At 31.1% G+C, this 56467-nt stretch carries 65 protein-coding genes and 1 other annotated feature (2 of these 66 cut by a window edge); of the genes, 52 read left to right on the top strand and 13 right to left on the bottom strand.

The genetic code is table 11. From position 1 onward, the window contains the following. Positions 1–52 carry the final stretch of an SDR family oxidoreductase gene (locus E0K96_RS03280; protein WP_168081140.1) on the top strand. Its footprint begins 617 nt before the window's first position, so 52 of the gene's 669 nt are visible here — the last part of the coding sequence; its start codon lies beyond the left edge, outside the window; its stop codon occupies positions 50–52. Positions 53–77: 25 nt separating this feature from the next. Here the strand turns inward: E0K96_RS03280 and E0K96_RS03275 are convergent, their stop codons facing one another. Then, entirely contained in the window at positions 78–698 is a 621-nt protein-coding gene (locus E0K96_RS03275) for a hypothetical protein (RefSeq protein ID WP_168081138.1), read from the bottom strand. A gap of 140 nt (positions 699–838) precedes the next feature. Here E0K96_RS03275 and E0K96_RS03270 point away from each other — a divergent pair, with 140 nt between their 5' ends. The 3 genes from E0K96_RS03270 to E0K96_RS03260 all read left to right on the top strand — a co-directional run bounded on the left by E0K96_RS03270 (position 839) and on the right by E0K96_RS03260 (position 3581). Next, positions 839–1393 (top strand): ECF transporter S component, encoded by a 555-nt coding sequence (locus tag E0K96_RS03270; protein WP_168081136.1) that lies wholly within the window; start codon positions 839–841, stop codon positions 1391–1393. Next, complete coding sequence (locus tag E0K96_RS03265; protein ID WP_168081134.1) at positions 1362–1784, top strand: DUF1893 domain-containing protein; 423 nt, start codon at positions 1362–1364, stop codon at positions 1782–1784. Before E0K96_RS03270 ends, E0K96_RS03265 begins: the two co-directional genes overlap by 32 nt. Before the next feature lie 159 nt (positions 1785–1943). Further along, positions 1944–3581, top strand: coding sequence for a glycoside hydrolase family 2 protein (locus tag E0K96_RS03260; RefSeq protein WP_168081132.1), 1638 nt, complete (start codon positions 1944–1946; stop codon positions 3579–3581). Between the two features lie 6 nt (positions 3582–3587). Here E0K96_RS03260 and E0K96_RS03255 read toward each other — a convergent pair whose 3' ends face one another. Both E0K96_RS03255 and E0K96_RS03250 read right to left on the bottom strand, forming a co-directional pair. Beyond that, a complete protein-coding gene (locus tag E0K96_RS03255) occupies positions 3588–4055 on the bottom strand; it encodes an Rrf2 family transcriptional regulator (protein ID WP_087304399.1) in 468 nt (155 codons plus the stop codon). A gap of 66 nt (positions 4056–4121) precedes the next feature. Continuing rightward, positions 4122–4574 (bottom strand): GNAT family N-acetyltransferase, encoded by a 453-nt coding sequence (locus E0K96_RS03250; RefSeq protein ID WP_087297644.1) that lies wholly within the window; start codon positions 4572–4574, stop codon positions 4122–4124. A gap of 74 nt (positions 4575–4648) precedes the next feature. On the opposite strand from E0K96_RS03250, the gene E0K96_RS03245 reads away from it, so the two are divergent. From E0K96_RS03245 to E0K96_RS03235, 3 genes are all read left to right on the top strand, one after another. Beyond that, positions 4649–5212, top strand: coding sequence for a GNAT family N-acetyltransferase (locus tag E0K96_RS03245; RefSeq protein ID WP_168081130.1), 564 nt, complete (start codon positions 4649–4651; stop codon positions 5210–5212). A 111-nt stretch (positions 5213–5323) separates the two neighbouring features. Further along, complete coding sequence (locus E0K96_RS03240) at positions 5324–5551, top strand: helix-turn-helix transcriptional regulator (protein WP_087243620.1); 228 nt, start codon at positions 5324–5326, stop codon at positions 5549–5551. Continuing rightward, entirely contained in the window at positions 5538–5945 is a 408-nt protein-coding gene (locus E0K96_RS03235; protein ID WP_168081128.1) for a hypothetical protein, read from the top strand. Before E0K96_RS03240 ends, E0K96_RS03235 begins: the two co-directional genes overlap by 14 nt. Positions 5946–5958: 13 nt before the next feature. On the opposite strand, the gene E0K96_RS03230 is transcribed toward E0K96_RS03235, so the two are convergent. Together E0K96_RS03230 and E0K96_RS03225 are read right to left on the bottom strand one after the other, a co-directional pair. Continuing rightward, on the bottom strand, positions 5959–6693 hold the full coding sequence (locus tag E0K96_RS03230) for a nucleoside/nucleotide kinase family protein (protein ID WP_168081126.1): 735 nt from the start codon (positions 6691–6693) through the stop codon (positions 5959–5961). An 8-nt stretch (positions 6694–6701) separates the two neighbouring features. Continuing rightward, the gene (locus E0K96_RS03225) at positions 6702–7283 is read right to left on the bottom strand and encodes a hypothetical protein (protein ID WP_168081124.1); all 582 of its coding nucleotides are present in this window, start codon (positions 7281–7283) and stop codon (positions 6702–6704) included. A gap of 89 nt (positions 7284–7372) precedes the next feature. On the opposite strand from E0K96_RS03225, the gene E0K96_RS03220 reads away from it, so the two are divergent. The 7 genes from E0K96_RS03220 to ltrA all read left to right on the top strand — a co-directional run bounded on the left by E0K96_RS03220 (position 7373) and on the right by ltrA (position 13711). Next, positions 7373–7924, top strand: coding sequence for an SOS response-associated peptidase (locus tag E0K96_RS03220; RefSeq protein ID WP_087304403.1), 552 nt, complete (start codon positions 7373–7375; stop codon positions 7922–7924). A gap of 60 nt (positions 7925–7984) precedes the next feature. Continuing rightward, positions 7985–8449 (top strand): thioredoxin-dependent thiol peroxidase, encoded by a 465-nt coding sequence (gene bcp, locus E0K96_RS03215; protein ID WP_087297639.1) that lies wholly within the window; start codon positions 7985–7987, stop codon positions 8447–8449. Between the two features lie 76 nt (positions 8450–8525). Beyond that, the gene (locus tag E0K96_RS03210) at positions 8526–9314 is read left to right on the top strand and encodes a Cof-type HAD-IIB family hydrolase (RefSeq protein ID WP_168081122.1); all 789 of its coding nucleotides are present in this window, start codon (positions 8526–8528) and stop codon (positions 9312–9314) included. Between the two features lie 157 nt (positions 9315–9471). Then, entirely contained in the window at positions 9472–9735 is a 264-nt protein-coding gene (locus E0K96_RS03205) for a DUF2624 domain-containing protein (RefSeq protein ID WP_168081120.1), read from the top strand. A 112-nt stretch (positions 9736–9847) separates the two neighbouring features. Beyond that, positions 9848–10660: a Cof-type HAD-IIB family hydrolase gene (locus tag E0K96_RS03200; protein WP_168081118.1), complete on the top strand. Its 813-nt coding sequence runs from the start codon at positions 9848–9850 to the stop codon at positions 10658–10660. Then, positions 10654–11811 (top strand): trans-sulfuration enzyme family protein, encoded by a 1158-nt coding sequence (locus E0K96_RS03195; RefSeq protein ID WP_168081116.1) that lies wholly within the window; start codon positions 10654–10656, stop codon positions 11809–11811. Before E0K96_RS03200 ends, E0K96_RS03195 begins: the two co-directional genes overlap by 7 nt. Before the next feature lie 601 nt (positions 11812–12412). After that, complete coding sequence (gene ltrA / locus E0K96_RS03190) at positions 12413–13711, top strand: group II intron reverse transcriptase/maturase (RefSeq protein ID WP_168081114.1); 1299 nt, start codon at positions 12413–12415, stop codon at positions 13709–13711. A gap of 86 nt (positions 13712–13797) precedes the next feature. Here the strand turns inward: ltrA and E0K96_RS03185 are convergent, their stop codons facing one another. Beyond that, entirely contained in the window at positions 13798–14601 is an 804-nt protein-coding gene (locus tag E0K96_RS03185; RefSeq protein ID WP_168081112.1) for an MBL fold metallo-hydrolase, read from the bottom strand. A gap of 126 nt (positions 14602–14727) precedes the next feature. Here E0K96_RS03185 and E0K96_RS03180 point away from each other — a divergent pair, with 126 nt between their 5' ends. The 5 genes from E0K96_RS03180 (at position 14728) to E0K96_RS03160 (ending at position 18870) form a co-directional block, all read left to right on the top strand. Next, complete coding sequence (locus E0K96_RS03180; RefSeq protein WP_087243644.1) at positions 14728–15531, top strand: Cof-type HAD-IIB family hydrolase; 804 nt, start codon at positions 14728–14730, stop codon at positions 15529–15531. Further along, positions 15531–16343 (top strand): alpha/beta hydrolase, encoded by an 813-nt coding sequence (locus tag E0K96_RS03175; protein WP_168081110.1) that lies wholly within the window; start codon positions 15531–15533, stop codon positions 16341–16343. Before E0K96_RS03180 ends, E0K96_RS03175 begins: the two co-directional genes overlap by 1 nt. Positions 16344–16428: 85 nt before the next feature. Beyond that, a complete protein-coding gene (locus tag E0K96_RS03170; protein ID WP_168081108.1) occupies positions 16429–17550 on the top strand; it encodes an aldo/keto reductase in 1122 nt (373 codons plus the stop codon). 136 nt (positions 17551–17686) lie between these two features. Continuing rightward, positions 17687–18382 (top strand): gamma-glutamyl-gamma-aminobutyrate hydrolase family protein, encoded by a 696-nt coding sequence (locus E0K96_RS03165; protein ID WP_168081106.1) that lies wholly within the window; start codon positions 17687–17689, stop codon positions 18380–18382. A 92-nt stretch (positions 18383–18474) separates the two neighbouring features. Next, positions 18475–18870, top strand: a complete 396-nt coding sequence (locus E0K96_RS03160; protein WP_087297622.1) for a cupin domain-containing protein — start codon at positions 18475–18477, stop codon at positions 18868–18870. A 62-nt stretch (positions 18871–18932) separates the two neighbouring features. Here the strand turns inward: E0K96_RS03160 and E0K96_RS03155 are convergent, their stop codons facing one another. Then, positions 18933–19772: a LysR family transcriptional regulator gene (locus E0K96_RS03155; RefSeq protein ID WP_168081104.1), complete on the bottom strand. Its 840-nt coding sequence runs from the start codon at positions 19770–19772 to the stop codon at positions 18933–18935. Between the two features lie 102 nt (positions 19773–19874). Between E0K96_RS03155 and E0K96_RS03150 the strand changes: the two genes are divergently transcribed. From E0K96_RS03150 to E0K96_RS03125, 6 genes are all read left to right on the top strand, one after another. After that, positions 19875–20648, top strand: coding sequence for an EFR1 family ferrodoxin (locus tag E0K96_RS03150; RefSeq protein ID WP_168081102.1), 774 nt, complete (start codon positions 19875–19877; stop codon positions 20646–20648). Next, entirely contained in the window at positions 20645–21226 is a 582-nt protein-coding gene (locus tag E0K96_RS03145; protein WP_168081100.1) for a histidine phosphatase family protein, read from the top strand. Before E0K96_RS03150 ends, E0K96_RS03145 begins: the two co-directional genes overlap by 4 nt. Before the next feature lie 10 nt (positions 21227–21236). Then, the gene (locus E0K96_RS03140) at positions 21237–22607 is read left to right on the top strand and encodes an MATE family efflux transporter (RefSeq protein ID WP_168081098.1); all 1371 of its coding nucleotides are present in this window, start codon (positions 21237–21239) and stop codon (positions 22605–22607) included. Between the two features lie 453 nt (positions 22608–23060). Continuing rightward, positions 23061–23387 carry an indolepyruvate ferredoxin oxidoreductase subunit alpha gene (locus tag E0K96_RS12090; protein ID WP_206080566.1) on the top strand — a complete coding sequence of 109 codons (327 nt, stop codon included), beginning with the start codon at positions 23061–23063 and terminating at the stop codon, positions 23385–23387. Then, on the top strand, positions 23377–24237 hold the full coding sequence (locus tag E0K96_RS03130) for an SIR2 family NAD-dependent protein deacylase (RefSeq protein WP_240924416.1): 861 nt from the start codon (positions 23377–23379) through the stop codon (positions 24235–24237). Before E0K96_RS12090 ends, E0K96_RS03130 begins: the two co-directional genes overlap by 11 nt. Beyond that, positions 24234–24995, top strand: coding sequence for a protein-ADP-ribose hydrolase (locus E0K96_RS03125; RefSeq protein ID WP_240924415.1), 762 nt, complete (start codon positions 24234–24236; stop codon positions 24993–24995). The genes E0K96_RS03130 and E0K96_RS03125 overlap by 4 nt, the downstream gene beginning before the upstream one ends. An 86-nt stretch (positions 24996–25081) precedes the next feature. On the opposite strand, the gene E0K96_RS03120 is transcribed toward E0K96_RS03125, so the two are convergent. After that, positions 25082–25555, bottom strand: coding sequence for a glutathione peroxidase (locus E0K96_RS03120; RefSeq protein ID WP_168081094.1), 474 nt, complete (start codon positions 25553–25555; stop codon positions 25082–25084). Between the two features lie 135 nt (positions 25556–25690). On the opposite strand from E0K96_RS03120, the gene E0K96_RS03115 reads away from it, so the two are divergent. The 3 genes from E0K96_RS03115 to E0K96_RS03105 all read left to right on the top strand — a co-directional run bounded on the left by E0K96_RS03115 (position 25691) and on the right by E0K96_RS03105 (position 28202). Further along, a complete protein-coding gene (locus tag E0K96_RS03115; protein WP_206080562.1) occupies positions 25691–26149 on the top strand; it encodes a MarR family winged helix-turn-helix transcriptional regulator in 459 nt (152 codons plus the stop codon). Next, a complete protein-coding gene (locus E0K96_RS03110; protein ID WP_168081092.1) occupies positions 26142–27485 on the top strand; it encodes an MATE family efflux transporter in 1344 nt (447 codons plus the stop codon). Before E0K96_RS03115 ends, E0K96_RS03110 begins: the two co-directional genes overlap by 8 nt. Before the next feature lie 66 nt (positions 27486–27551). Beyond that, on the top strand, positions 27552–28202 hold the full coding sequence (locus tag E0K96_RS03105; RefSeq protein WP_168081090.1) for an HAD family hydrolase: 651 nt from the start codon (positions 27552–27554) through the stop codon (positions 28200–28202). Positions 28203–28215: 13 nt separating this feature from the next. Here E0K96_RS03105 and E0K96_RS03100 read toward each other — a convergent pair whose 3' ends face one another. Continuing rightward, positions 28216–28968: an HAD-IIB family hydrolase gene (locus tag E0K96_RS03100; protein ID WP_168081088.1), complete on the bottom strand. Its 753-nt coding sequence runs from the start codon at positions 28966–28968 to the stop codon at positions 28216–28218. 121 nt (positions 28969–29089) lie between these two features. Here E0K96_RS03100 and E0K96_RS03095 point away from each other — a divergent pair, with 121 nt between their 5' ends. From E0K96_RS03095 to E0K96_RS03080, 4 genes are all read left to right on the top strand, one after another. Then, positions 29090–30406, top strand: a complete 1317-nt coding sequence (locus tag E0K96_RS03095) for a glycoside hydrolase family 32 protein (protein WP_168081086.1) — start codon at positions 29090–29092, stop codon at positions 30404–30406. Between the two features lie 153 nt (positions 30407–30559). After that, positions 30560–31252, top strand: coding sequence for an ABC transporter ATP-binding protein (locus E0K96_RS03090; protein ID WP_087243664.1), 693 nt, complete (start codon positions 30560–30562; stop codon positions 31250–31252). 1 nt (position 31253) lies between these two features. Next, positions 31254–32816, top strand: a complete 1563-nt coding sequence (locus tag E0K96_RS03085; RefSeq protein ID WP_087297609.1) for a putative ABC exporter domain-containing protein — start codon at positions 31254–31256, stop codon at positions 32814–32816. Then, the gene (locus tag E0K96_RS03080) at positions 32809–33396 is read left to right on the top strand and encodes a putative immunity protein (RefSeq protein ID WP_206080555.1); all 588 of its coding nucleotides are present in this window, start codon (positions 32809–32811) and stop codon (positions 33394–33396) included. The genes E0K96_RS03085 and E0K96_RS03080 overlap by 8 nt, the downstream gene beginning before the upstream one ends. Before the next feature lie 47 nt (positions 33397–33443). On the opposite strand, the gene E0K96_RS03075 is transcribed toward E0K96_RS03080, so the two are convergent. Together E0K96_RS03075 and E0K96_RS03070 are read right to left on the bottom strand one after the other, a co-directional pair. Further along, positions 33444–34457, bottom strand: a complete 1014-nt coding sequence (locus tag E0K96_RS03075) for an ArsR/SmtB family transcription factor (protein WP_168081084.1) — start codon at positions 34455–34457, stop codon at positions 33444–33446. After that, the gene (locus E0K96_RS03070; RefSeq protein ID WP_168081082.1) at positions 34438–35679 is read right to left on the bottom strand and encodes an MFS transporter; all 1242 of its coding nucleotides are present in this window, start codon (positions 35677–35679) and stop codon (positions 34438–34440) included. Before E0K96_RS03070 ends, E0K96_RS03075 begins: the two co-directional genes overlap by 20 nt. Positions 35680–35845: 166 nt before the next feature. Here E0K96_RS03070 and E0K96_RS03065 point away from each other — a divergent pair, with 166 nt between their 5' ends. The 12 genes from E0K96_RS03065 to E0K96_RS03010 all read left to right on the top strand — a co-directional run bounded on the left by E0K96_RS03065 (position 35846) and on the right by E0K96_RS03010 (position 48830). Beyond that, a complete protein-coding gene (locus E0K96_RS03065; protein WP_168081080.1) occupies positions 35846–36358 on the top strand; it encodes a hypothetical protein in 513 nt (170 codons plus the stop codon). Positions 36359–36545: 187 nt separating this feature from the next. Beyond that, positions 36546–36750 (top strand) — a binding site (T-box leader). A 114-nt stretch (positions 36751–36864) separates the two neighbouring features. Continuing rightward, positions 36865–38085 carry an argininosuccinate synthase gene (locus tag E0K96_RS03060; protein WP_168081078.1) on the top strand — a complete coding sequence of 407 codons (1221 nt, stop codon included), beginning with the start codon at positions 36865–36867 and terminating at the stop codon, positions 38083–38085. Between the two features lie 11 nt (positions 38086–38096). Next, entirely contained in the window at positions 38097–39482 is a 1386-nt protein-coding gene (gene argH / locus E0K96_RS03055) for an argininosuccinate lyase (protein ID WP_087297745.1), read from the top strand. Then, positions 39475–40509 (top strand): N-acetyl-gamma-glutamyl-phosphate reductase, encoded by a 1035-nt coding sequence (gene argC / locus E0K96_RS03050; protein ID WP_168081076.1) that lies wholly within the window; start codon positions 39475–39477, stop codon positions 40507–40509. The genes argH and argC overlap by 8 nt, the downstream gene beginning before the upstream one ends. A gap of 11 nt (positions 40510–40520) precedes the next feature. Next, positions 40521–41738: a bifunctional glutamate N-acetyltransferase/amino-acid acetyltransferase ArgJ gene (argJ, locus tag E0K96_RS03045; RefSeq protein WP_168081074.1), complete on the top strand. Its 1218-nt coding sequence runs from the start codon at positions 40521–40523 to the stop codon at positions 41736–41738. 12 nt (positions 41739–41750) lie between these two features. Next, positions 41751–42611, top strand: coding sequence for an acetylglutamate kinase (argB, locus tag E0K96_RS03040; RefSeq protein WP_168081072.1), 861 nt, complete (start codon positions 41751–41753; stop codon positions 42609–42611). A 9-nt stretch (positions 42612–42620) separates the two neighbouring features. Next, entirely contained in the window at positions 42621–43613 is a 993-nt protein-coding gene (gene argF, locus E0K96_RS03035; protein ID WP_168081070.1) for an ornithine carbamoyltransferase, read from the top strand. Between the two features lie 102 nt (positions 43614–43715). Further along, entirely contained in the window at positions 43716–44264 is a 549-nt protein-coding gene (locus E0K96_RS03030) for a hypothetical protein (protein ID WP_168081068.1), read from the top strand. A 145-nt stretch (positions 44265–44409) separates the two neighbouring features. Further along, a complete protein-coding gene (locus E0K96_RS03025) occupies positions 44410–45087 on the top strand; it encodes a response regulator transcription factor (RefSeq protein WP_224762493.1) in 678 nt (225 codons plus the stop codon). Beyond that, complete coding sequence (locus tag E0K96_RS03020) at positions 45084–46070, top strand: sensor histidine kinase (protein ID WP_168081066.1); 987 nt, start codon at positions 45084–45086, stop codon at positions 46068–46070. The genes E0K96_RS03025 and E0K96_RS03020 overlap by 4 nt, the downstream gene beginning before the upstream one ends. A 100-nt stretch (positions 46071–46170) precedes the next feature. Continuing rightward, positions 46171–46932, top strand: coding sequence for an ABC transporter ATP-binding protein (locus tag E0K96_RS03015; protein ID WP_168081064.1), 762 nt, complete (start codon positions 46171–46173; stop codon positions 46930–46932). After that, positions 46929–48830 carry an FtsX-like permease family protein gene (locus E0K96_RS03010; RefSeq protein WP_168081062.1) on the top strand — a complete coding sequence of 634 codons (1902 nt, stop codon included), beginning with the start codon at positions 46929–46931 and terminating at the stop codon, positions 48828–48830. The genes E0K96_RS03015 and E0K96_RS03010 overlap by 4 nt, the downstream gene beginning before the upstream one ends. Positions 48831–48850: 20 nt before the next feature. Here E0K96_RS03010 and E0K96_RS12160 read toward each other — a convergent pair whose 3' ends face one another. Together E0K96_RS12160 and E0K96_RS12155 are read right to left on the bottom strand one after the other, a co-directional pair. Continuing rightward, on the bottom strand, positions 48851–49132 hold the full coding sequence (locus tag E0K96_RS12160; protein ID WP_240924414.1) for a GNAT family N-acetyltransferase: 282 nt from the start codon (positions 49130–49132) through the stop codon (positions 48851–48853). Then, a complete protein-coding gene (locus E0K96_RS12155; RefSeq protein ID WP_240924413.1) occupies positions 49116–49337 on the bottom strand; it encodes a GNAT family N-acetyltransferase in 222 nt (73 codons plus the stop codon). The genes E0K96_RS12160 and E0K96_RS12155 overlap by 17 nt, the downstream gene beginning before the upstream one ends. Positions 49338–49484: 147 nt before the next feature. Here E0K96_RS12155 and E0K96_RS03000 point away from each other — a divergent pair, with 147 nt between their 5' ends. The 8 genes from E0K96_RS03000 to E0K96_RS02965 form a co-directional block, all read left to right on the top strand. Next, on the top strand, positions 49485–50603 hold the full coding sequence (locus E0K96_RS03000; RefSeq protein ID WP_168081060.1) for an aldo/keto reductase: 1119 nt from the start codon (positions 49485–49487) through the stop codon (positions 50601–50603). Positions 50604–50640: 37 nt separating this feature from the next. After that, positions 50641–51966 (top strand): N-acetylmuramoyl-L-alanine amidase, encoded by a 1326-nt coding sequence (locus tag E0K96_RS02995; RefSeq protein ID WP_240924412.1) that lies wholly within the window; start codon positions 50641–50643, stop codon positions 51964–51966. Between the two features lie 9 nt (positions 51967–51975). Further along, entirely contained in the window at positions 51976–52416 is a 441-nt protein-coding gene (locus tag E0K96_RS02990) for a PH domain-containing protein (RefSeq protein WP_168081058.1), read from the top strand. Positions 52417–52545: 129 nt separating this feature from the next. Continuing rightward, positions 52546–53958 (top strand): amidophosphoribosyltransferase, encoded by a 1413-nt coding sequence (locus E0K96_RS02985; RefSeq protein WP_087243700.1) that lies wholly within the window; start codon positions 52546–52548, stop codon positions 53956–53958. Between the two features lie 231 nt (positions 53959–54189). Beyond that, a complete protein-coding gene (locus E0K96_RS02980; protein WP_168081056.1) occupies positions 54190–54477 on the top strand; it encodes a hypothetical protein in 288 nt (95 codons plus the stop codon). Between the two features lie 61 nt (positions 54478–54538). Further along, a complete protein-coding gene (locus tag E0K96_RS02975; RefSeq protein WP_087243701.1) occupies positions 54539–55375 on the top strand; it encodes a tRNA 2-thiocytidine biosynthesis TtcA family protein in 837 nt (278 codons plus the stop codon). A 1-nt stretch (position 55376) separates the two neighbouring features. Beyond that, entirely contained in the window at positions 55377–56069 is a 693-nt protein-coding gene (locus E0K96_RS02970; protein ID WP_168081055.1) for a tRNA threonylcarbamoyladenosine dehydratase, read from the top strand. A gap of 57 nt (positions 56070–56126) precedes the next feature. Next, on the top strand, positions 56127–56467 hold the 5' portion of the coding sequence (locus E0K96_RS02965) for a hypothetical protein (protein WP_087243703.1). Its footprint extends 70 nt past the window's final position; the window shows 341 of its 411 coding nt (coding positions 1–341); its start codon is at positions 56127–56129; its stop codon lies beyond the right edge, outside the window.

The raw sequence follows: 56467 nt of genomic DNA, 5'->3' as shown, positions 1-56467 counted from the left end.
AGGACAAGTTATTTCTTTAAAAGGTATTTTAGAATATATGATGAAACAATAAAACACTAGGCCACGACCTAGTGTTTTTAACTATATAAAATACTTTGATAGTATTCTTTTGTTTTCTTTTCAAAAGCTTGGTTCATATCCACCTGTTTTTCAATGATTTGAGATTCCATTTGTTGAATTTGATGATCTTGAGGAATGCTTTGATCAGCAATCACATTCACAGCAGATATAGTAGCCTGTGGAAATTGCATTTGTAAATCGTTTATCATTTTTTGAATTTGATTTTGAATCTGATCTTTAAAGTCATTGAGTAAAGTATCAATAATAATCAAAATCATATGTGATAAAGAATAATCCTGATCAACCACCACATAAGCACCTAATGCCTGTTGCTGATTGATTGTATTTAAGGTGAACTGTTGCGATAAATCCATTTTTTCAACAAAGTACAGAGGACTACAAAAAACATATTCTTCTTTTTTGATTATAAAAGGATTGTCTTGATTAGGTTGAACAAAAAGAACATCTTTATATAATGAGAAAATAACATTATCATTTTCAATAGGTGTCATTTTTTTCAATTCTTCAATACCTTGATTAAAAGTCAATAACATATCTTCATCATAGTTCATTTGTTCGACATAGAGTTGGATATCTTCCTGATGTATACAATCAAGATATTCGTATAGTCTTTTCATAACCTCACCTCAATCATGGAGTATAGCATAAAAGTTATGTATATGAAAGAAAAAAACAGATATAAATTTTAAAAAATAATGATTGACTCTAAACTTCACTTTAGGGTTATGATAGAATAGAATAACAAGGAGGTTTTATCGTGAAAACAAAGAAATTAACATTTGGTGCTATGTGTTTAGCCATATCTTTATTACTACCACAGGTTTTTCATATTATTGGTATGCAACAGGCAGGATCAATTTTTTTACCAATGCATTTGCCAGTTTTTATAGGGGGAATGCTTTTAGGTCCTATTTATGGTTTGTTTTTAGGGATTTTTGCTCCATTGACAAGCTTTGTTGTGACTGGAATGCCTTCTGCGGATCGTGTTCTTTTTATGATGAGTGAACTTGCCACTTATGGAATGATGAGTGGACTTTTATTCCATCAGTTCCATTTCTCTAAACAAAAGTTTGGAGCATTATCAGCACTTATTATTTCGATGATTGCTGGTAGAGTTGTTTATGGTATTGTGATTTCTATAGCAACATACATTTTTGGCATTCCTCTTGGAGGTATTCCTGCTGTCATTGCAGCAACAACAACGGGTATTCCAGGTATTATTATTCAATTGATTTTTGTACCAACTATTGTCATGGCGATTGTTAAGGGAGGATATTTTGATGAAGTTGCAGCAACTGCAAAAAAAGCTTAGCGAAGAAGGATTATCATTAATTGCTGATAGACAGGGAGAAATCTATACATCAAAGCTTCATGGCATAGGACCTATTATAAATCCTATGAAGGAAGATATATATTATTTTGAAGATGCAATCGTAGTTGATAAAGTCATTGGAAAAGCAACTGCAATGTTACTGATTTTATCAAAAGTGAAATACATTTATGCCTATGTCTTAAGTGAAAAAGCCAAAGAAATATTAGAATATTATCATATCAGTTATGATTGTGAAAAAGTTGTTCCTTATATTATCAATAGAACACATGATGGTATGTGTCCTATGGAAAAGACTGTTTATGATATGAATGATTTAGATGAAGCTTTTATAGCTTTAAAACATAAACAAAGTGAATTAATGAAACAATAATGTAAAAGCATCGCATTTGGATGCTTTTTTCATATAGACGACATCACTCATAGTAAGGTTTCATGTCATGATAATCATTCTTTGTGAATAATATCGTATAAAATGATTTCAGACAAAACATATCTATTATATAATAGAAATATAAAGGAGTTGTTTCATATGAAAAATAAATATGACTATCCTCGTCCACAATTATATCGAGAAAGCTTTCAATCATTAGATGGAGAATGGTTATTAAACCAGCAGACTATTCAAGTTCCTTATCCACCACAAGCTCCTTTGTCTTGTTATCAAGGGGAAATAGGTGAACATCTTCATTATCAAAAGACATTTATATTAGATGATCTTATGCTTGGAAAAGAAAAAAGTATTCATTTGCATTTTGGTGCTGTGGATCAAATCGCAAAAGTCTTTATAAACTATCAATGTGTAGGAGAACATCAAGGTGGATATTTGCCATTCTGGTTTGACATTACATCGTTTATTCAAGATGGAGAAAACCTTTTAGAAGTTCAAGTCACTGATCAGCTATCTGATCTTTATCCTTATGGCAAACAAAAAGAAAAATCAGGTGGTATGTGGTATACACCAGTATCAGGTATTTGGCAATCTGTCTGGCTTGAAGCTGTACAATCACATTACATACAAGATTTAAAAATAACCCCATCTTTAGATCAGATACATCTTCATATTGAAACAACAGCTGATCACTATCAAGTCAGTATTGTCGCAGATGAATTATTTTTAAAAGAAACATTTCATGATAAAGATATTGATATAGACATACCATCTTCATATCGTCATTTATGGACTACAGAAAATCCATATCTATATAGAATATTTATAGATACGGATAATGATCATGTAGAAAGTTATTTTGCTTTAAGAACAGTAGAGGTTAAAAATCAGGATATTCTATTAAATGGAAAGCCTATATTTATACATGGTGTTTTAGATCAGGGGTACTTCCATGATGGATTATATTTGCCTCATCAAATGGATGAGTATGAAAAAGATATTTTAAGAATGAAAGAATTAGGATTTAATTGTTTAAGAAAACATATTAAAGTTGAACCTGAAGCATTTTACTTTGCTTGTGATCAACTTGGAATGTTAGTCATACAAGATCATGTTAATAATGGGCAATATCATTATATCAGAGATACAGTTTTACCAAACTTAGGTTTCAAATATCGCTTGGATCATGTAAGAGGGAAACAGCTTCAAAAATATATATTTCAAAAACATATGTTGGACACATTGAAGCATTTATATAATCATCCTTGTATTATTGGATATACTATTTTTAATGAAGGATGGGGTCAAATTCAAGCTGATGACATGTATCAATTATGTCAAGACTATGATTCATCTCGTTTTTATGATGCCACTTCTGGATGGTTTCATCAAAAATTAAGTGATGTTCAAAGTGAACATGTTTATTTTAGAAACAAGGTATTAAAAAATAAACAAAATCGACCTATATTATTAAGTGAATGTGGTGGTTATACAAGAATTGTTGATCAGCATGTCTATTCTTCTCGTCATTATGGTTATGGAACAACCCATAGTGAAGAAGAATTAACGGATCAGATGATAAAAATGTATGAAGAAATGGTGTTACCATCTATTGATCATGGCTTATGTGGATGTATTTATACACAATTATCAGATATAGAAGATGAAATCAATGGTTTATATACATATGATCGTCAAGTATGTAAAGTCAATAAACAGCGTTTATTGAAGCTACAAAAACAAATTCAAAAAACATTTGAGGAAAAGAAAAGAATATAATGATGTTTATTCATTATATTCTGATACATTTTCCTTTTTTTCATTTTGAATATAATATTGAGTATCTTTGATAATATCTGCGAGTGTGATGCTTTTCAATTCATTTTCTAAAGCTTTTTGAACTTGTATTAATTTGTTATCCAATATATGATGAATATTTCTACCTACTGGACATTGTGGATTAGGGTTTTCATGAAAATGAAATAATTCACCATTTTCAATACAGTCAACAGCATGATAAATATCTAAAAATGTAATATCTTTTGGATCTTTAGCTATCGAGGCACCTCCACTACCACGTTGCACATGAACAAGACCAGCATTTCGTAACTGAGATAATATTTTTCTAATAATCACTGGATTTACATTGACACTTTCAGCTAAAAAATCACTTGTTATTTTGGTATCTTTTTCAAAAGTATCGATACAAGAAAAAATATGTACAGCAATAGTAAAACGACTTGAAATTTGCATATCTACTCCCTCTTTCTTTTCTGCTTTGATTATATAGGGCATTTGATGTAATGTCAATGTTTACAATTACAATATTTGTTCCATCATGATTTTTAAAGGCGTCATACCACATTTTTCATAGAATTTCATTGCTGATTCATTTAAACACCAGACATTTAACGTCACATGATAATAATGTTGCGTTTTCGCATAGTTTAAAACATATTCATAAAGCTGTTTTCCAATATGCTGACCACGACATTTTTCATCTACACATAAATCATCAATATAAAGTGTTTTTTTATTTTCATAATGATGTTGTTCTATACAAAAGACGTATCCAAGGATTTGATGAAGATGATCTTCATAAACAAAGATTGGTCTTGTATCATCTTGTATGACTTGGATAAGTTGTTCATCTGTATATTTTTTACTTCCATGTTGGAATAAATCAGGTCGTCCATCAGCGTGTACATTATTAACTTGAAATAATAAATGATTAAGACTTGCTAAGTCTTGTATTGTTGCTTCTCTAATCATAAAAATCCTCCAATCTTTATTTCTATTTGTCAATATGATATTATGATTATTAATAAAAATCAAGGAGGTATCATATGTTACATCAAGGAACAAAGCAATTAGAGAGTCAGCGTTTTATTTTACGTCCGTTTCAAAAAGATGATGCCAAAGCAATGTTTGAACGTTGGGCAAGTGATGAAGAAGTGACACATTTTTTAACTTGGAAACCACATAAGAATATTCAAGTCACACAACAGATTTTAGACGATTGGATTAAACAATATCAGAATTTGAATTATTATAATTGGGCTATTATTATCAAGGATTATGATCATTTACCTATTGGCAATATATCAGTTGTAGAAGTGAATGAGAAAACTCATTTAGCTGTTATTGGATATTGTCTTTCACGCCAATATTGGCATCAGGGAGTCATGAGTGAGGTTCTGGATAGAGTCATTGATTTTCTTTTCAATGAAGTGGGCTTTGAATGTATTCAATCTCATCATGATCCTTTAAATCCACATTCTGGACAAGTTATGTTGAAATGTGGCATGACATATGAAGGAACTTTGAGACATAGTGACTGGAATAATCAAGGGATTGTAGATGCATGTTATTATTCCATTTTAAAAGATGAGTATAAAAAGAAAGGTTAGACTTTCTTTTTATATATATTTTAAATATGAAGTAAACTTCATATTTCTATTGTATAATTATAAATAAGAATATATAATATATATGAAGTAAACTTCATATTGGAGGTGCTTATGAAAACAAGAGTTAAAGAATTTAGACTTCAAAAGGGAATGACACAACAGCAGTTAGCAAAGATGGTTCATGTTTCCAATAGAACCATTATTTCCATTGAAAAAGGACAATATAACCCATCACTTATGCTGGCATATCGTCTTTCTCAAGTCTTTCATGTTTCCATTGAAGAATTATGTTGTTTAGAAGATAATTTAAAGGAGGAAGAATCTCATGATCAAAAATAAAAGAAATTTTTTCATAGCTATTATCATGACGCTATTATCTTTTGTTGCCTTCATTATTTATATGAAGACTAATGAATATCGTTATTTCATAACCATGCTAGTAGGTATATTTTATGCAATGATACAATATTATCAGGCATTTTCTACAAGCATCTTTGAAGAATTGAAGATATATAATGATGAAAGAGATGATTTCATTATCATGAAAACAAGTCAGCTTCTTTTAAGAATAATGAATTATATTTTATTTATAATGGTTTTTATTTTTTTAATGAGTTATGCGTTATTTGGTATTGGCACATTGCTGATTATATCTTTAACATTGATTGGAATATTAGTCTTTATATTTTTAGGGACACTGTTTATCAATATTTATTTAGAAAAAAGAAATTAAAAACACAGAAATACTACTTCTGTGTATAAATATGATGATTTTCATATAAATGAATATGTGCCGGTAAAGAATGATTAAGGACTCTTTTGACATTGACACCATCAGAATTTTCATAGAATTGTTTGGCTAAATGATAAGGATTACCACCCATCATTTTACGTTGAATCAAGCGTTTCTTTAGCTCTTGAATAGGAGCTTCAATAAAAAGAGAATCGTCAAATAAAGTATGAATATCTTTCCATTTCTCTTCATTGAGCAATAAGTAATTACCTTCTAAAAGAACTATTTTTTGACAGATATGAATTTGATCTTCAACAGGATTATGCAAAACTCTGTCATATATAGGAAAATCAATATCATTTGTTTGCATATCTTTTATCTTATTAATGAATCTATCCACATCAAAAGTTTCTGGACAACCTTTGACATCTTTCATGCATATTTTTTGTTGATCTTTAATGATATAATGCGTATCCAAATAATCTTGATAACGGTGAAAACCATCCATGCCTAAAGCCTGTAAAGGTGTCACATTGGAGATATTTTGTGATAAATATTCAAGAAATAGTGAAAGTGTTGTTTTTCCAGTTCCAGGCGGAGCAGCTAAAAGAATCAATAATCTTCGATTCTTTTCTTTTTGCATTTGCGTCCATTTTTTCAATAAAGGAATAAATATATTTTGAATATTCTGTTCATCAAATTGAGCCTTTATAAGATGTCCATTGACATTAAGTTCATAAGTTTTCATAAGTCCTCCTAAGGAATAATAATTTTTCTTCTCTTTTTATGACAAGTTTTTTCATAGAGTAAAGATTGTATATTCATCTTGATGAGTTCATTACGACGAAAAGATAATGAATGGATTGTCTGTTTTTGAATATCAAAACAATAAAGTTTTGTGACACAATTGATAAAAAGATAATGATAGAAATCATGAGGAATATCTTTTTGGATTAAAAATGTTTTTAAGCTTTCTTGAGATAAATTATGACAGTGAGAAAAAATATAAAGTCCATTATGCAAATATCTTTCATACTTTTTACACTTGATAAGTTTACGTTCAATAGCATCATCTATTTTTTCAAAAACAAAAGAAATGTTTTGATCATCATGATCAAAGGGTGTCATATCCAATGTTTTATATAAAGGTTTTTTCATATCAGCAACCGCTTCTTCAGGTGTTAAAGCCTGAGTGACTTCTATGCCATGATGATAAAGAGGAATACGCAAATCAGGACGATCTGATAATAAGATGTCTTTTTCATCAATATCAAAGAAAGTAGCTAATGTTAATGCAGCATATTTTTCAAAATAATTTTTACTATAAGTTTCACTCATTTGGACACCATCCTTTCTTCTATTATCTCATAGAATACAGGAAAACTCTAGAATCTATGCTATAATAAAAAAAGATTGGAGATAAAAATATGTGTGGAAGATATTATTTAATTAAAAGGATATATGAAGTTTTAAAGGATATGGAGATGGATGTCGCTTCATCATTACAAGTGACAGGAGATTGTAGGCCTCATCAGATGTTGCCAGTCATCATTCAAGAAGGAAATCATTGTCAAATAAAAATGATGCAATGGGGCTATACAATCAATTCAAAACTGATTATTAATGCCCGTAGTGAAACGATTTTAGATAAGACATTATTTCGAGAAGATATTCAAAATCGTCGTTGTCTTATTATAGCGAAAGGATTTTATGAGTGGGATATTCATAAACATCAGATATCTTTTGAACCAATGGAAGATATTTTATTGATGGCAGGCTGTTATAATAAACAAGGAGAATTTGTTATTATAACAAAAGAGGCTAATGATGTGATGCAACCTGTTCATTCGCGAATGCCAGTTATGTTATCACCTCATCAAATCAATAGTTGGTTTGATCAACAAAGCTATCAAAAATATCTTCAGTGTGAAATACCTTTTCATATTGTATCAGGCATCTTACAGCAATCTTTATTTTAAGCAAATGGATTGCATTTTCATAGCAGAGGTATTATGATGAAACAAAGGAGTGAAGGATAGATGTTAGAAGTTGGAACAATGGCCCCAGATTTTACTTTATTAAATCAAAATGGTGAAGAAATATCATTAAGTCAATATCGAGGACAGAAGGTTATTTTATATTTTTATCCAAAAGATAATACACCTGGATGTACAAAACAGGCTTGTGGATTTGCACAATTATATCCTGATTTTGTCAAAAAAGGAGCTGTTATTTTAGGTGTCAGCAAAGACAGTGTCAAATCTCATAAAAAGTTTGAAGAAAAATATCAGTTACCATTTACATTGTTATCAGATCCAGATTTAGTAGCTATACAAGCTTATGATGTATGGAAAGAAAAAAATATGTATGGTAAAAAGGTTATGGGAGTTGTTAGAACAACATATTTGATTAATGAAGAAGGGATTATCGAAAAGGCATATACAAAAGTCAAGGCTGCTCAAAATCCAAATGATATGTTAGAAGTTTTAAACGCATCTTTATAGATGTGTTTTTTTTGTTATAGACTAGAAACAAGACTTGAATTTCTTTATAATAAAGCATATAAGGGGAGGAAGACAAATGATTCGATTAATTGCGACGGATATGGATGGCACTTTTTTAGATTCACAAAAAAAGTTTGATAAATCTTTTATAGATTTGTTTTATCAAATGAAAGAGAAAAATATAAAGTTTGTTATAGCGAGTGGGAATCAATATTATCGCTTATATCAAAAATTTTTACCTCTTAGTGATCAGATGTATTTCATTGCTGAAAATGGAAGTTATATTGCGAAAGGAACAACAGAATTGCATTGTGATGTGATTTCATATCAAAAAGTGAAAGAAATGGTACATATTTTATCACAATACCAACGTATTTTTATCATTTTATGTGGGAGAAAAGGTGCTTATATTTTAAAAGATTATTTTGCATATAAAAATGAAGTTAAAAAATATTATTGTGCTTATTCATTTATAGATTCTTATGATGAGATTCATGATGATATTATGAAGATTGCCATCTATGATAAAGAACAGCATATTCAAGATTTATTAGATGAGATTCGTCAACAGTTACCAGATGGCGTTAAGATTGTTACATCAGGAAATGAATGGATGGATATTCAAAATCAGCACATGCATAAAGGGGTAGGTATCAAATTTTTACAGGATACATACCAGATCAAATCAGAAGAATGTGCAGCCTTTGGAGATCAAATGAACGATTATGAAATGTTGCAGGAAGTCAAATATGCTTATGCCATGTCAAATGCAGTCCAGCCAATTAAAGACATTGCATATAAAGTGATTGGTTCTAATGATGAACAGGCTGTTTTAAAGAAGATAGAGGATATTTTAAATGATTGATATATTTATACTTTTACAAAATATATGATAAAAATATACTAAAACGCTAAAAAGTGATGTTATATTTTCATAATTAGAAAATGAAAAACAATTGTTTTGATAGAAAACATAAAGTAAAAGGATTATAATATATATAATAGAAAAGGAGGTTGGTTATATGTTTAGTCTTTTTGATATTAATCATCATTTACAGAAGTTGACACTTAAAAGAATTAAACAGATGTGTACTCGTAATAAAACAAATATTGATGATCAAAACTTAAAAGTTATTTTAAGAATTATAAAAGATAATCCACATGCTGTAATTGATGAAGATTATCATCCATTGTTATTGGTAGAGATTAGTAAAGAAACCAACCTAGAGGTTTCCAAACAATTTAAGCCAATATTAGAAAACTATATAATGAGAGAAATTAAATAATAAAAAAACTGTAATCCATAGAATATTGAAATTCTAAAGATTACAGTTTTTTCTTTCTTGCTTTTTTGTTTTATCATTGTAAAATAAAAAGAAAAAGCGAGGTTATTTGTAAATGAAAATGATAGTTATGGATATGGATGGTACGTTATTAACACAAAATCAACAAATCTTACCCTATACAAAAGAAGTCTTAATGAACTTACAAAAGCAAGGTGTTTCGCTTGTTTTAGCAAGTGGCAGAGATATCAGTAGCTTAGAGTATTATGGCAAGCAGTTAGCTATGGATCAATATCCTCAAAGTGGTTATATTGTTTTAAATGGATTAGAGATTTATAATTCAAAAAAAGAATGTCTACATCGAGAACAAAGACTCACAAAAGATGATTTAATGATTTTGAATAAAATAGCACAAACATCTTTCTTTGATATGATTATTTTCTTTGAAACATGTTTATATATTTTTGATTATGGACATACAGGAATCATGGAAGACCATTTTATTGATAGAGAAAGACATATGGTTCATGATATTCATGAAATACCAGAACATCTTTTTTCTACAATAAAGAAAGTTGCATTTGTGCAAAGTGAAACAATGATGAGTGAAAAAATACCAATTCTTCAAAAACAGATGTCTTCACGTTTTAGTATATGTAGAGTAGAAAAAGATTGGGTAGAAATTAATCCAGTTCATGCTTCAAAAGGACAGGCTCTTTTGAAGTTAGCACAAATTAAAAATATATCATTAGATAATGTTGTTGCTTTTGGTAATGGTGAAAACGATATAGATATGTTAAAAATAGCAGGAACTGGCATAGCTATGGATAACTCTTTTGATACAGTAAAAGAAGTTGCAGATGCTATTTGTGAAGATAATGAACATGATGGAATTGGAAAATATTTAGAGGGAGAAATAAAATGTTAGATCAAGAGAATATTTGTTTATCAGTAGAAAAAAAACAAAGAGAATATAAGAGTGTTGCGCCTGAGATTGTGCAAACATCATCGTTTCAATTTGATGATTTTCAACACTATGTTGATGTTAATATGAATAAGAAAAGTGCTTATACATATACAAGGGGAGAAAACCCAACATTAACAATTCTAGAAGAGAAACTAGCTCAATTAGAAAAAGGAGAATGTGCTAAAGTTTTTGCTTCAGGAATGGGAGCAATCAGTGCCACAATATTGAGCTTGGTCAAACAAAAGGATCATATTATCATTGTGAATACTGTTTATGGATCAACTGTCAAATTCATTCAAAATCTTAAACGTTTTGGTGTTGAAAGTACAAAAATTGATGTATCTTCTACTGAAGATATATTCGCTTTTGTTAAGGACAATACAAGAATGATTTATTTTGAAAGTCCTTCTTCTCAAAAGTTTGAAATGCTTGATTTAGAGAAGATCAGTCAATTTGCGAAACAAAGAAATATTATCACAGTTATTGACAATACATGGGCAACACCATTATTTCAAAATCCTTTGGTGCATGGAATTGATATTGTTATACATTCTTGTTCAAAATATATTGGAGGACATAGTGATTTAGTTGGTGGTGTTGTCATTTCTAATCAAAAATATGTACATGAAATCAATGAATTTGGTCAAATCTTTTTAGGAGCAACAATGTCCCCAATGAATGCCTGGTTAGCATTAAGAGGATTACGAACATTGCCTGTTCGTTTAAAATCTCAAGAACAAAGTGTTAAACAGATGATACAATTTTTACAACAAAGTCCATATGTTAAAAAAATATATCATCCTATGGTTCATACATCTACTGATTTAACAGATAAGTATTTAAAGGGATATGGAAGTTTATTAAGTTTTGTGTTAAAAGATGCAACCCCAGATGTTATTGAAAGATTTGTTGATTCTTTAAAACATTTTACTTTGGCCTATAGTTGGGGTGGCTTTGAAAGTTTAGTTATGCCTGTATGGAAAGGAAGCAACGAGGAAGAATTGAAAAAAAGAGGCTTAGATATTGGACATATCAGAATGTATATTGGATTAGAAGAAGTAGAACTTCTTATAGAAGATTTACAAAATGCTTTCAATCATGCCTACAAATAAATATCTTTGTTATATGATATAGAAAAGGAATTGAAATAAACTGCTTGCGTATTTCAATTCCTTTTTCTATGTGTGCCGGGCATGGCATGAATTCAGTTGGAGATAAATCAACCACGGGTATTTACCGCCAAGTGTAGTGAACCACAAGCCGTTGACAGTGATGTCATGGGTGAAGGAAGTGGTGTAGCGATTCTTTCGAGCGTACGAACAGAAACCTGATATAAGGCTAAATGGTGGATAAGGTTGCATAACAAATCGAAGTCCAAAAGGTAAACGTAAAACCAAGACAGTAAATCAGGACGTTGTGAAAGAAAGAGGGTTCATGAATTACCCCGGGAGGTCTTATGGACGAGGAAGTCTAGTAAACTTTAAAATCAGTGATAGTACCCTCGGTCGAAAAAGGTTTGCCATAAGAAGTCAGATGAAGTCATAGTAGGTAGAGATACTGAAGGACTGAAACGTTTATAGAGTGCAAATCACTATAAGCAATGTCTGGACAGTCCGAATATGAGGATAGCCTAGAACTATGGAGCGTAACCATAGATGGTAAAGGTAATTGGGATGGTTCCGGATAGATTTACAAATAGAGGAGGAGCAGCAAATGAAATTAATGGAAAAGATTTTAAGTCAGGAGAACTTGAAGATAGCTATCAAAAAGGTCAAGAAGAACAAAGGAGCACCGGGAGTAGACAAAATGACAGTACAAGAAATTGAAGAGTGGTTTAATCAATATCAAGAGGAAATTATCCATAAGATAATGAATAAACAGTATCGACCAATGCCGGTCAAAAGAATCTATATACCAAAGCCTAATGGTAAGCGAAGAGCATTAGGAATTCCAACAGTTGTAGACCGAGTTATTCAACAAGCCATAGCACAAGTATTAAGTCAAATCTATGAGCCAATATTCAGTGAACATAGTTTTGGATTCCGACCAAGACGTAGTGCACATACGGCAATGGAAGAAGTGCTATATTATTTAAATGAAGGGTATGAATGGATAGTTGACTTGGATATTGAGAAGTTCTTTGATACGGTAAATCATGACAAGTTAATTTCAATCTTAAGAGAACATGTCAATGACGCAACAACGTTACATCTTATACGAGCATATCTAAGAGCCGGTGTATTAGATGAAGGACTTATTAAAAGTACAACAGTCGGAACCCCACAAGGTGGACCTATCAGTGTTGTATTATCGAATATCTATTTAGATAAATTTGATAAGGAACTGGAATCAAGAGGTCTAAGATTTGTAAGATATGCGGATGATTGCATCATCTTCGTGAAGAGCGAAATGAGTGCAAATAGAATGATGAAGTCAGTGACATCATGGCTAGAAAGGAAACTATTCTTGAAAGTTAATGCCACGAAGACAAAAGTTGTACGTCCAATGAAAGGGGAGTTTCTAGGATTTTCCTTTTATAAGGATAGTCAGGGGTGGAAATGCAGACCTACTGAAAATAGAAAGAAACGTTTATATGAGAAGATAAAAGTAGTCTTATCAAGAAAACAAGCTGTTTCAAGACGTCTATCAATTACATTTACAAAGGTCAATCAAATAGTAAGAGGATGGATAAACTATTTTAAGATAGGAAGCATAAAGCTATTTCTTGAAAAATTCGGACAATGGTTACGCCATAAAATAAGATGTATTATCATCAAACAGTGGAAAAGACCTATGACTATCTATAGAAATCTAAAGGTATTAAATATTAAATATAAATGCAGATTTAACGAAGAAGATATCTATAAATGTGCAAATTCAAGATTAGGATGGTACAGAAGAAGTGGATTGGATGTAGTCAACTTCATATTATCACCAATAGTTCTAGGCAAAGAGAAAGGGGACAGACCAGGTCTAGTCCATCCCCTTAACTACTATCTTAAGAGTTTGTAATTTCGATATAAATGTAGAGCCAAATACGAGACCCGTACGTTTGGTTCAATGGAAGGGGCAGTAAATCTATAATTTACTCCTCTATCCTATTGAATGTTAATAATATCTAAATCATCAGGGATCCATATATTTCCCTGGAAATATTGTTTGGCTTCTTGCATGTAGAGAGAATGACGTTGTTTGATATTTTTATCTTCAGTGTGATACAAAAGAAGATTTTGAATATTTAAAGACTGAGCTAATTGACAGGCATCTTTCACTGTCGAATGATGTTTTTCATAAGGATGAAAAATATCAGCTTCACTATGTAAACAAAAAGCTTCATGAAGTAACCAATCACTATTTTGAATATAAGCTTCATTGATTTGATGACATGGTTCATCTCCACAACAAGATAACTTTTTATTGTGATCTAATTGCATTTGAAAACCAAATTGTTTTGTTTTTGTAGAATGAATATCAAAAAAAGTGACTTGATGATTGATAATCATATGACTATCATGATCTTGAATTTCAATCAAGTGAATGCGTTTGTTAATAAATTGTGTATGCTTTGCTTCTAAAACCAGATGAACCATTTGCATGATAATATCAATAAGTTCTTTATGAGCATATATACGCACTTCACCTTGATATTTTCCTTGACTCATATGTTGACCAATCATACGAATCATCCAGATAATTCCCATCAGATGATCAATATGTTTATGTGTGACAAAGATATCTTTAATATCCTGCCAATTAATATGCGCTTTTTCTAGCTGTGATAAAAGGGTATTTCCGCCACCACCATCTACTAAGAAATATTGATTTTGATTTTCAAATACAAAACAGGTATTATAACACTTTGTTACTAAAGCATTACCTGTACCTAGCATAATTAATTTCATAGAAAACCTCCATTTCTTTTTTGATTTTACAAAAATGAGAATCATGAATCAAGATATTTTTTCGTTGGATTTATATGGATTTTCAAAGAAGAGAAATGATATAATGATGGCAAGGAGAATGATAAAATGAAAATAGTTTTCTTTGATATTGATGGAACTTTAATAAATGCTCAAGAAGGTATGATGCAACCTCGTCATCAAACAAAACAGGTTTTAAAAGATTTTCAGAAACAAGGTAATAAGATCGTCATTGCTTCAGCAAGAGGCGCTATCCCTGAAGGATTAAAAGATATTCCATTTGATGGTTATGTTTTATGTGATGGACATTATATCATTTATAATAATGAGATTCTGGTTGATGAAGTTTTAACAACTCCAGAAATACAAAAACAAATGGAAGTTTATCAAAAATATCAAGGGCGACCTATGTTTTATGGACATCATGGAGAATGGTGTGATTGTTTGGATGATGAATTGGTCGTTAAACATCGTGTAATGTTTCAGGGAACAGATCAAAGACCTGAGAATGTAGTAGAAAGATATGAGGCTCAGGATGTAGATGCTATCAGTTGCTGTGTTTTGTTTGAAACAGTAGAACAAATGTGGAAAGCATATCATGAATTAGAAAATGATATGACAATTGTTGCTTATGATCATGGATTGATTCGTATGGATGTTTATCATAAGGGATTTAAAAAAGGAACAGCCTGTAAGTATTTATATCAAAAATTAGGAATTGATCAAAAAGATACTTATGCTTTTGGTGATGGTGTGAATGATATGGAGATGTTTGAGTTGGTTGGACATGGTATTGCGATGGGAAATGCAGTAGATCGTTTAAAAAACATTGCAGAATTTGTTACTGATTATGTTGATTGTGCGGGTATTGACAAAGCATTTTATAAATATTTTGGAAAGGATTTATCATAATGGCATTAGTACAAGTTGATTTTTTCTCAGAAAAGTTAATGCGCACAGTCACAATTAATGCTATTATTCCTGTTGATAAAAAGTTAAACCAGCCAAATAAAAAAATCAAAACATTATACTTATTACATGGGATTTTTGGAAATTATACAGATTGGGTATGTGGTACACGTATTCAAAGGTGGGCACAGGATCATGATTTAGCTGTTATTATGCCTTCAGGAGAGAATAAATTTTATGTTGATAATGAAAACTCACATGAATATTATTCACAATTTATTGGTGAAGAACTTGTTTCTATCACAAGAGCCATGTTCCCTTTATCACAACGTCGAGAAGATACATTTATTGCAGGGTTGTCTATGGGTGGATATGGAGCTATTATCAATGGACTCAAATATTATCAGACATTTGGTTATATTGCCGCATTGTCTTCAGCATTATTAATTGACACTTTTATCAACGCTGAGGATGGTGACGACGTACCTTATATGTATAAAAGAAGTTATTTAACTTCTGTTTTTGGTGATTTACATAAGTTAAAAGGAAGTGATAAAGATTATAAAGCACTGATTCAAAATATGGCTATAAAAGATGTGCCTGCGATATATATGGCATGTGGCACTGATGATTCACTGATTAAAGAAAATCGTGATTACCGTGATTTTTTACTTCAACAGGGAATCAATAGCACTTATGAAGAAGGACCAGGTGCACATGAATGGGATTTTTGGGATCGTTATATTGAACGTGTTTTAGAATGGTTACCACTTGATGAGAAGAATGAAGGACTCAGCAGTGGTCATATAGAATAAGATGAAGAAAGGTGATCCTTTCTTTTTTCTTGACCTAAAGTTAACTTTAGGGTGTATAATAAATAATCGAGTAGGAGGAAATGATATGACAAAGAAATTAGGTTTTGGATTAATGAGATTACCATCACTTGATGAAAACGATCCTTCAAAGATTGATATTGAACAAGTGAAACAAATGGTAGATACTTTTATAGAAAATGGATTTACTTATTTTGATACAGCGTGGATGTATTGTGGATTTAATAGCGAAAATGCAACGAGAGAGGCATTGGTGAAACGTCATGATCGTCAGACTTATACACTTGCTACAAAATTACATTCAGGTTTTATTCAGACAAAAGAAGATAGAGATAAAATCTTTAATGAACAGTTAAAGAAAACTGGTGTAGAATACTTTGATTATTATCTTTTACACGATATTAATACACATAGTATTGAAACATATGAAAAGCTTGATTGTTTTACATGGATTCAAGAAAAGAAAAAACAAGGATTGGTTAAAACTATTGGATTTTCATTCCATGATGGACCAGAATTACTAGAAAAGGTATTACAGGAACATCCAGAATTTGAATTTGTTCAATTACAAATTAATTATTTGGATTGGGATAGTGTAGGTGTTCAATCTCGTCAATGTTATGAGGTGGCAACAAAATATCATAAACCTGTTATTGTGATGGAACCTGTTAAAGGTGGAACATTAGCGAAAGTTCCTGAAAAAGTTGAAAACATGTATAAAGAATATCATCCAGATATGTCAGTACCTTCATGGGCTATTCGTTTTGCGGCAAGTCTTGATAATGTCATGATGGTATTAAGTGGTATGTCTAATATGGCTCAATTAGAAGATAATATAAGCTATATGAAAGATCTGCAGCCACTTCATGATGATGAATATCAATTGATTCGTCAGGCTGTTGATATTATTAATTCAACGATTGCTATTCCATGTACAGGATGTTCATATTGTACAGAAGGATGTCCAATGCATATAGCTATTCCTAAATATTTCTCATTATACAATGCTGATTTACAGGAAGTAGAAGAAAAAGGATGGACACCTCAAGGTGAATACTACAATAACTTGACAAAGACTTTTGGTAAAGCAAGTGAATGTATTGGATGTGGACAATGTGAAAATGTATGTCCACAACATTTACCAATTATTGAAGACTTACAAAAAGTAGCACAGCATTTTGAAAAATAAAAGTCAGCTTCAGCTGGCTTTTTGCATGTATTCATATTCAAATAAAAAGTGAATAAAATATTGTAAATCATATTTATGTATAAGATATGATTTTTATGATATATTGAATTGATATAAAAGAAGAAAGGAGAAAAGTATGAAAAAGAGAATTGGAATAACATGTAGTGAAGAACTACAAAATGATAAATATATACATTTTATTAAACAAGATTATTTACAGGCTATTATTGAAGCACAAGGAATCCCGGTTTTATTGCCGCCTGTTCCTAATGAAGACATAGAAATGCAATTAGATATGATTGATGGTTTAATGATTATTGGTGGTTGTGATGTCAATCCATTACTCTATCATGAAAATCCATTACCTTTATTAGGGGAAACAGATTATCCTAGAGATTTATATGAGATTGCCTTGATAAAAAAAGCTTCACAGAAAAATATACCTATTTTTGGTGTGTGTCGAGGACTTCAAGTAATCAATGTAGCTTTTGGTGGAACACTTTATCAAGATTTATCTTATGCTCCACAGAAAACACTTTTACATTCTCAAAAAGAAAGAAGAGAATGTGCAAGTCATACAATGAACATTCAAGAAAATAGTTTTTTATATTCTATCTTTCAAGATAGAGGATATGTGAACAGTTTTCATCATCAAGCTATTGATCAATTAGGAAAGGGATTAAAAGCAGTCGCATACAGTGAAGATCAGATGATTGAAGCTATTGAACATATATCTTTACCGATTACAGCAGTCCAATTTCATCCTGAAGATATGTGTAAAACTGATCAAAAAATGCAGGAGATTTTTAATCAGTTTGTCGCCAAATGTTAATGCTTTTTAAGCATTGTTGATAATAAAAAATAGGTATTAGATATTTTTGTTTGGTGGATATATAATAGAAGCAGATAGGAGGTTAGAAGAGTATGAAAGATGTTAAAACATTATTTCCCGTTGGAGAAGAAAATACAGCGTTTGCTCAATATTTTATTGGTCAAAGTTATTTACAGCCCCTTGCTGAAAGTTTACCAGTAAGTAATGTCACATTCGAACCAGGTTGTCGCAATAATTGGCATATTCATCATAAAGGTGGACAAATTCTACTGGTTACTGATGGTAGAGGATGGTATCAGGAATGGGGGAAACCTGCTAGGGAATTAAAACCAGGTGATACTGTGGATATTCCTCCAGAAGTGAAACATTGGCATGGTGCTGCTAAAGATAGCTGGTTTGCACATATTGCAATTTCTGTACCAGCAGAAGGTGCTTCTAATGAATGGTTAGAACCAGTAAGTGACGAAGAATACAATAAGTTAAAATAAATATGATATTGAAAAGGATGAAATGAATTCCGTTATTTGAAAACCATTTCATCCTTTCATTTTTATAGATGATATAATAAAGTTCTTAATTGAGATTCGTTTTCTCTAAGATACCAGTAGTAGAACGTCGCATGTGACTGGGCATCTGAAATAGGAATAATCACTCTATTTTGAGGCATGATTTCAGTTTTCATAACATAGTCAGATGTAAATGAAGGTAATGTAGACAGTTCTACCAAATCATAGAAAACAGAACGATCGTTTTGAATCAGAAATTTTGTATGGGGCATTGTTTTTTTATGCATATCATTCCAAAAACCAATATTTGACATTAATAACATTTTCTCTCCATCCATTTCCTTTAATGAGATGGATTTTTTATGAGCTAAAGGGTGATTTAAAGGTAAAGAAAAAAATAATTGTTCTTCCATAAATGGAATACTTTCAATCTGTTCATCTTCTATGTCATAAGGCATGATAATGATTGTATAGTCTTTTTCCTTGAGACCTTTGATTAAGATATGCATATCTTTAATTTCTGTTAATAATGTTCTTTGAGGATAGAACTGTGAAAATTTACGACTTAAATATGATAATGGTGCTGGCGCACATGAACCAATCGCAAAAGTATGTAGCTTTCTATCAAAATCTACAAGTTGTTTTTTCATATCTTTTGTATCATCTAAAATACGTTTTGCTAGAGAAACAGCTAATAGACCTGTTTCATTAAAAGCAATTTTATTTTTAGTTCTGTTAAATAAATTGACTTCTAACTCTTCTTCTAATTTTTGCATAGAACGTGTTAAAACAGGTTGTGATATATGAAGCTGTTTAGCTGCCTTGGATAATGTCTGACATTCTTGAAATGTAACTAAATGTTGTAGTTGTTCTAATTCTATCATATGAGGACCTCACTATTCTATTTCATTATAGCAGATTTCCATATTGATATTGTACAAAAACAGTAAAAATGCTTACAATATCATTGGAAAGAAGGTAGAAACATGATATTTTATTATACGGCAACAGGAAACTGTTTATATGTAGCAAGACAGATTGAAGAAGATCTTTACAGTATTCCACAGGAATTGAAAAAAGAAGATTTACAATATAAAGCTGATAAGATTGGGATTGTCGCTCCTATTTATGCTGGAGAGCTTCCTCAAACTGTTAGACGTTTTTTAGCAAAAGCCAAATTTGATACACCTTATTTTTATATGTTATTGACTTATGGAAATAGAGATACAGTAGCTGGAGTGTGGAGTGAAAACTTTTGTAAAGAGCATGGAGTACATGTTGATTTTATTCAAACAATTAAAATGGTTGATAATTATTTACCTTCATTCGATATGGAAGAACAGATGGCTATCAATAAGCATGTAGATGAACAAATTCAAGAAGCGAAAGCTAGACTTGAAGCTCAAGAAAAGGATATACCTCAACCAACGAAAGAAAGCCAGGAAGCTTACCAAATGGTGACAAAAAGATTTACGGATCATCCTGAATTGAATAATGGAGAAACAATTCAAATAACAGATCAGTGTGCTGGATGTACAATATGTGAGCAAGTCTGCCCTACTGGTAATATTCAAATGGTTAATGGAAAAGCTCAAAGAAAGTCAAAAACATGTGATTTTTGTTTGGCATGTGTACAAAACTGCCCATTTCATGCGATTGCGTTGAAGTTTGATAAGAATCCAAATGCAAGATATCGTCATCCAAAAATCACATTAAAAGATATAGTGAAATCAAATCATCAGGGAGGAACAGAAAAATGAAAAAAACACTTTATTTAATGCGACATGGACAAACTTTATTTAATGTTCAACACAAGATACAAGGATGGTGTGATGCCCCTTTAACAGAACTAGGAATGAAACAAGCAAAGATTGCAGGTGAATATTTTAAAAATAATCATATTACATTTGATCATGCTTATTCTTCTACATCAGAAAGAGCTTGTGATACTTTAGAAATCGTTACTGATTATCAGATGCCTTATACAAGAGTGAAAGGTTTAAAAGAATGGAATTTTGGTGTTTTTGAAGGAAAAGATGAGTGTTTGAATCCACCTTTACCATATGGAGATTTTTTCAAAGGATTTGGTGGAGATGGTGAAATGGAATTAAGAGAAAGAATGTCAAACACATTAACTGAAATCATGAATAAAGAAGATCATGAAGTCGTTTTAGCCGTTTCTCATGGTGGGGCTTGTGCTCAATTCTATCGTGCATGGGAAGAATATGCAAAAGTAAAGAAAACAGAAAGATTTTATAACTGCTGTATTTTAAAATATGAATACGAAGATGGAATTTTTACATTAGTAGAAATTATCAATCGTAATGTGACTGAATAGAGGTAGACATATGGAAGGTGCAAAAAGAAAACGCTTTTTTCAGGCTGATGTTGATCTGATTCATGGACCTATATTTCAATCATTGATTACTTTTGCTCTTCCATTACTTGTTTCTAATGTGTTCCAACAATTATATAATACTGTCGATACAATGGTTGTTGGAAATTATTTGGGTGATGTATCATTAGCTGCTATTGGATCATGTACATCTATTTATGACTTATTAGTAGGGTTTGCATTAGGAATAGGTAATGGATTGGCAATTGTTACAGCTAGAAGTTTTGGATCACAAAATCGAGAACTATTAAAAAAATCAGTAGCAAGTTCTATTGTTATTGGATTGATTATTTCTATCGCTTTAACAACAATAGGAATGATATGCTTACATCCTTTATTAGAATTATTAAATACACCAGTAGATATTATTCAGGAAGCATATAGCTATATTTCAGTTATCGTGTTATTCATTGTTGTTATGTTTGCTTATAATCTCTGTGCTGGTTTAATGAGAGCCATTGGAAATAGTGTGATGCCACTTGTTTTCCTTATCATTTCGTCTTTATTAAATATTGTATTAGATATTTTCTTTATTACACAACTCAATATGGGAATTCAGGGTGCAGCTGTCGCAACGGTTATTTCTCAAGGTGTATCGGTTATATTATGTATTATTTATATTTTCAAAAAGACACAAATCTTATTACCATCAAAAAAACATTTTGCAGTCGATAAAGATTTATATAAAGAATTATTAGGACAAGGTTTTTCAATGGGATTTATGAGCAGTATTGTTTCTGCAGGATCAGTCATTCTTCAGTATGGAATCAACAATTTAGGATATCTGATTATTGCGGGACATACAGCAGCCAGAAAACTCTACATGTTCTTTAATATGCCTTTTACAGCTATGGCGCTTGCAATCTCAACATTTGTCTCACAAAATAGAGGAGCAAATCAGCGTGAAAGAATTCAAAAAGCGATGAAATATGCTTATATTTATGATGTTGTTATGGCGGCTATTGTGACTATCATTATTCTATTATTTGGGTCATCACTTGTACAATTAATTTCAGGTTCTAGTGAAAGTGTTGTTTTAGATAATGGAACACTTTATTTAATAATTGTGGGACCATTCTATGCAGTATTAGGAATTTTGATGCAAACACGTTATGCATTGCAGGGACTAGGACAGAAATTATTACCGTTGATATCAAGTATTATTGAATTTGTAGGAAAAATTATATTTGTATTTATTTTTATTCCTCAATTCCAATATATGGCAGTTATATTCTGTGAACCAGTTATATGGTGTGTGATGTGCATACAGCTTGTTTATTCTTTATATACAAATCCATATATGCGAGGAATCAAAGAAGATTAGAGGAAATGCTATTATGCGTTTCTTTTTTTGTTATAGTTGTAACTATTGACATTACAACTAAAGAGTGATATATTTTGTGTGAGGGTTGTAATGATTTAAGTTACATTAAAAGTGTTATACATTTTAAAATCATAAAGGAGTTTCAATATGACGACACATGAAATACTGAAAATTTTACAGGAAGATATTCATACAACTGTTATAGCAACTATAGATGATTAGGGAATACCGTATACCTGTGCTATTGATATGATGTTGTTAGAGGATGATTATTGATATTTCTTAACCGCAAAAGGGAAGTCTTTTTATCAAAGATTAATGAAACATCCCCATATTGCTTTAACAGGAATCAAAGGTAAAGATACGTTATCTGCAGTTGCTATTTCTTTAAATGGAAAAGTTAAAAATATAGGTCATGATAAATGAGAAGATATTTTTATAAATAATCCTTATATGAATCAGATTTATACTCCTGAATTAAGGGATGTTTTAGAGGTCTTTCAAGTATATGAATGCAAAGGAGAATACTTCGATTTAAGTCGAAAACCTATATATAGGCAAAGCTTTACGGTGGGAATGACGATAGAAAATGAAGGCTATATAATTACAGACAAGTGCATCAATTGTCAAAAGTGTTATGATATCTGTCCCCAAAAATGTATTCATTTATCAAGTCAATCTTTTATGATTGAACAACATCATTGTTTACATTGTGGAAAATGTCAGGAAGTCTGTCCCGTACATGCGATTATCAAAAGAGGTGGAGAAAATGAAAAGTAAAGATATGCTTATCAAACAAATTGTTAAAATCATGACATCATGTGATGCTATTGTTATAGGGGCGGGATCAGGTTTATCATCTTCAGCTGGACTCACATACTCTGGAGAAAGATTTGAAACTTATTTTAAGGATTTTATTGATACATGTCATTTGCGTGATATGTATTCGGCAGGATTTTATCCTTATGAGACATTAGAAGAATATTGGGCTTACTGGTCTAGACATATTTATTATAATCGCTATATAGATTCTCCTAAAAAGACTTATCAGATTCTTTTAGAACTCGTTAAAGACAAAGACTATTTTGTTATAACGACAAATGTAGATCATCAGTTTCAAAAAAATGGTTTTGATAAGACAAGATTATTTTATACACAAGGAGATTATGGTTTATGGCAATGTTCTAAGCCTTGTCATCAGCAGACTTATGATAATGAAGATATAGTAAAAGCTATGTTAAAGCAACAAAAAAATATGAAGATTCCATCTCAACTCATTCCATATTGTCCTCGTTGTGGAGCACCAATGACAATGAATTTAAGATGTGATCAGACATTTGTACAAGATGAAGGATGGTATCAGGCACAACAACGTTATCAAAACTTTCTTCAAAAACATCAACATAGAAAGGTATTATATTTGGAATTAGGTATAGGAGCCAACACCCCAGTGATTATTAAATATCCATTTTGGAATTATGTATCCCAAAATAAGAATGCAGTATATATCAGTATAAATTTAGATGATCTCTATTGCCCTGAAAACATTCACAAACAATCTATCTTAATTCAAGGAGATATCCATAATATTTTAAATTCTGTAGCGAATGAAATGAGGAATGAGGAATGAGCATGACACAAAATGAAAGATTAATCTATTTAATTCAATATTTATTAGATGAAAACAATATGCATATAGACTTACCTCAAGGTCATGATGAGTTATTTGCGCTTTATCGTGCTTTAGTGAATATCAGGGAAGCTAAATCAGTTTCACAGACATTCTTAAATATTCAAGATGCTATGTTACAAGAAGAAAATGCGAAAAAGGGCGTTGTTTCTTTTGACGAGGCTTCTGATCGTATTCTTTTATGGAGAGGGGATATTACAAGATTAAAAGTAGATGCCATTGTTAATGCTGCTAATAATCAGATGGAAGGATGCTTCGTACCTGGACATCAATGCATTGATAATGCCATTCATACATTTGCTGGAGTACAACTCAGGAATGAATGTCATCATCTTATGCAAAGACAAGGCTATTTAGAACCAACAGGTCAAGCAAAAATAACGAAGTCTTATAATTTGCCTTCTCGCTATATTTTGCATACTGTAGGTCCAATAGTAACAGGAGAAGTTACACATAAAGATGAGGTTTTACTGGCATCATGTTATGAAAGCTGTCTAAGATTAGCAGAAAAGTATCAGCTTCAATCAATAGCATTTTGTTGTATTTCAACAGGTGTTTTTCATTTTCCTAATGAACATGCAGCGAAAATTGCATTCAAGACAGTTCATGATTATCTTCAACATTCTACAATTGAAAAAGTTATTTTTAATGTTTTTAAAGAGTGTGATGAAAAAATTTATTTAAAATTATTTGATTGAAAAGATAAATATGATATTTAAAAAGGTTTACTTGTGTTTAAGTAAACCTTTTTAACGTTGAATAATATCTTTGTCAATTGTTTTTACTAAAGAAGTTCAATGATTTTATCTTCAATTTCATATGGTGTGACTAATGGTTCAAATCTTTCAACAACATGACCGTTTCGATCAAGTAAGAATTTTGTAAAATTCCATTCAATCCTTTTTGATAACTCAGGTTTTTGTTGTTCTTTCAGATATGTATATACGGGAGATTCTAGTGGACCATTCACATCAATTTTAGCAAATTGAGGGAAACTGACACCATAAGTATCAGCACAAAAAGACATGATTTCTTCCATTGTACCTGGTGCCTGTTCACCAAACTGATTACATGGAAAATCTAAGATTGTAAAGCCTTTTTCATGATACTTTTCATATAAATCTTCTAAATGATCATACTGTTCAGTAAATTCACATTCTGTGGCAGTATTGACAATTAACAAAACTTGACCTTTATATTTTGATAAGGATTCTTTTTGATTATGACTATTTATAACTTCTATATTATATAAATTCATTTTTATCACCATTTTTACTATAACAAGTTCAATATCAAAAGTCAAAGCATGTGTTTTGTTAAAAAGATATTGACAGATATGGAATAATAGGTTTATTATATAACTGTTCAAAATAAAACAGTTAAGGAGAAAACTATGAAAATCAAAACAGAAAAGGGAATTCAAAAGTTTTTTTCACTGGGAATGCACCCTTATATCATTAAAAAGTATAATTCACTATTTGATGAATTATTAAAAGAGTATCAGATGACACAAGTTGAAATTGATGTCTTGGCTTTTTTAGCAAATAATCCAGAATATAATCATGCACAAGATATTGTCAATGTGCGTGGTATTTCTAAAGGACATGTCTCATTAGCTATTGAAAAGTTGGTGAAACGAGGCTTAGTGACAAGAAATCCTGATCCTGTCAATAGACGTTGGAATATTTTATGTGTAGAAAAAAAGGCAGATGAGTTAGTTAAAAAAATTCAAAATATTCAACATGCTTTTGATGAACAGGCATATCAGAATATTTCACAGGAAGATATTGTCAAATATCATGAAATTTTACAACAGGTTTATCATAATTTAGGAGGTGGACAACATGAATGAAAGACTGGAAAATGAGAAAATATCAAAATTATTACTTTCACTTGCGATACCCTCTATTCTCGCTCAACTGGCAACGCTTATCTATAATATGGTAGATAGAATATATATTGGACAGTTAGCTGATGGTGCTTTAGCCATTGCAGGGATTGGATTATGTACATCTATTATTACAATTATTACAGCTTTTACCAATTTATTTGGAAGAGGCGGAGCTCCTTTGGCATCTATTAGAATGGGTGAAAAGAGAATGGATATTGCTGAAAAGATACTTGGAAACTGTGTCTTTAGTTTGGTTATTTCTTCACTTATTATTATGGCAGTCCTGTTAATTTTTGGTGAAGATATTTTAATGTTATTTGGAGCTAGTGAAAATACATTGCCTTATGCTATGGACTATCTTTCTATTTATTGTTTAGGAACGGTCTTTGTTCAATTGAGTGTTGGTTTAAATTATTTTATCAATGCACAGGGTTTTGCAAAATATGGGATGTTTACATTACTTATTGGTGGTGTTTTGAATATTATTCTTGATCCAATCTTTATTTTTGGTTTACACATGGATGTTGCAGGAGCTGCAATTGCAACAGTGATTTCTCAATTTGTTTCATGTGTTTGGGTTATGAAGTTTTTATTAGGAAAGAAAACAACTATCCAAATCAAAAAAGAATATTTTAAATTTGATTTAGATATCATGAAAAGAGTCTTAGGTTTAGGTTTTTCTCCTTTCTTTATGAGTGCAACTGAAGGCATATTGCAAGTTTCCTTTAATCGTCAACTTTTATTCTTTGGGGGAGATTTAGCAGTCAGTTCTATGACAATCATGTTATCTATGAATCAGATTCTTCAATTACCAATGGAAGGTATTGCACAAGGAACACAGCCTATCATCAGTTATAATTATGGGGCTAAACAATATGACCGTGTTAAAAAAGCTATCTCTTTAGCGATGAAAGTATCATTAATTTATTCTATTGTGGGTGTTTTGTTGATGGAATTTGTACCACAAGTTTTCGTACAGCTATTCTCTAATGATCCAGAGTTAATTGAATTAGCAAGTCGTATGTTAAGAGTTTATATCTTTGGTTTCATTATTATGGGAGCGAACTCAACTTATCAACAATCATATACATCACTTGGATTTGGTAAGATTTCATTTTTCTTTGCTTTTTATCGAAAGATTATCTTATTAATACCACTCATCTATATCTTACCAATATTTATATCAGATGGTGTTTTTGCAGTTATGTTAGCTGAACCTCTTTCAGATTTAATCACAACAATAACAAATACATTCTCATTTAGAAGATTTATGCATAAGCATTTAAAAACAGAGTAGTTTATAACTTTTCTTGTTCTTGAATATGAAGATATGCTAGAATAAGAAAAAAGGAAGTGAATGTAGATGAAAAAAGCAGTCATATTTGATATGGATGGACTCATGATTGATAGTGAAAGAGTAACATATAATGAATATGTAAAAAAATTGGCGCAATTAGGGCACCATGATTTTACAGAAGAATTATATAGAAATTGTTTAGGAAAAAATAAACAGGGAATCTGTCAGGTATTTATTGACCATTATGGTCAAGACTTTCCTATGACAGAAGTCTGGGATGATGTTCATGTATGGATTGATGAAAGTTTAAGACAATATGTTCCAAAGAAAAAAGGATTAGTAGAATTATTAGAATACTTAAAAGCAAATAATTATAAAACAATTGTGGCAACATCAAGTGGGAGAGCACGTGTTGATGAAATCTTAAAAAATGCAGATCTAACAAAATATTTTGATGATACAATTTGTGGAGATGAGGTGACTCATGGTAAACCTCATCCAGAAATCTTCTTAACTGCGTGCCAAAAATTAGGTGTAGCACCTGAGGATGCCCTGGTTCTGGAAGATAGTGAAGCTGGAATTTTAGCGGCTTATGATGGACATATTGATGTGATTTGTGTGCCTGATATGAAATATCCTGAGCCACAATTCGTTGAAAAAGTAACAAAAATTGTTGATTCATTAGACCAAGTTATTGATTATTTAAAAATGCAATAAAAAAGAAAATCTTTTAAAAAGGTTTTCTTTTTTTTAATATTTCAATAGCTTCACTCACACTGTGAACACAGTATTGTGAACAATCTTGTAAAATTTTTGGAGCATCTACAAAAGTGATAGGAATATCAACATTTGTCAGCATAGGTATATCATTATAGGAATCGCCAATACCCGCTAAAGAAGTTATTTGATAATAGTCTTTAACTCTTTTTAATGCCTCCCCTTTAGAACAGCCCTTTGGCACAATATCTATAGAATCTTTGTTTTGAAAGGCTTCTATTTCTTTAAATGTTTGATTTATTTTTTGTGTTTCTTGTAATGCTGTTGTTTCATCATGAAAAACCAAAGAAATTCCATAAGCAGAATCCTCAAAATCTTGAAGGTCAGATATTAAATAACAATCATCTTCTACAAATTCTTTATCTGTTTTATATGTAAGATGATGACTAGCATGAATAATAATCAGGGCATGCTGATTATATTGATAAAATAACTGATGCAGTATTTGATAATCTACAAACTTTTCATAAATTACATGTAAAGCACGATCTAAAATAAGAGCTCCACTTGTTATAATATAGAAATCAGGATGAATCTGGTCAGATAGGTGTACAACACCCTGATAAGGACGACCACTACATAAACCAAAGAGATGCCCTTGATTTTGATAATTTTGTATAGCTTGGCAGTCTTGAATTGAAATTTGTGGATTTCTTTCATAGAAAAATAAAGTGTGATCAATATCACTTGCTAGAGCCTGCAACATCATAACCTCCTTTTGAATCACTTCTACTTTATAGAATAATGTAACAAATCAGTCTTGTCAAAAATAAATCTTTTTCATGTCAATTAAAACATGATATGATACATATAAGGAGGAAAACATCATGAAACCAAAAATACATTTTACAGCACCTTATCATTGGATTAATGATCCTAATGGTTTAATTTATTATAAAGGAAATTATCATATTTTTTATCAGCATTTTCCATATGAAAATTTTTGGGGAACAATGCATTGGGGACATGCAACAACAAAAGATTTTATTCATTTTCAGCATTATCCCATTGCTTTATATCCATCAAAAATTTATGATCGCAATGGTTGCTTTTCAGGTTCAGCCATTGAAAAAGATGGAAAATTATATCTTTATTATACGGCGATTCGCTACGCGAAAGAAAATCCTGAGTATGTACATATCCAATATAGTGATGATGATTTGATTGCATCACAGGCATTAATGATATCTGATGATGGTTTTCATTTTGATAATAAGGATGGAAAACAAAAGATTATTGATGTTATAGAAGATAAAACTTTAGGAGATGTGAGACATACAAGAGATCCTAAAGTGTGGAAAATGAAAAATGGGAAATATGCTTTAATTGTAGGTAGTAAAGTTCCAAGTGAAACAGGCTATTGTGGAGAAGTTTTATTATATGAAAGTGAAGATGCTATTCATTTTACATATAAGAATCGTTTTTTAGATGATCGCATTGGTGATATGTGGGAATGTCCTGATTTATTTGAAATCAATGGACAATACTTTATGATTTTTTCGCCAGAACATATTCGAGATTCACAGCCAGATAGTGTTGCCGTTATAATGCCAGTCAAATTTGATGAAGATACAATGACAATAACTCAACAAGGAGATTTCATGTATTTAGATTATGGGTTGGATTTTTATGCGCCTCAAACTTTTCTGGATGAGAATGGTCAACGCACAATGCTAGCTTGGATGCGTATGCGAGAACCAGTTGAAAATGAATCATGGACAGGATTATATATATTGCCAAGGGTTTTTGAATATAAAAATGATCATGTTTATCAGTCAGTACACCCACATGTTCAACAATACTTCCATCGTCAGGTAGATAGTGTCAGTTTGAAAGAACCGTTTTATATGCATGTCAAGTTATACTCAAATAGTCAAATTTGTTTGGGTGGCATGAAGCTTTTTATACAGGATGATTGCTTATGTTGTGATAGAACGGAAGTTTCTATTCAACATGATAAAGTTTGTAATGTGAATAAAACACCACCATTAAATGGACATTATGATTTAGAAATTTATTATGATTATCATATTTTTGAAATTTATATCAATGGTGGATACTATGTATTGAGTCAAATTGTCTATGACATCAATGATCATATTGATTATCAAAATGTAGATATCATAGAGATGAAAATGAATTAATGAAAAAAAGATTCTAACGATGAGTTAGGATTTTTTTATATGATAATCAATGACATTTGATTTATGATAGCTTATAATAAAATTATCAGCTTGCCCCTTGCAAAAATATCGGGGAGGGGGGGTATATAATAAAAAAGAAAGAGGAGGGATGATATGATAGAAATACGACACCTGACAAAAAAATATGGAGATTTTAAAGCAGTCGATGATGTTGAACTGATTGCTGAAAGTGGAAAGATTACCATCCTATTAGGACCTAATGGAGCAGGAAAATCAACCACAATTAAGAGTATAGCAAATCTTTTAAAGTTTGAGGGGAGTATTGACATTTGTGGTTATGATAATGCCTCAATTGAAGCAAAACGATGTTTTGGATATGTACCAGAAACACCAGTTCTCTATGATTTATTAACTGTTGAAGAACATATTGATTTTATTGGTCATGCCTATCAGATTGAAAACTATAAACAAAAAGCAGAAAAATATTTAGAATTATTTCAATTGACTGAAAAAAGAAAGAAGATGGCCAAAGAATTAAGTAAAGGTATGACACAAAAATTAAGTATGTTATTGGCCTTTATGATTGAACCAAAAGCATTATTGGTGGATGAGCCAATGGTGGGGTTAGATCCAGCAAGTATTGAAGAAACACTTAAATTATTAAGAAATATAGCTGATAATGGATGTGCCGTTTTAATCAGTACACATATTATTGATATTGTCAGTGATATTTTTGATGAAGCATATATTATGAAAGAAGGACATATTATCAAAAGAATCAAAAAAGATGAACTTCAAGAAGAGAGCTTAAAAGATTACTTCTTTGAATTAACTGAAGGAGAATAGTATGAAATCATTATGTTTATTATGGTTTATGAAAACAAAAGCGACAGTGAGAAATCTCTTTAAGAAGCCATCAAGTGCAATCTTTACGATCTTTATTGTTCTTTTATATGGTTTTGTATTTTATAGTTTCTTATTTTTGCCAAAAGATCAAAGTTATATGGCTGTGAATTTTGAATTGCATTCATCTATTTTACTATTTGTTGGATTTTTGGCTTTAATGTTATTTTCTACGATGCTTTCTTCAAGAAAAGCTTTGTTTTCTGGAGAAGATGCTTATTTCTTATTTAGTGGACCCTTTCATAAAAAGCAAATTATGACATTCTTAACATTTCAAACCTTTTTGCAATCCATATTATTATCATTTTTTGCATTGATTTTCTTTATTGGTATGAATATGGGAATGAGTGTAGATTTTGGATTTATAGGACTAGCATTATTAGGTAGTATGTTAACTATTATGATCTTTCTTGTTTTTATTGATTATAGCTATATTTTATCAATAGGTGATCAAAAATATAAAAAGATAAATTATATAATCGCAGGAATATTTGGGATTGTGCTGGTGATTATTTTAGGACTGACATATTTAGAAACAGGAAGGATTCAAACAATTATGATTGATTTTATTGAATCACCACTGTTTTATTTTGTACCTGTTTTTGGTTGGTTAAAGTTGACTTTGATTTCTTATGTGACCTCTCAAATGGGGATGGTTTGTTTAGGATTATTGCTTTTGGTTATAAGTTTAGTCATTATCTATCTATTATTTATTACTTACAAAGGTGATTTTTATGAACAGGCATTACAAGATTCATTAGAGTTATCTAAACAATTAAAAGAATTTAAAGCAGGTAATCAGGATGCTTTAAGAAATGTGAAAGTGAAAAAAACCAGTGTGAAAAGATTTTATGATGGTGCTTATGCAGTGTTATCAAAAAATCTATTATTGATGAAAAAGAAAGGGAATATAATCTCATGGAATGATATTATTTCCATAGGTATTTATCTGGTTATAACTATTTTTTCTGATTTAGGATTTGGTTTCTTTATTTATATGATGATAATCTGGTTATTTATGATGATGCAAACCAGTGATTTAGTAGGTGAATTAAAAAATTATCAGATCTATCTTATACCTGATAAACCCTATAAAAAGCTTATTGCTGTGATGATTCCAACTTTTATGAAAGTATCCATCATTGGAACTTTATCTTTTATTGTTGTGGGAATGTATTATCATGAAACATTTTTAACCATTTTCATGTATCTGATCAATATGTTTGGTTATATTTTTATTTTTATGAGTGCCAGTGTGCTGACAATACGATTATTAAAAAGTCGTACAACACAAGTCTTTGAAAACATGATGCGTATGTTGATTATGATTGTCAGTGCTTTACCAAGTGTTATACTAACAGTTATTTTTATGATGACGAATGCATTAACGCCAACGGTTCTTACTATGCTTTCAATGGCCTCATTAGCAATGAATTTTATATTAGCGCTTATTATTCTATGGGCATGTCAAGGTATGATGAATGGCAGGGAGTTAAAGAGTGAATAAAATAGATTTAACAGATATGAAAATCAAATGGAAAAGAAAAAATCAAATTCTTTTTTCAAGGGAAAGTGCCTGTTTACAGGATTTGTTGGCGGATATCAGAAAGCAATCTCATCAGACCCTCGTTTTGTGGGCAATGAAATTTGTGGAAGAAATCGTCATCACATTAGAAAATAAATATCCAGATGACAATCGACCTAGAGTCGCTATTGAAAAAACACGTCACTGGGCAAGAGGAGATATCAAAATGCCAGAAGCCAAAAAAGCTATACTTGATGTACATGCAATGGCTAAAGATATAACAGATGTATCAGATCAGGCTTTATGCCATGCGGTTGGACAGGGTTGTGGAACAGTTCATGTAGAAACACATGCGATTGGACTGGTTGTCTATGAATTAACAGCTATTGTCAGAAGGTATGGTATTGATGATTGTGAGCAGATGTTAATCAAAAGAATCAATGAATATCAGACATATCTTCCTGAATGTGCACAAAAGACACATCAGTATCAATGGGCAAAATTTATTAGTGATGACCCTCATGCGAATAAGGAATATTTATTAGGACTAAAAAAAGGATAAGTTTAAAATACCCCGTTATGAAAATAGACAAATAACGGGGTTTACTCTTATTCTTTTAATAGTTTTTGATGTAAATATTGAATTATATGTTCAATTTCTGCTTCATTTAATGAATAATAAATACGATTATTTTCTTTTCTAATACGAATAAAATCTCCATCCAATAAAGCATCCATATGATAAGAGATTGTTGGAGTTTTGAGATTCATAGCTTTCGCAAGTTCATGACCATACATAGATTTCTTTTTCAACAAAGTTAAAATTTCAAACTTGGATTTATCACTTAAGACTTTTAAAAAGTATTCTAATTTTTGTTGTTCACTACGTGATTCATGATATGAAGTTAATGCTGTATTTTCTAGACCTGCTCCTATTAATAAAATATAATGATAATCTTCAACCATTAATATAAGCTTATTGTAATTAACAAAAGTAGGATAAATAGAGATAGGAGTTTCATCTATTTTTAAACCAATATGTCCAAGAAGTTGATTTAAGTCATCTTGATTGATATTGTGAGTACAGTTAAAAAGCATAGGATTATAATCAATAGATTGATAAATCTCTTGAAACTGTTTAAAGATATCAAATAATCCATGAATCATTTTATCAGGATGATAAAGTGTTTCAATCAAATCCAATTTTGCTTCATTATCAATAGATAATTTTCTAATACTTTCAATATAATCATTTTGAAAATCAATAAATTTTAAAGTATCTTCTCTTAATTCCTTTGTATCAAAATGTGTAAATTTTTGAATTAGTTCTTCTTGCATATTTTGTTTTGGAAATTCACTGACAAAGAAAAATGCATTTAAAATAAAATCAGCCAAACATAAAATTTCATTATTATCTAATTGATATGATTGAAAATAAGTTTGCAGATTTTTTATTTTTTTAGCTTTTCTAACTAATACATCATGTTGTTTTTTTAGATTTTGAAAGTGTTCATTTTTTTGTTTGATATCTAATGAAATGGCTTTTGGACCATTCACACATTCAAATCCTAAATCTCTCCATTCCTTATACCATAAAGGTTCATTATATATTGTCTTTTTCATCTTGATCAATCACCTCATCAATAGAGTTATATAATAGAATTCCTCCTATTATCATAACAAATATTCCTGTAAAAATAAAAATATTTTGAATAGAAAATAAAGAACTCATGAAACTCATAAAAAATGAGACAAGAGGAATGGTAGAAACACCTAGAGAATTCATGATGCTTGTAAAACGTGATAAAAAAGATGAATGAACTTTTTGTAAGACCATGATTTGTGAATACATATTAGCAAAAACAACAATTATACCAAATAAAATAGCCAGTGTCATAATAAACAAAGATTTGATTATTGTGATAGGGATATAAGAGATAAGTATAGTCATGATATAGAAAAAACTCGCTCCAGCAAATAAAGACTGTATCATTTTTTTAGCATTCATATAAGAACTGATATAGGGATAAAGAGTCGCTCCTAAAACACTTCCTATACTAAATCCCATTGATAAGTAAGCAACCATCTGTGGACCACTGTGATAAACTTCAACGCTTAATGCACTGGAAAAGGCATTAATAGGAACTAAAAATGCATTGATACAACAACAAATCAAGCAAAGATAAATCAATGACTGTTTTGTTTGGGTATAGTGAAATCCTTCTTTTAATAAAGAAATCGTTGATTGCTTTTGAATATTTGAATTATCATGAAAATGAACATGACCAATCATAAGACCACTGACTATAAATGAAAGACAATCAATAATAAAAGTGATCATGATTCCAAAGCTATTTAATAAGATGCCAGCTAATCCCATACCAACAATTTCTAATGATTTAGATAGTGAGGTATGCAAAGATTGTGCAATGTCATATTTTTCCTTGGGAACTAAAGAAGCAATCATTGGTGTAGAAGAAGGAACTCTTAAGGTTTCTAAAATAGAAATCATAAATGTTGTGAACATAATGATATAAACATTTAATTGTTGAAACATATAGAAAAGAATAAGGAGTATAACTAATAATGAACGTAGAAAATCACTTAAAGCCATGATCCTTTTCTTATTTCTTTTTTCAATAAATGCTCCCATAAAAGGTGTCAAAAAAATAGTAGGCAAGTAGTTAATGCCAAAGTTGAAGGCAGAATACATAGCATCACCAGTGATTGCATAAACAAGCCATGTTAAAGCTAAAGCATCAATAGAGTCACCAAAACGATTGATTCCAGTGGCAATGGCTAACTTCAAGAATTCTTTTTCATCTTTTAGTGTCTGATATTTCATAACGCCCCTCCTTTATTAGATGAATATCTAATTATATATTCAGTGTATATAAAATTATAACAACTGTTAGATAAATGTCAATGTTTATATTAGATTATTATCTAATATATAAAGAATTGCTTTTTTGTTTGATTTGGTATTTAATAAAGAAAAGGGGGCTTATATCATGACAGATGAACAGATCATCATGCTTGTCTTTCTTATCATTGCTGGATTAGGATTGATATTTACTTTTATTGGAATATTCATCATATTATGGCAAAGAAGAAAGGTGAAACTTTGTCAAGAAATGACACACGGAATTGTTGTGGATTATTGTTATAGGGGAAATGGAGTGATTGTGCCAGTTGTTGAATATCATGTGCTTGGAGAAACTTATAAGAAAGTCAGAACTTTCCGTGGTTATATCACGAAAAGTTGGAGAAGAGATGGAGAACCATATGTACGAGTAACAAAAAATGATTGTTTATCCATTGCAGGTGGTAGGATGGGAAAAAGTGATGCACAGAATATGTGGCCATTAGGATCAAATATGGCTGTTTATTATCATCCAATGAAACCTAAAATGGCTTTTATTGAAAAAATACCTGAACATCAGTCAATTATGGCTATGATATTTATAGGTGTAGGCATTTTTTTGATTATCATTATGATGTTGATTGTTTACTTTATTTTATAAAAAGTTTTAAGAGAAAATATGTATAGGGAGTTTTATTATTATTCATTATAATGAATGATTTAAAAGTTGATGGATAGAAAAAGAAATATATAAATTTGAAATTTCATAAAAATAATTATTAAATTTTGAAAAAATAAAAATTTTTATTGACAAAATAAAAACATCCATGTATCATAAACGCATATTTAAAAAATCGTTGATCAGGAAGAGTAATTTCTTGAACGCTTCAAGCGAGGTAGTACAGAGTGGAAGACTACTAAGTGGAAAGGAATGAAACGCACCTGTGAGAGTCCATTGGAAATGAGAGTATAATGGAACGTAACCTGCGTTAAGGGATAGAGTGGTTAGTTTTTCTAACAACTAGAGTGGTACCGTGTATATGCACCTCTGGAGAAATCCAGAGGTTTTTTGTTTATAGAGAGGGTGATTGAATTGCGGCGATTGATAGAAAGAATGAATAAATATAATAAAAGAGAAATACAAAATAATGAAAAGGAGAATGAACAATGGAAAAGAAACAATATAAAAAAGTCGTATTAGCTTACTCAGGGGGATTAGATACATCAATTATTATTGCATGGTTAAAAGAAAATTATGGTTGTGAAGTGATTGCCGTAGCTGGAGATGTTGGTCAAGGAGATGAACTTGAAGGATTAGAAGAAAAAGCTTTAGCTACAGGAGCATCTAAATATTATTGTGCTGATTGTAAGGAAGAGTTTGTGAATGATTTTATTTTCCCAGCTATCAAAGCCAATGCTGTTTATGAAGGAAAATATCTTTTAGGAACTTCTCTAGCAAGACCGATCATTGCGAAAAAATTAGTAGAGATTGCCAAAAAAGAAGGTGCAGATGCCATTTGTCATGGTTGTACAGGTAAAGGAAATGATCAGGTCAGATTTGAACTGACAATCAAAGCCTTTGCTCCAGAATTAGATATTATTGCGCCATGGAGAGTATGGGAATTAAAGAGTAGAGAAGATGAAATTGAGTATGCTGAAGCTAGACATATTCCATTAAAAATCAATAAGGAAACAAATTATTCTAAAGATAAAAACTTATGGCATTTATCACATGAAGGATTAGATCTTGAAAATCCTGCTAATGAACCTATGTATGACAAGATTCTTGAATTAGGTGTCACACCAGAAAAAGCACCAGACAAGCCAACATACATTACCATTACTTTTGAAAAAGGAATTCCAGTTGCTTTAAATGGTGAAAAAATGAATGGTATTGATTTGATTACTGCTTTAAACAAAATTGGTGGAGAAAATGGTATTGGCATCATTGATATGGTTGAAAACAGATTAGTTGGTATGAAATCAAGAGGTGTTTATGAAACACCAGGTGGAACAATTCTTTATAAAGCACATGCTGATTTGGAAGAAATCACAATTGATAAAGAAACACAACATTTCAAATATCAGGTTTCTCAAAAGCTAGCAGATATTTTATATAACGGTCAATGGTATACACCACTAACAAAAGCATTACTTGCTTTTATTGATGAAACACAAAAGACAGTCAATGGAGAGGTGAAATTAAAACTATATAAAGGAAATATTATGGGAGCTGGTATGACTTCACCAGATACTTTATATAGTGAACAGACAGCCTCATTTGGAGAAGATGAAGATTATAATCAAATGGATTCTCAAGGATTTATTAATTTATATGGTTTACCTATTAAGGTGAAAGCTTTATTAGACCAACAAAGAAAGAAATAGGAGTTGAAAATATGGCGTTATGGGCAGGGAGATTTAAAAAAGAAATCAATGCTAATGTGAATGCTTTTAATTCATCCATATCATTTGATGCAAGAATGTATAAACATGATATTATGGGAAGTCAGGCACATGCTAAAATGCTCGCAAAACAAGGCATTATTTCTAGGCAGAATTTAACTGAAATATTAAAAGGATTGGATGACATATTATGTGAATTAGAAAATGGTGATTTGTTATTTGATCCTCATGCTGAAGACATTCATATGTTTATTGAAGCAGAACTCACAAAGCGATACCCAGAAAGTGGTAAAAAACTTCATACTGCCAGATCACGTAATGATCAGGTTGCTTTAGATTTAAGGTTATATACACGTGATGAAATCAAAGATATTCAGGGTATGTTGATGGAATTGATGCAAGTGCTTATCAATCAGGCTAAAGGGCATACACATACCATTATGTGTGGTTATACACATTTGCAACGTGCTCAGCCTATTACCTTTGCCCATCATTTAATGGCTTATGTAGAAATGTTTTATCGTGATTATACAAGATTGGATGATTGCATGAAACGACTCAATGTTTCACCATTAGGTAGTGGGGCATTAGCGACGACAACATATCCTATTGATCGTCATTTTGTAGCACAGGAACTTCATATGAATGATATTATGTATAACTCATTAGATGGTGTCAGTGATCGCGATTATGCAATTGAACTAGCCAATGATTTGGCTATGATTATGATGCATTTATCACGTTTAAGTGAAGAAATCATTTTATGGTGTTCATGGGAGTTTAAATATATTGAACTGGACGATGCTTATGCGACAGGATCAAGCATCATGCCACAAAAGAAAAATCCAGATATTGCGGAACTGGTTAGAGGAAAAAGTGCCAGAGTCATCAATGATGTTTCTACATTACTGACAATGATGAAAGGTTTACCGCTTGCTTATAATAAGGACATGCAGGAAGATAAGGAAACTTTATTTGATGCGATTGATCAGGTGAAATTATGTTTACCAGTCTTTAGTGATATGATCAACACAATGAAAGTGAATAAACAACGTATGCAAGAATGTGCAGCTAAAGGATTTATTAATGCAACGGATTGTGCAGATTATCTTGTGAAAAAAGGAAAAGCTTTTAGAGATGCTTACAAAACAACAGGAGAGCTTGTTGCTTATTGTATTGATCATGATGAAGTTCTTGAAACTCTTCCACTTGATATCTATAAGTCTTTTGATGAAGTTTTTGAAAAAGATGTTTATCAGGCTATATCACTTTTAACTTGTGTTGAAAATAGACTTGTTGATGGAGGACCTGCTCCTCAAACATGCCAAAAAGCCATCGCAAGAATGGAAAAACAATTGGAGGCGTTGAATCATGGTTAAAGTAGGAATTATCGGTGCCAGTGGATATGCTGGGGCAGAGTTATATCGTTTGTTGTTGAATCATCGACATGTTGAAATTGTTGCAATCAGCTCTCAAAGTTATGAAGGAAAGATGATTTCAGATTTATATCCATCATTTTATGGAGTCTTTGATATGACATTCACGAATGATCAGGAAGTCATTGAAAAAGCTGATATGATTTTTGCATCATTGCCTCATGGTCTCAGTGAAAAATATGCCAAACACTGTGATGAACAAGGAAAGAAGTTTATAGATTTAGGTGCAGATTTTCGTTTGGATCAAGAAAAAGATTATCAACAATGGTATCAACATGATTATCAATATCCACAATTACATGAAAAACAGGTTTATGGTTTAAGTGAAGTCAATCGTGAACAGATTAAACAGGCATCAATTATTGGAAATCCAGGATGTTACCCAACATCTATTACTTTAGGGTTATATCCATTATTAAAAAATCATATGCAAAAAGATGAAAAGATTATCATTGATTCCAAATCTGGAACAACAGGTGCTGGAAAATCTTTAACAGAAGATACCCATTTTCCTAAATGTAATGAATCATTTCATCCATATAAAATAGCAAGTCATCGTCATACACCTGAAATTGAACAGGAATTATCAAAGATGGCTCATCAGGCTGTTCATGTCATGTTTACACCACATCTATTACCTGTTAATCGTGGGATTATTTCAACAATATATGTTCCATTAAAAGATAATGTTGATTTTGATGATGTTTATGATATCTATCAAAAGACTTATCAGGTTGAGTATTTTGTAAGAGTTTTGCCAAAAGGACAAGTGGCTGATTTAAAATTTGTTCAATACTCTAACTTCTGTGATATATCTTTACATTATGATGAGAGATATCATCAGCTGATTGTTGTTTCAACAATAGATAATATGGTGAAAGGGGCAGCTGGACAAGCTATCCAAAATATGAATTTGATGTATGGTTTTGATGAAAAAGAAGGATTAATGATGGTACCAGCATCATTTTAAGGGGGAAAAATATGTTCAAAGATATAGATGGAGGTGTGTGTGCACCTATTGGTTTTCAGGCGGCAGGTATACACTGTGGTATTAGAAAAAATAAAAATAAAAAAGATTTAGCTTTAATTGTCAGTGATGTTATGAGTCATTGTGCCAGCACATATACTCAAAATAAGGTGAAAGGAGCACCTATTTATGTCACACAACAACACTTACAAAATCATGAAGCACAGGCTATTATCTGTAATAGTGGTAATGCCAATACATGCAATCCTGATGGCATTGAAATAGCAGATCAAATTTGTCAATTATGTGGAAATGAACTTCATATTGATGCAAATGACATTGTTGTGGCTTCAACAGGGGTTATTGGTCAACCTTTATATATTGAACCATTTGAAACACATATGAATCAATTGGTTCAATCCCTGTCAGCTAATGGAAGTACAGATGCCTGTGAAGGTATTATGACAACAGATACTGTGAAAAAAGAATATGCGGTTGAATTTGAACTTGATGGCAAGACTTGTCATATTGGAGCAATCGCAAAGGGGAGTGGGATGATTCACCCTAACATGGCTACAATGTTAGCCTTTGTGACAAGTGATGTTGCTATTTCTAAAGACATGTTAAATGAGGTTATTCATGAAATTGTTGATGATACATTTAATATGGTGAGTGTTGATGGGGATACTTCTACTAATGATATGTTGACATTAATGTGTAATGGTCTAGCTCAAAATAATGAAATTACACAAAAAGATGAAAACTATCAGTGCTTTAAAGAAGCATTGATGTATATTTGTACATGCTTATCTCAAGCGATTGCGAAAGATGGTGAAGGAGCAACAAAACTTTTAACTTGTAGCGTTTTACATGCCAAGACAAAAAAGGATGCAAAAATTGTTGCTAAATCTGTTATTACAAGTTCACTTTTGAAAGCTGCTATGTTTGGTGAAGATGCAAATTGGGGACGTATCTTATGTGCTATTGGTTATAGTGATGCTGATTATGATATTCAAAAAATTGATGTTGATTTTAAAAGTACAAAGGGGAAAATTCGTGTTTGTCAAAATGGTGGTGGATATCCTTTTAGTGAGGAAGAAGCTGCTCAGATCTTAAGTGAAGATGAGATAGAAATAATCATAGATTTACATGATGGAGATAATCAGGCAATTGCCTGGGGATGTGATTTAACTTATGACTATGTCAAAATTAACGGCGATTATCGCACATAAAGGGGAATAATTATGAATCAAAACGCAGTGATTAAAGCAGAAATTTTATCTCAGGCATTACCATATATTCAAAAATATCATGATAAAGTTGTTGTGATTAAATATGGTGGCAATGCCATGATTAATGAAGAATTAAAGATGAATGTGATTCAGGATGTCGTGTTATTATCAGAAATTGGGATTAAAGTCATTCTGGTACATGGTGGTGGACCAGAAATTAATCAGACATTAAAGAAGATGAATATTGAATCTCAGTTTATTCATGGTTTAAGATATACGGATGATGAAACAATGAATGTTGTGCAGATGGTTTTAGCTGGTAAAACAAATAAAGATCTTGTAAAATTAATTATGCAAAAAGGTGGCAATGCAGTAGGAATCAGTGGTATTGATAACCAGCTGATAGTTGCGAAAAAACATGAATCTCAAGATGATCTAGGATATGTAGGGGATATTGTCAAAATTAATGCTCATATCATTATAGATTTATTAGATAAAGGCTATATTCCAGTTGTTTCAAGTGTGGGGACTGATGAAACAGGACAGACTTATAATATTAATGCTGATACGGCAGCTGCTGAAATTGCAGCTGAAATCCAAGCAGAGAATATGATTTTGGTGAGTGATATACCAGGATTATTAATGGATAAAGATGATGAATCAACATTGATTCCTTTGGTTCATGTCTATGAAGTGAAAGGATTAACAGATAAAGGGATTATTAGTGGTGGTATGATTCCTAAAGTAGAATGTTGTGTGAGGGCCATTCGTGAAAATGTGAAAAAAGCAGTGATCATTGATGGTCGTATTCCTCATTCTATTTTAATTGAAATGTTATCTAAAGATGGTATTGGAACAATGTTTACAAGATAGGAGGATTATATGGTCAATTTAAAAAATAGAAGCTTTTTAACATTAAAAGATTATTCTAAAGAAGAAATTCGTTATTTATTAGATATGGCACATCGTTTAAAAAAGGCAAAGAAAAATGGAAGAGTTGGAACAGCATTAAAAGGAAAAAATGTAGTCTTATTATTTGAAAAAACATCAACACGTACACGTTGTGCCTTTGAAGTTGCCGCTTTAGATGAAGGTGGACATGTGACTTTTTTAAGCAATTCACAGATGGGGAAAAAAGAATCTTTAGAAGACACAGCGAAAGTTTTAGGAAGAATGTATGATGGTATAGAATTTAGAGGATTTGAACAAAAGACTGTTGAAGATTTAGCCAAATACTCAGGTGTCCCTGTATGGAATGGATTAACAGATGTTGATCATCCAACTCAGACATTGGCTGATTTTATGACTATTGAAGAACATTTGAATAAACCATTAGAAGAAGTCAAATTTGTTTTTACAGGAGATATTAGGAATAATGTCTGTTATGGGCTGATGTATGGTGCAATGAAAATGGGAATGCATTTTGTATGTTTAGGACCCAAAGATTTACAAATTGATCCTGAAGTTTTAGCGTATTGTCAACAGGAAGCACAAAAATCAGGTGGGAAAATAGAGGTTTTAGATAATGTTGATGAAGCAGTGAAAGATGCTGATGTCATTTATACAGATATTTGGGTTAGCATGGGAGAAGATGAATCTTTATATGAACCAAGAGTCAAAATGTTATCACCTTATAAAGTGACAACAGAAATGATGAAAAAAACGGGAAAAGAGTCTACACTTTTTATGCATTGTTTACCATCATTTCATGACTTTGAAACAGAAGTCGCTAAGGCTAAATATGAACAGGGAATTGATATTAGAGAAGTTGAAGATGAAGTTTTCAGATCATCACAATCTGTTGTTTTTGATGAAGCTGAAAATAGAATGCATACAATTAAAGCTGTCATGGTAGCCACAATTGGTAATTATTAGAAAAAGAAACTGTTAAGTTCTAAACTGATTAACAGTTTTTTCATATATTATCCACATCAAAGACTTATAATCATAGTGTATAAAAGATGGGAGAATAAAAAAATGAAAAAATTATTGTTAGTATTACTTGTTGTTTGTTTAAGTGGGTGTACACAAACAATTCAAAATGATCAGTTAAAAAATAGTCAATCCATAAAACAAGATGACAAACAAAAAGTTGTAGAAGCTGAAAAAGTACAACAGCTTATGGATGGGATAAAACAGACAATGCCTGAAGAGATATATCAGGAGTTAACAAATAAAAAAGTGGTTCATGAAATAGATGATATTATCACAATTGGCAATGATCAAAATAACCCTACTTTACGCTTGGATTTTGCTTATCAGGATGGTCAATTGGTTCAATTTGTTAATAAGGAATATGGTTTTTTAGATACATTACCAACACGTATGACAAGTGAACAACAAGCCAAAGAAACAGCACAGACTTTTGCGAAAGTTTTCTTGAATCAAGATATCAAGTTACAAAAAACAACAGCTTTAAGTGGCTATGACACTGACCAATATATAACATTTGAAGACGAGGATCATCACACATATCTTGTGGCATTAAATATTAATGTTTTATTGAAATATAATGAAAATTCATGATAAAGGAAACTTATTATATTTTTAGTATTGATAGTCAAGAAAATCTATGAATAGACTTAGCATAATGTTACATTTTTGTAATGTTGTGCTTTTTTCTTTTCGTAAAGATTTGAAATATATATAATATTTTTAAGAGGTGATGGAAATGGAAAAAATGCACATCATGATTGTAGAAGATGATGAAACACTTGCTAGAGAAATAAAAGATTTTTTGATGAGATGGGGATATTATGCTGTTATCGCAACACATTTTGAAAATATTGTTGAAGATTTTTATAATTATAAACCTCATCTTATTTTAATGGATATTAATTTACCGTATTATGATGGTTTTTACTGGTGTACACAAATTAGAAATACATCACAAGTTCCTTTGATTTTTATAAGCAGTCGTAATGATGATCATGATAAAATCAGAGCTATTCTTCAAGGTGGTGATGATTATGTCGATAAGCCATTTCATTTGGAATTGTTGAAGGCTAAGATTGAAGCTATTTTAAGAAGAACATATCAATATAAAGTTAAAGATCAAATGAGAATCAATGCCGATATTTATTATGATAAAACAAAGGGCAGCTTGTTTTATCATGAACATGAGATTCATCTGACAAAATCAGAAAGTCAGATAGTTTGTCTTTTATTAGAATCTCAAGGAGCCATAGTCACAAGACAGGCATTAATGGAAGCGTTGTGGAATACTGATGAATTTATTTCAGATAATTCTTTAACAGTGCTTATTTCCAGATTGCGTACAAAATTAAAAGATGAATGTCATCAGGATATTATTTGTACAAAGAAAGGACAGGGATATTATATATCATGATTTATTTACGAAAATATAGTCGCTATATCCTTGTCATAACCTTGATTATATTGGCGTATAATCTCTATTTTATTTATCTTGTTCCTGGAGCTAATACACAATATCTGATTTATTTTGATGTTGTTGTAGGGGTATGTCTTCTTTTTTTCATTTTTTTAGACTTTATGCATGAAAAATACCGTTTAGATAAGAAAAAGGATTATTTACAATCAAAAGAAGTCATTTGTTTTGAGTTTGATCATTTTGATAATATTGATATTGCCTATCACGATGTTCATGTTCTTCAAAAGCAGCTAGATGAAATATATCAAGTCAATAATGATTTACAGGATTATATGACAAAATGGTGCCATGAAATTAAAATTCCATTATCAGCTAGTTTATTGATCAATCAGAAAAATACAGATTATCAACAAAAACAAAATATGCAGGAACAGTTAGAAAAAATGAACCAGTATCTGAATCAAATCATGGTAGTGAGTCGTATTCAAAGTCAGATTCATGATATATACATTAAACCGGTTTCATTAAAAGACAGTGTTTATCAATCCATCAAGAATAATCAATTCTTTTTGATTAATAAGCATTTTGAAATGGATGTAAATGTAGAGAATTTACAGATATATAGTGATAAAACATGGCTCATCTATGTCTTGGATCAGATTATTAATAATGCCATTAAATATGCCAAAGAGTCACCTCAATTAAAAATCTGGAGTGAACATCATGAAGAGCAGATCAATTTATATATTGAAGACAATGGAGAAGGTATTCAATCACAAGATTTGCCTAGAATTTTTGAAAAAGGATTTACTGGTCAAAATCATCATAATGGACAATATAAATCTACTGGAATGGGATTATATATGGTGGAAAAAGTCATTTCTCAATTAGGACATTCTATTGAAGTAGATAGTGCTTTTCAAGAGTTTACCCGTGTTCATATAACATTTCGGGATCAAAGAGATTATTTTTATCGCTAACCTTTCAGTCAATGTAAGATATAAATAGATATTGTTATCAAGATGTAAGGATTTCTCATCAATGATATCTTAAAATGGAAAGTGTTAGGAGGAATGATTTATGGATAAGAAAAAAGTTGTTGAAATCAAAGGGTTAGTCAAAAACTATGGAACAAGAGGTTTTCAAACAAGAGTCTTAAAAGGTATTGATTTAACCATTTATGAAAATGATTTTATTGCGATTATGGGACCGAGTGGAAGTGGAAAGACAACGTTGTTGAATATTTTATCAACGATTGATAAACCGACACAAGGAACAGTTCTATTAGATGGTAAAGATGTTACAAAGTTAAAAAATAAAGAATTATCGCAGATTCGAAGAGATAAGATTGGTTTTATTTTTCAGGATTATAATTTATTGGATACAATGACTTTACAAGATAATATTTCCTTGCCATTATCATTAAATGGTGTTTATTCTCAGGAGTGTATATCAAAATGCCAGGCTTTAGCACAGGTTTTTGGATTAAAGGAGCATTTAAAGAAATATCCTTACCAATTATCAGGCGGACAAAAACAAAGAGGAGCCACTTGTCGTGCATTAATCAGTGAACCTGAAATCATATTTGCAGATGAACCAACGGGCGCTCTCGATTCAAAATCAAGTCGTGATTTACTGGAACGTCTTAAAATGGTCAATGATGAAGGAAAAGCGACTATCTTAATGGTGACACATGATGCTTTAAGTGCTTCGTATGCTAAAGATGTTTATATTTTAAGTGATGGTATGATGAAATGTCGTTTAACGCGAGGAGATTCTCGTAAAGAATTTTATGATCGTATCATTGATATGCAAGTGTCTATGGGAAGTGATTTTTCATGAGCTTAGCTAAATTATCCATCATGAACTTCAAAGCAAGTTTTAAAAATTATGTTTCATTGATTATATCATTAGCATTTACAGTTCTTATTATTTTTAATTTCTTTAATCTTATGGATTCTTCTATTATGGAATCATTAGGAAAAATAAATAGTCAAAATATAAAGATTGTAATTCAATGTGTGATTGTTGTTTTAAGCTGTTTTATGTTTTTCTTTATCTGGTATGCTACAAACGTTTTTTTAACCAAACGTAAAAAAGAGATTGGTGTCTATGTTTTTATGGGACTCACAAATCAGAGAATCGGAAAACTTTATATGTTGGAAACAATGCTGATTGGTCTTGTTGCTTTGGTTATGGGAATCGGTTTTGGCATTTTAATATCTCAGTTGTTTACAATGACTTTAGTAACGATTTCTGATATCGAAGTCAATCTTTCTTTTGAAATTTCATTGTCAGCCATTTTATGGAGCAGTTTGATTTACTTTATTGTTTACATGATTTTTGTTTTCAAAGGATACATCAATTTAGTAAGAAGCAGTGTTTTAGATATGGTCAGTGCCAATCGTCAAAATGAATATGTGAAACAAAATAAAGTGATTCTCTTTTTAAAAGCCATACTTGGAATTATCATTCTGATTTTAGGATATTATTATGCCATTAAAGAAGGTGGCATGGAAACAATGGCTAATGCCTTATTAGCAGTTATTTTGGTCATCATGGGTGTCTATTTGCTCTTTGGTGGTTTCATTCCATTGATTTATCAGACATTGGCTTCCAATAAAAAATTTCTATACAAGAAACAAAGAACCTTATGGATCAATCAGATTATCTTTCGTATGAAGAAAAATTATCGTACTTATGCGATTGTAACAGTATTAATGATATGTGCAGTCACAGCATTAGCTACAGGTGTAGCTATGCATGAACGTTGTCAGATGATACATGATTTTGAAAATGTCTATACGTATCAGATTTTTTCTCAACAGGCTAATCTCCAAAATGAATTTATGCAAGTGATAGAAGAACATAATGATGTGCAGTATAGTTCCTATATTGAAATGTTGCAGATTGAGGGAAGTTATGCCAGTACAACACATCAAAAGAATACATTTGCTTTGATTCCTTATTCTCAACTCAAAGAATTAGCTCAAGATTCTCATCAGACATTTGAACTTAAACAGCCAAAAAATGATGAAGTGATTGATTTAGCTCATCAATATATCCTTTCATTAATAACAACGGATGAATTAGAAGATGTACAGATACAAAATCAAGTCTATGATACAATTCAAAGAACAACAGTACCATATTTAGGGTATTTACAGGAACAGGTTTCTTTCTATTGTGTCAGTGATGAAGAATATGAAAGATTGAAATCTGCAGGAGCATCTTTATATGTCTATAATTATAAGATTGAGAATACCAAAATGCTGAATGCATCTGTTAATGATATTCAACAACATCAGGATTGTGCAGGTCTCATTAAAATTGATCCGCAAAATGATTCTAATCAATGGATTCAAATGCTTTATCCTGTTTGTATCTTTATGTTTATGGTCTTTATCTTTGCCAGTGGCAGCATTATCTTTATGAAATTATATAATGATGCTTTTGAAGAAAAAGAACGTTATCGTGTTCTAAGAAAAATAGGGATTAGTACAAAAACATTAAAAGCAGGTGTGCAAAAAGAATTGTTATTGACATATATTGTCCCATTTGTGCTTATGTGTCTTTCTTCTTATTTTTCAGTGCATGCATTGGCAAATATGATGCAGACTGATTTGTTATCGGTCAATATATTGAGTGTAGGTGTCATTGCTATATTCTTTGTTGTATGTTATGGCTTATCAGTTGTTATATACTGTCAAAATGCAGGTATTTATGAAAAAGGATTCTAGTATCTCATCTAGAATCTTTTTTATTCAAAATATAAAACCATATCATACCAAGTTTCATTCGCAAGTGTTGATTGAGATAGACCAAGATTCATAAATCCAAACTTTTCATAATAATGAATGAGTTCCTCTTTACAAGTTAAAATACAACCTTTACGATTTTGTTTTCTTGCATCCTCAATCAGCTGATACATCAGCTTTGAATCATAACCATGATTTTGGTGCTTTAATGATGTATTGACACCTAAAATAGCTTGCCACTTTCCATTTTCATTATGAACACGAGGATCATGAAAACATAACATCCTGAATGCGAGAATGATCAGTCACAGGACCATTGATAAAAGCAAGGATTTCTTTTTGGTCTTCCATAATCCAAAAGTGTTGAGGATATGTTTCTAATCTGTGTTTGTATTCAATTTCTGATATTCTTTCTTCAGGTGGATAACACTCATTACATATTTGCACAAGCATAGATAAATCTTCTAGACGAGCATGACGTATCATCATAAAGTTTTTCCGCATATTTAATAAATTTATATTTATTATAAAGTGTTAACTTTATTTTGAAAATATATATGGCATATAAAAAAAATAAAATCTAAAGCTATATGTTTTGATAAAAAAGTAGTATGATAATCATAGAGGTGAAATAGGATGGAAAAAAGGAAGTTTGAAAAATTAGGAATTGAATCATCATTACTAGGTTTTGGATGCATGCGTTTTCCTTTAGATGAAAATGGGAATATTGAAGAAAAAGAAGCTGAACAAATGTTAGACATGGCGATTGCAAATGGAGTCACTTATATTGATACAGCATATCCATATCATAATGGAGATAGTGAACCATTTGTGGGAAAAGTCTTGAAAAAATATGATAGACATCAATATACATTAGCGACAAAATTGCCAATTTGGAATGTCAATAGCCAACAGGAAGCCAGAGAAATCTTTGAATCACAACTACAAAGATTAGATATAGATTATGTAGATTTTTATTTGTTGCACGCTTTAGATGAAAAGAAATGGGAAAAAGTATTAGAATATCATATTATTGAATTATGTGAACAATTAAGACAGGAAGGAAAAATTAAATATTTAGGATTTAGTTTCCATGATGAATATCCTGTTTTTGAAAAAATATTAAAAGCTCATGATTGGGATTTTTGCCAGTTACAGTTAAATTATATGGATATGAATATTCAGGCTGGACAAAAGGGTGTTGATTTAGCCAACCAATTAGGAGTACCTATTGTTGTTATGGAGCCTATTAAAGGTGGAAGTTTGGCTACTTTACCACAAGATGTGACACAAATGTTTAAGGATTATGATGCAGATAGAACTTTAGCATCTTGGGCATTAAGATATGTAGGAACTTTACCTGGTGTAAAAGTCATCTTAAGTGGGATGTCAACATTATCACAGGTTGAAGATAATTTAAAAACTTTTGAAGATTATCAGAATTTAAATGATGAAGAAATGAATATTGTTCAAAAGGTTGCAAATACATTACATGCTCGTACAAGAAATGGATGTACAGGTTGTGGATATTGTATGCCTTGTCCTTTTGGTGTTGATATACCTGCTAACTTTAGATATTGGAATAATTGTTTTGTTTATGATGATGAAAAATTATTTAAAGGAAAATATGAGAAAATGGAAGATCAGGCTAAGGCCAGTCATTGTCAGCAATGTGGAGCTTGTGAAAGAATGTGTCCACAACAATTACCAATTAGAGAGGATTTAAAACGTGTTGTACAAGATTTTGAGAGATAATCCATCTCTCTTTTTTTTATATCGGAAAGATGATAAAATGAATATACTGAAGGGAGAAGGTATTATGACGAAAAAGAAATGGATCATATTGATTTTATCCATTATGATTGTCGTTGCAGGAGGAATTGGTGGATATATCTGGTATCAAAATGATCAAAAACAAAAAATATTAGATTCTATTCAACTGACTTTTACTGATCAGACAGTAATTGAGTATGGAAGTGATTGTCAGGCAGAGGATTTAGTCGCAAAACAAAGTGGACAATTATCAGTTCCTCAAATGGATACAATGACAATAGGAAAGCAGACTTTGGAATATACAGTTTCTAAAGGTGAATTAAGTAAAACATTTTCACATGAAATAGAAGTGAAGGATACACAGTTACCAGAAATTAAATTGACAAAAGAGTCTGTAACACTTGATTATGGTGATCAATTTGATATGAAAAAATATATTGAATCGGTGAGGGATAAAGTAGATGGCGATTTAACATATGTCAGCCAAGATAAAGTTAAAGATGATCAAAATAACTACTATACATATGAAAGTGATGTCAATACAAAGAAGGCTGGAACATATAAAGTTGTTTTGAAAGCAGTCGATAAAAATCAAAACAAAGCTGAAAAAACATTGAAAGTCACAGTAAAAGAGGAAGTTAAACAAGAAGTAACAAAACCTCAAAGTTCATCATCAACAACCTCATCTTCTTCATCTTCATCAAAACAATATGTTGCTTCACCCAATAATAAAGTGATTGTGATTGATCCGGGACATCAGGGACAGGGGAACAGCTCTTTAGAACCTATTGGTCCAGGAGCATCAACAAAGAAAGCAAAGGTTGCTGGTGGAGCAACAGGAACATCAACAGGTATTCCTGAATCTCAGACAACATTAGCAATTGGTCTCAAATTAAGAAGTGAATTACAAAGTAGAGGCTATACTGTTATTATGACAAGAACAAGTCAAGGTGTTAATATTTCTAATAAAGAGCGTGCTATGATTGGTAATAACAATAATGCTGCAGCAGTGATTCATTTACATTGTGATGGAGCTGGATCAAGTGCCAGAGGAGCACATACGATTGCACCTGCAAGTGATAATCCTTATTGTTCATCTATTTATAGTGCCTCATCAAGACTTGCTCAAAATGTGATTAGCTCTTATTGTGCCAAGACAGGAATTAAAAGTCGTGGAGTGTCTTATCGTAATGATTTGTCTGGATTAAATTGGAGTGAAGTCCCAGCTATTTATATTGAAATGGGGTTTATTACGAATCCAACAGAAGATCAACTTTTAAATGATGATGCTTTTCAAACAAAATGTGCACAAGGTATTGCTGATGGAATAGATGCTTATTTTTAAGGAGGGTATATGAAACGTTATCGTTCAAAGATAGGTATAATGTGGATTATAGCTATCGCTGTTATTGTATGGTGCAAATATATGTTACTAAAGCCAGTTACATGGCGATTAGATGATTGGGGTATGTGGTTAACATTACTCATTTTCATTCCTATTGATGTTTTATTTGTGATATGTACTTTTTGGACATATTATGAGTTTCATGATGATTATTTGGAAGTCAGAAATGGTTATTTCTTTCATGAGGATATTCCATACTATGATATCCGTTCTTTTAAAGAAACGCATAATCCACTGGGTTCCTGTGGTTTATCACTTGATCGTCTTGATATCATATATAAAGCACAAAAGGGAAGAAATGGAAATAGTGAAGTCTTGATTTCACCAGTTAAAAAGCAGGAGTTTATTCAAGAATTAGAAAAACGTAGTCGAATCTTTTTATCAAAATAGTCATGAAAAAAATGACTATTTTTTAGTTGCGATAAAAAAGTCGTAAAATAATAAAAAGTTTGTAGACTTTTTTTATGAAATTGATTAGAATAGGGATGTAAATTAGAAGACAAAGGAGATAGGAACAGTATGAGTGGTTTTTTTGGGGTAGCGTCACAAAATGATTGTGTCATGGATTTGTTTTTTGGAGTAGATTATCATTCACATTTAGGAACAAGAAGAGGTGGTATGGCCGTTTATGGAAAGGATGGTTTTCAACGTTCTATACATAATATAGAAAATTCACCTTTTAGAACAAAGTTTGAAAAAGATGTTGAAGAATTTGCTGGAAATATTGGAATTGGATGTATTTCTGATAGTGAGGCACAGCCATTGTTGGTGAATTCGCATTTAGGATCATTTGCGATTACAACAGTTGGAAGAATTAATAATTTAGATGAATTAAGAACATTATGCTTTGAACAGGGAAAGACACATTTCTTGGAAATGAGCGGGGGAGAAATCAATCCAACAGAAATGGTGGCTGCATTAATTAATCAAAAAGAGTCAATTGTGGAAGGAATTCAACATGCTCAAAAATTAGTCAAAGGATCAATGAGTATATTGGTAATGACGAATGAAGGGATTTATTGTGCAAGAGATAAATTAGGAAGAACACCTGTTATTATTGGAAGAAAAGATGATGCTTATTGTGTCACTTTTGAAAGTTCTGCTTTCTTAAATCTTGGTTATCATCATTATAAAGATTTAGGATCAGGAGAAATTGGTTTTATTTATCCTCATGGATTTACACAAAAAGTCAAACCAAACGATCAAATGAAAATTTGTTCATTCTTATGGGTTTATTATGGATATCCAACTTCTACATATGAAGGTGTGAATGTTGAAAAAATGCGTTATGATTGTGGAAGTATGCTCGCAAAACGTGATCAGGGAACAGTGACACCTGATAGTGTAGCTGGTGTACCAGATTCAGGATTGGCGCATGCAATTGGATATGCTAATGAATCTGGAATTCCATTTGCAAGACCATTTATTAAATATACACCAACTTGGCCACGTTCATTTATGCCACAAAGTCAAGGTCAAAGAAATTTAATCGCAAAAATGAAACTCATTCCTGTAAAAGAATTGATTAAAAATAAAAGTTTATTATTGATTGATGACTCTATTGTCAGAGGAACACAATTAAGAGAAACAACAGAGTTTTTATATCAATCTGGAGCTAAAGAAGTTCATGTGAGACCAGCCTGTCCACCTATCTTATATGGATGTAAATACTTGAATTTCTCACGTTCTAATTCAGAATTAGATTTGATTACACGTCGTGTGATTAAAGATTTAGAACAAGGTGACGTCACTGATGAAATATTAGCTGAATATGCAAATCCTGATAGTGAAAAATATCAACAAATGTTAGATGAAATCTGTAAGAGATTGAAATTCACTTCTTTAAGATATCATCGTTTAGATGATTTGATTGAATCTATTGGTATTGAACCTTGTAAGTTATGTACTTATTGTTGGGATGGAAAAGAATAAAAGTGATTAGAGCGTATGCTTTAATCATTTTTATTTGATTATTTTCAAAATATAATATATAAAGAATAAAGAGGTGAAACGATGATTACATTTGAAAATATAACGTAAACAAAATCAGTTTATACACATTTTTTACCCATTTTATTAATTCCTCTGATAACGCCCTATTTAAAAAAAGCAGACATTCCATTTGAAACACTTGGATTAGAAGATTGAACTGTTGATCATCAATTGACTGGTGAAATTCAACCAATATATAAAAAGAATGTAGAAGACGCAAGAGAAAAATATAGAAATGCAGGATATCAAAATGTAAGATGCATAGGTGCGATTATAACGCATATATCTCCTGATGATTTTTATGCTATGACACTTCAATTCTTTGGTGATACAATGGATTTGGATTTTGCTAGAGAACAACGTTTGGCTAAGGAAAAATCTGATGCATTTTATGAATCTTCTTATAAAGATTGGCTTCCAGAAGGAACGTTACCAGTTTGTGACAATAAAAATAAATAAAAATTGTCAAATGATAAGATGTTTGATATAGTTTGGATGTATGAAATTAAAGGAGAAATACATGGATAGAACAAAACAGATTGAACAAAGTATTATAAAGAAATATCGAAAACCCATATGGAGAAAATTTGTGAAGGCTATTCAGACATATGATCTTATTCAACCAGGTGATAATATTGCAGTGTGCATTTCTGGGGGAAAAGATTCTATGTTAATGGCTAAGTTATTACAGGAAATTAAACGTCATGGACAGTTTGATTTTGGATTGGTTTTCTTATCAATGGATCCAGGATATAATGAAAAAAATCGTAAAAAGATTGAAGAGAACGCAAAAATTATGGGAATACCTGTTCAGTTTTTTGAATCAGATATTTTCAAGGTTGTTACAAATATCGAAAAATCACCATGTTATTTATGCGCAAGAATGCGTAGAGGTTTTTTGTATGCGAAAGCTAAAGAGTTAGGATGCAATAAAATAGCATTAGGACATCATTTTGATGATGTCATTGAAACAATCCTTATGGGAATGTTTTATGGTTCGCAAATACAAACAATGATGCCGAAACTACATAGTACAAACTTTGAAGGAATGGAATTAATTAGACCGATGTATTTAATAGAAGAAAAAGATATTATCAATTGGTGTAAATATAATGATTTGTCTTTTATTCAATGTGCCTGTCGTTTTACTGAAGAAATGGAAGAATTAGGAGAAGTGCATCATACTTCTAAACGAGAAGAAATGAAAAATTTATTAAAATATTTAGAAACAATGAATCCTAATGTGAAAAAGAATGTTTTTAAAAGTGTAGAAAATGTGAATTTGGCAACCATTATTTCATATAGCGATGAATCAGGAAGACATCATTTTTTAGATGATTATGACAAAGGAGAATAAAATGTTTTCAAGATTTGAATTATTAGTAGGAGAAGATAATATTCAAAAGTTAAATCAGGCTCATGTCATTGTATTTGGCGTTGGTGGTGTTGGTGGATATGTTGTTGAAGCACTGGTAAGAAGTGGTATTGGACATATCACGATTGTAGATAATGATGTTATCTCTTTGTCGAATTTAAATCGTCAAATTATCGCAACACAGGAAACCATTGGTCAAAAGAAAGTTGATGTGATGAAAAAAAGAATATTATCAATTCATCCTGAGTGTGAGGTGACAACATTGGATATGTTTTATTTACCTGAAACAGCTGATCAAATTGATTTATCACAATACGATTATGTGGTAGATGCCATAGATACAATCACTTCTAAAATAGAATTAGCTGTTCGTTGTGACCAAAAAATACCTTTGATCAGTTCAATGGGAACAGGAAATAAAATGAATCCAGCATTATTACAAGTCAGTGATATTTATAAAACATCTGTTTGTCCGCTTGCTAAGGTGATGCGTAGAGAATTGAAGAAACGTCGTGTCAAACACTTAAAAGTTGTTTATTCTCAAGAATTACCAATGAAACCTTTTGCATCAGATGAAATAACCCATAAAAGAGCTATCCCAGGAAGTACAGCTTTTGTACCCTCTAGTGCGGGACTTTTAATTGCCAGTGAAGTTGTTAAAGATTTGTTGAAATAAACAAATCTTTTTTCACATTTATGGATTATTGACATATGTTAAATTGAGGTGTAAAACATGCGTGAACAACTTCAATCTTATATTTATACAGAAAAATTTTTAGCTCAACTTTATCGTCGAGCAGCAGCTTTAGCTTCATCACAAGAAGAAAAAAATGCATTATTGGCTTTTGCTCAAAATGCTGAAACAAATGCCAATTACTTGAATTATTTTTATAAGTTAGAATATGGTGTTAACTTTGATCCAATGGTCCCAGAGATTAATTTACAGGGAGGATATAGAGCAGTATTAAATGAAATATTGAAACTTGAAATCAGTTCTTATCTTGAATATCGTAAACTCACATACAATCAAAGTAACAATGAGTTTAGAGAAACAGTGAGAGCTATTTCTGATAC

Origin of the sequence: Massilimicrobiota sp. SW1139 (assembly GCF_012027715.1) — a bacterium.
In the GTDB taxonomy this organism is placed as follows: Bacteria; Bacillota_I; Bacilli_A; order Erysipelotrichales; family Coprobacillaceae; genus Allocoprobacillus; species Allocoprobacillus merdigallinarum.
Note: the sequence above shows the minus strand (reverse complement) of the source record. Positions and strands in the feature narration are given on the sequence as shown.

What these genes read in the sequence shown, in the direction of transcription:
- E0K96_RS03275 (WP_168081138.1), bottom strand. Translation starts at nt 698, where the DNA reads ATGAAAAGACTATACGAATATCTTGATTGTATACATCAGGAAGATATC.
- E0K96_RS03265 (WP_168081134.1), top strand. Translation starts at nt 1,362, where the DNA reads ATGAAGTTGCAGCAACTGCAAAAAAAGCTTAGCGAAGAAGGATTATCA.
- E0K96_RS03260 (WP_168081132.1), top strand. Translation starts at nt 1,944, where the DNA reads ATGAAAAATAAATATGACTATCCTCGTCCACAATTATATCGAGAAAGC.
- E0K96_RS03255 (WP_087304399.1), bottom strand. Translation starts at nt 4,055, where the DNA reads ATGCAAATTTCAAGTCGTTTTACTATTGCTGTACATATTTTTTCTTGT.
- E0K96_RS03250 (WP_087297644.1), bottom strand. Translation starts at nt 4,574, where the DNA reads ATGATTAGAGAAGCAACAATACAAGACTTAGCAAGTCTTAATCATTTA.
- E0K96_RS03245 (WP_168081130.1), top strand. Translation starts at nt 4,649, where the DNA reads ATGTTACATCAAGGAACAAAGCAATTAGAGAGTCAGCGTTTTATTTTA.
- E0K96_RS03240 (WP_087243620.1), top strand. Translation starts at nt 5,324, where the DNA reads ATGAAAACAAGAGTTAAAGAATTTAGACTTCAAAAGGGAATGACACAA.
- E0K96_RS03235 (WP_168081128.1), top strand. Translation starts at nt 5,538, where the DNA reads ATGATCAAAAATAAAAGAAATTTTTTCATAGCTATTATCATGACGCTA.
- E0K96_RS03230 (WP_168081126.1), bottom strand. Translation starts at nt 6,693, where the DNA reads ATGAAAACTTATGAACTTAATGTCAATGGACATCTTATAAAGGCTCAA.
- E0K96_RS03225 (WP_168081124.1), bottom strand. Translation starts at nt 7,283, where the DNA reads ATGAGTGAAACTTATAGTAAAAATTATTTTGAAAAATATGCTGCATTA.
- E0K96_RS03220 (WP_087304403.1), top strand. Translation starts at nt 7,373, where the DNA reads ATGTGTGGAAGATATTATTTAATTAAAAGGATATATGAAGTTTTAAAG.
- bcp (WP_087297639.1), top strand. Translation starts at nt 7,985, where the DNA reads ATGTTAGAAGTTGGAACAATGGCCCCAGATTTTACTTTATTAAATCAA.
- E0K96_RS03210 (WP_168081122.1), top strand. Translation starts at nt 8,526, where the DNA reads ATGATTCGATTAATTGCGACGGATATGGATGGCACTTTTTTAGATTCA.
- E0K96_RS03205 (WP_168081120.1), top strand. Translation starts at nt 9,472, where the DNA reads ATGTTTAGTCTTTTTGATATTAATCATCATTTACAGAAGTTGACACTT.
- E0K96_RS03200 (WP_168081118.1), top strand. Translation starts at nt 9,848, where the DNA reads ATGAAAATGATAGTTATGGATATGGATGGTACGTTATTAACACAAAAT.
- E0K96_RS03195 (WP_168081116.1), top strand. Translation starts at nt 10,654, where the DNA reads ATGTTAGATCAAGAGAATATTTGTTTATCAGTAGAAAAAAAACAAAGA.
- ltrA (WP_168081114.1), top strand. Translation starts at nt 12,413, where the DNA reads ATGAAATTAATGGAAAAGATTTTAAGTCAGGAGAACTTGAAGATAGCT.
- E0K96_RS03185 (WP_168081112.1), bottom strand. Translation starts at nt 14,601, where the DNA reads ATGAAATTAATTATGCTAGGTACAGGTAATGCTTTAGTAACAAAGTGT.
- E0K96_RS03180 (WP_087243644.1), top strand. Translation starts at nt 14,728, where the DNA reads ATGAAAATAGTTTTCTTTGATATTGATGGAACTTTAATAAATGCTCAA.
- E0K96_RS03175 (WP_168081110.1), top strand. Translation starts at nt 15,531, where the DNA reads ATGGCATTAGTACAAGTTGATTTTTTCTCAGAAAAGTTAATGCGCACA.
- E0K96_RS03170 (WP_168081108.1), top strand. Translation starts at nt 16,429, where the DNA reads ATGACAAAGAAATTAGGTTTTGGATTAATGAGATTACCATCACTTGAT.
- E0K96_RS03165 (WP_168081106.1), top strand. Translation starts at nt 17,687, where the DNA reads ATGAAAAAGAGAATTGGAATAACATGTAGTGAAGAACTACAAAATGAT.
- E0K96_RS03160 (WP_087297622.1), top strand. Translation starts at nt 18,475, where the DNA reads ATGAAAGATGTTAAAACATTATTTCCCGTTGGAGAAGAAAATACAGCG.
- E0K96_RS03155 (WP_168081104.1), bottom strand. Translation starts at nt 19,772, where the DNA reads ATGATAGAATTAGAACAACTACAACATTTAGTTACATTTCAAGAATGT.
- E0K96_RS03150 (WP_168081102.1), top strand. Translation starts at nt 19,875, where the DNA reads ATGATATTTTATTATACGGCAACAGGAAACTGTTTATATGTAGCAAGA.
- E0K96_RS03145 (WP_168081100.1), top strand. Translation starts at nt 20,645, where the DNA reads ATGAAAAAAACACTTTATTTAATGCGACATGGACAAACTTTATTTAAT.
- E0K96_RS03140 (WP_168081098.1), top strand. Translation starts at nt 21,237, where the DNA reads ATGGAAGGTGCAAAAAGAAAACGCTTTTTTCAGGCTGATGTTGATCTG.
- E0K96_RS12090 (WP_206080566.1), top strand. Translation starts at nt 23,061, where the DNA reads ATGAATCAGATTTATACTCCTGAATTAAGGGATGTTTTAGAGGTCTTT.
- E0K96_RS03130 (WP_240924416.1), top strand. Translation starts at nt 23,377, where the DNA reads ATGAAAAGTAAAGATATGCTTATCAAACAAATTGTTAAAATCATGACA.
- E0K96_RS03125 (WP_240924415.1), top strand. Translation starts at nt 24,234, where the DNA reads ATGAGCATGACACAAAATGAAAGATTAATCTATTTAATTCAATATTTA.
- E0K96_RS03120 (WP_168081094.1), bottom strand. Translation starts at nt 25,555, where the DNA reads ATGAATTTATATAATATAGAAGTTATAAATAGTCATAATCAAAAAGAA.
- E0K96_RS03115 (WP_206080562.1), top strand. Translation starts at nt 25,691, where the DNA reads ATGAAAATCAAAACAGAAAAGGGAATTCAAAAGTTTTTTTCACTGGGA.
- E0K96_RS03110 (WP_168081092.1), top strand. Translation starts at nt 26,142, where the DNA reads ATGAATGAAAGACTGGAAAATGAGAAAATATCAAAATTATTACTTTCA.
- E0K96_RS03105 (WP_168081090.1), top strand. Translation starts at nt 27,552, where the DNA reads ATGAAAAAAGCAGTCATATTTGATATGGATGGACTCATGATTGATAGT.
- E0K96_RS03100 (WP_168081088.1), bottom strand. Translation starts at nt 28,968, where the DNA reads ATGTTGCAGGCTCTAGCAAGTGATATTGATCACACTTTATTTTTCTAT.
- E0K96_RS03095 (WP_168081086.1), top strand. Translation starts at nt 29,090, where the DNA reads ATGAAACCAAAAATACATTTTACAGCACCTTATCATTGGATTAATGAT.
- E0K96_RS03090 (WP_087243664.1), top strand. Translation starts at nt 30,560, where the DNA reads ATGATAGAAATACGACACCTGACAAAAAAATATGGAGATTTTAAAGCA.
- E0K96_RS03085 (WP_087297609.1), top strand. Translation starts at nt 31,254, where the DNA reads ATGAAATCATTATGTTTATTATGGTTTATGAAAACAAAAGCGACAGTG.
- E0K96_RS03075 (WP_168081084.1), bottom strand. Translation starts at nt 34,457, where the DNA reads ATGAAAAAGACAATATATAATGAACCTTTATGGTATAAGGAATGGAGA.
- E0K96_RS03070 (WP_168081082.1), bottom strand. Translation starts at nt 35,679, where the DNA reads ATGAAATATCAGACACTAAAAGATGAAAAAGAATTCTTGAAGTTAGCC.
- E0K96_RS03065 (WP_168081080.1), top strand. Translation starts at nt 35,846, where the DNA reads ATGACAGATGAACAGATCATCATGCTTGTCTTTCTTATCATTGCTGGA.
- E0K96_RS03060 (WP_168081078.1), top strand. Translation starts at nt 36,865, where the DNA reads ATGGAAAAGAAACAATATAAAAAAGTCGTATTAGCTTACTCAGGGGGA.
- argH (WP_087297745.1), top strand. Translation starts at nt 38,097, where the DNA reads ATGGCGTTATGGGCAGGGAGATTTAAAAAAGAAATCAATGCTAATGTG.
- argC (WP_168081076.1), top strand. Translation starts at nt 39,475, where the DNA reads ATGGTTAAAGTAGGAATTATCGGTGCCAGTGGATATGCTGGGGCAGAG.
- argJ (WP_168081074.1), top strand. Translation starts at nt 40,521, where the DNA reads ATGTTCAAAGATATAGATGGAGGTGTGTGTGCACCTATTGGTTTTCAG.
- argB (WP_168081072.1), top strand. Translation starts at nt 41,751, where the DNA reads ATGAATCAAAACGCAGTGATTAAAGCAGAAATTTTATCTCAGGCATTA.
- argF (WP_168081070.1), top strand. Translation starts at nt 42,621, where the DNA reads ATGGTCAATTTAAAAAATAGAAGCTTTTTAACATTAAAAGATTATTCT.
- E0K96_RS03030 (WP_168081068.1), top strand. Translation starts at nt 43,716, where the DNA reads ATGAAAAAATTATTGTTAGTATTACTTGTTGTTTGTTTAAGTGGGTGT.
- E0K96_RS03025 (WP_224762493.1), top strand. Translation starts at nt 44,410, where the DNA reads ATGGAAAAAATGCACATCATGATTGTAGAAGATGATGAAACACTTGCT.
- E0K96_RS03020 (WP_168081066.1), top strand. Translation starts at nt 45,084, where the DNA reads ATGATTTATTTACGAAAATATAGTCGCTATATCCTTGTCATAACCTTG.
- E0K96_RS03015 (WP_168081064.1), top strand. Translation starts at nt 46,171, where the DNA reads ATGGATAAGAAAAAAGTTGTTGAAATCAAAGGGTTAGTCAAAAACTAT.
- E0K96_RS03010 (WP_168081062.1), top strand. Translation starts at nt 46,929, where the DNA reads ATGAGCTTAGCTAAATTATCCATCATGAACTTCAAAGCAAGTTTTAAA.
- E0K96_RS12160 (WP_240924414.1), bottom strand. Translation starts at nt 49,132, where the DNA reads ATGTTATGTTTTCATGATCCTCGTGTTCATAATGAAAATGGAAAGTGG.
- E0K96_RS12155 (WP_240924413.1), bottom strand. Translation starts at nt 49,337, where the DNA reads ATGATGATACGTCATGCTCGTCTAGAAGATTTATCTATGCTTGTGCAA.
- E0K96_RS03000 (WP_168081060.1), top strand. Translation starts at nt 49,485, where the DNA reads ATGGAAAAAAGGAAGTTTGAAAAATTAGGAATTGAATCATCATTACTA.
- E0K96_RS02995 (WP_240924412.1), top strand. Translation starts at nt 50,641, where the DNA reads ATGAATATACTGAAGGGAGAAGGTATTATGACGAAAAAGAAATGGATC.
- E0K96_RS02990 (WP_168081058.1), top strand. Translation starts at nt 51,976, where the DNA reads ATGAAACGTTATCGTTCAAAGATAGGTATAATGTGGATTATAGCTATC.
- E0K96_RS02985 (WP_087243700.1), top strand. Translation starts at nt 52,546, where the DNA reads ATGAGTGGTTTTTTTGGGGTAGCGTCACAAAATGATTGTGTCATGGAT.
- E0K96_RS02975 (WP_087243701.1), top strand. Translation starts at nt 54,539, where the DNA reads ATGGATAGAACAAAACAGATTGAACAAAGTATTATAAAGAAATATCGA.
- E0K96_RS02970 (WP_168081055.1), top strand. Translation starts at nt 55,377, where the DNA reads ATGTTTTCAAGATTTGAATTATTAGTAGGAGAAGATAATATTCAAAAG.